Source organism: Enterococcus sp. AAFC-DPL-6103 (assembly GCF_058216595.1).
Map to the genome: position 1 here is coordinate 462,672 of NZ_CM177102.1, position 57,671 is coordinate 520,342.

The 57,671-nt window shown below is 35.8% G+C and carries 57 protein-coding genes and 1 pseudogene (2 of these 58 cut by a window edge); 43 read left to right on the forward strand and 15 right to left on the reverse strand.

Annotation, left to right across the window (positions count from 1 at the left end):
* The 5 genes from AC4BC3_RS02245 to nhaC all read left to right on the forward strand — a co-directional run.
* On the forward strand, positions 1-176 hold the 3' end of the coding sequence (locus tag AC4BC3_RS02245; protein ID WP_206910591.1) for a methionine ABC transporter ATP-binding protein. It extends 898 nt beyond the left edge of the window; only the last 176 of its 1,074 coding nucleotides appear in the window; its start codon lies beyond the left edge, outside the window; it ends in the stop codon at positions 174-176.
* 1 nt (position 177) lies between these two features.
* On the forward strand, positions 178-858 hold the full coding sequence (locus AC4BC3_RS02250) for a methionine ABC transporter permease (protein ID WP_206910592.1): 681 nt from the start codon (positions 178-180) through the stop codon (positions 856-858).
* Between the two features lie 15 nt (positions 859-873).
* Positions 874-1,716 (forward strand): MetQ/NlpA family ABC transporter substrate-binding protein, encoded by an 843-nt coding sequence (locus AC4BC3_RS02255; RefSeq protein ID WP_490466858.1) that lies wholly within the window; start codon positions 874-876, stop codon positions 1,714-1,716.
* A gap of 29 nt (positions 1,717-1,745) precedes the next feature.
* Complete coding sequence (locus AC4BC3_RS02260; RefSeq protein WP_490466859.1) at positions 1,746-2,969, forward strand: M20 family metallopeptidase; 1,224 nt, start codon at positions 1,746-1,748, stop codon at positions 2,967-2,969.
* 384 nt (positions 2,970-3,353) lie between these two features.
* The gene (gene nhaC / locus AC4BC3_RS02265) at positions 3,354-4,757 is read left to right on the forward strand and encodes a Na+/H+ antiporter NhaC (RefSeq protein WP_206910595.1); all 1,404 of its coding nucleotides are present in this window, start codon (positions 3,354-3,356) and stop codon (positions 4,755-4,757) included.
* Between the two features lie 262 nt (positions 4,758-5,019).
* Here nhaC and AC4BC3_RS02270 read toward each other — a convergent pair whose 3' ends face one another.
* The gene (locus AC4BC3_RS02270) at positions 5,020-6,360 is read right to left on the reverse strand and encodes an amino acid permease (RefSeq protein ID WP_490466860.1); all 1,341 of its coding nucleotides are present in this window, start codon (positions 6,358-6,360) and stop codon (positions 5,020-5,022) included.
* 258 nt (positions 6,361-6,618) lie between these two features.
* On the opposite strand from AC4BC3_RS02270, the gene AC4BC3_RS02275 reads away from it, so the two are divergent.
* The gene (locus tag AC4BC3_RS02275) at positions 6,619-7,524 is read left to right on the forward strand and encodes a WaaS/CpsH family glycosyltransferase (protein ID WP_206910597.1); all 906 of its coding nucleotides are present in this window, start codon (positions 6,619-6,621) and stop codon (positions 7,522-7,524) included.
* Between the two features lie 58 nt (positions 7,525-7,582).
* On the opposite strand, the gene AC4BC3_RS02280 is transcribed toward AC4BC3_RS02275, so the two are convergent.
* Complete coding sequence (locus AC4BC3_RS02280) at positions 7,583-8,524, reverse strand: 2-dehydropantoate 2-reductase (RefSeq protein WP_490466861.1); 942 nt, start codon at positions 8,522-8,524, stop codon at positions 7,583-7,585.
* Between the two features lie 157 nt (positions 8,525-8,681).
* Here AC4BC3_RS02280 and AC4BC3_RS02285 point away from each other — a divergent pair.
* The 6 genes and pseudogenes from AC4BC3_RS02285 to AC4BC3_RS02310 all read left to right on the forward strand — a co-directional run bounded on the left by AC4BC3_RS02285 (position 8,682) and on the right by AC4BC3_RS02310 (position 16,266).
* A pseudogene (locus AC4BC3_RS02285) lies at positions 8,682-9,799 on the forward strand (glycerate kinase).
* Positions 9,800-10,053: 254 nt separating this feature from the next.
* Positions 10,054-11,559: an Lsa family ABC-F type ribosomal protection protein gene (locus AC4BC3_RS02290; protein WP_490466862.1), complete on the forward strand. Its 1,506-nt coding sequence runs from the start codon at positions 10,054-10,056 to the stop codon at positions 11,557-11,559.
* Positions 11,560-11,657: 98 nt separating this feature from the next.
* The gene (locus tag AC4BC3_RS02295; protein ID WP_490466863.1) at positions 11,658-12,185 is read left to right on the forward strand and encodes a histidine phosphatase family protein; all 528 of its coding nucleotides are present in this window, start codon (positions 11,658-11,660) and stop codon (positions 12,183-12,185) included.
* A 158-nt stretch (positions 12,186-12,343) separates the two neighbouring features.
* Positions 12,344-13,420, forward strand: a complete 1,077-nt coding sequence (locus AC4BC3_RS02300) for a DUF871 domain-containing protein (protein ID WP_490466864.1) — start codon at positions 12,344-12,346, stop codon at positions 13,418-13,420.
* Positions 13,407-14,303, forward strand: coding sequence for an N-acetylmuramic acid 6-phosphate etherase (gene murQ / locus AC4BC3_RS02305; protein WP_206910613.1), 897 nt, complete (start codon positions 13,407-13,409; stop codon positions 14,301-14,303). The genes AC4BC3_RS02300 and murQ overlap by 14 nt, the downstream gene beginning before the upstream one ends.
* Before the next feature lie 13 nt (positions 14,304-14,316).
* Positions 14,317-16,266 carry a glucose PTS transporter subunit IIA gene (locus AC4BC3_RS02310; protein WP_490466865.1) on the forward strand — a complete coding sequence of 650 codons (1,950 nt, stop codon included), beginning with the start codon at positions 14,317-14,319 and terminating at the stop codon, positions 16,264-16,266.
* Between the two features lie 198 nt (positions 16,267-16,464).
* Here AC4BC3_RS02310 and nrdI read toward each other — a convergent pair whose 3' ends face one another.
* Entirely contained in the window at positions 16,465-16,920 is a 456-nt protein-coding gene (gene nrdI / locus AC4BC3_RS02315; protein WP_206910617.1) for a class Ib ribonucleoside-diphosphate reductase assembly flavoprotein NrdI, read from the reverse strand.
* Positions 16,921-17,128: 208 nt separating this feature from the next.
* Here nrdI and AC4BC3_RS02320 point away from each other — a divergent pair, with 208 nt between their 5' ends.
* The gene (locus AC4BC3_RS02320; protein WP_490466866.1) at positions 17,129-18,556 is read left to right on the forward strand and encodes a basic amino acid/polyamine antiporter; all 1,428 of its coding nucleotides are present in this window, start codon (positions 17,129-17,131) and stop codon (positions 18,554-18,556) included.
* Between the two features lie 220 nt (positions 18,557-18,776).
* Here AC4BC3_RS02320 and AC4BC3_RS02325 read toward each other — a convergent pair whose 3' ends face one another.
* A complete protein-coding gene (locus AC4BC3_RS02325; protein WP_067485163.1) occupies positions 18,777-19,097 on the reverse strand; it encodes a DMT family transporter in 321 nt (106 codons plus the stop codon).
* Positions 19,098-19,380: 283 nt separating this feature from the next.
* Here AC4BC3_RS02325 and AC4BC3_RS02330 point away from each other — a divergent pair, with 283 nt between their 5' ends.
* The 5 genes from AC4BC3_RS02330 (at position 19,381) to AC4BC3_RS02350 (ending at position 24,006) form a co-directional block, all read left to right on the forward strand.
* Positions 19,381-20,169: a TraX family protein gene (locus AC4BC3_RS02330; protein ID WP_490466867.1), complete on the forward strand. Its 789-nt coding sequence runs from the start codon at positions 19,381-19,383 to the stop codon at positions 20,167-20,169.
* 173 nt (positions 20,170-20,342) lie between these two features.
* Positions 20,343-21,032, forward strand: coding sequence for a DUF969 domain-containing protein (locus AC4BC3_RS02335; RefSeq protein ID WP_206910623.1), 690 nt, complete (start codon positions 20,343-20,345; stop codon positions 21,030-21,032).
* A gap of 1 nt (position 21,033) precedes the next feature.
* A complete protein-coding gene (locus tag AC4BC3_RS02340; protein ID WP_206910625.1) occupies positions 21,034-21,978 on the forward strand; it encodes a DUF979 domain-containing protein in 945 nt (314 codons plus the stop codon).
* Positions 21,979-21,994: 16 nt separating this feature from the next.
* A complete protein-coding gene (pcp, locus tag AC4BC3_RS02345) occupies positions 21,995-22,639 on the forward strand; it encodes a pyroglutamyl-peptidase I (protein WP_206910628.1) in 645 nt (214 codons plus the stop codon).
* Between the two features lie 83 nt (positions 22,640-22,722).
* Complete coding sequence (locus AC4BC3_RS02350) at positions 22,723-24,006, forward strand: hypothetical protein (RefSeq protein ID WP_490466868.1); 1,284 nt, start codon at positions 22,723-22,725, stop codon at positions 24,004-24,006.
* Positions 24,007-24,208: 202 nt separating this feature from the next.
* On the opposite strand, the gene pnuC is transcribed toward AC4BC3_RS02350, so the two are convergent.
* A complete protein-coding gene (gene pnuC / locus AC4BC3_RS02355) occupies positions 24,209-24,958 on the reverse strand; it encodes a nicotinamide riboside transporter PnuC (protein WP_206910633.1) in 750 nt (249 codons plus the stop codon).
* Between the two features lie 214 nt (positions 24,959-25,172).
* Positions 25,173-26,243 (reverse strand): endonuclease/exonuclease/phosphatase family protein, encoded by a 1,071-nt coding sequence (locus AC4BC3_RS02360; protein ID WP_490466869.1) that lies wholly within the window; start codon positions 26,241-26,243, stop codon positions 25,173-25,175.
* 145 nt (positions 26,244-26,388) lie between these two features.
* Here AC4BC3_RS02360 and gloA2 point away from each other — a divergent pair, with 145 nt between their 5' ends.
* The 4 genes from gloA2 (at position 26,389) to AC4BC3_RS02380 (ending at position 28,270) form a co-directional block, all read left to right on the forward strand.
* The gene (gene gloA2, locus AC4BC3_RS02365; RefSeq protein WP_490466870.1) at positions 26,389-26,769 is read left to right on the forward strand and encodes an SMU1112c/YaeR family gloxylase I-like metalloprotein; all 381 of its coding nucleotides are present in this window, start codon (positions 26,389-26,391) and stop codon (positions 26,767-26,769) included.
* 95 nt (positions 26,770-26,864) lie between these two features.
* The gene (locus AC4BC3_RS02370; RefSeq protein WP_206910641.1) at positions 26,865-27,383 is read left to right on the forward strand and encodes a PepSY domain-containing protein; all 519 of its coding nucleotides are present in this window, start codon (positions 26,865-26,867) and stop codon (positions 27,381-27,383) included.
* Between the two features lie 83 nt (positions 27,384-27,466).
* Positions 27,467-27,646, forward strand: coding sequence for a hypothetical protein (locus tag AC4BC3_RS02375; protein ID WP_206898682.1), 180 nt, complete (start codon positions 27,467-27,469; stop codon positions 27,644-27,646).
* 60 nt (positions 27,647-27,706) lie between these two features.
* Entirely contained in the window at positions 27,707-28,270 is a 564-nt protein-coding gene (locus AC4BC3_RS02380) for a GNAT family N-acetyltransferase (RefSeq protein ID WP_206910643.1), read from the forward strand.
* Positions 28,271-28,357: 87 nt separating this feature from the next.
* Here the strand turns inward: AC4BC3_RS02380 and AC4BC3_RS02385 are convergent, their stop codons facing one another.
* On the reverse strand, positions 28,358-29,035 hold the full coding sequence (locus AC4BC3_RS02385; RefSeq protein WP_206910645.1) for a hypothetical protein: 678 nt from the start codon (positions 29,033-29,035) through the stop codon (positions 28,358-28,360).
* A gap of 355 nt (positions 29,036-29,390) precedes the next feature.
* Between AC4BC3_RS02385 and AC4BC3_RS02390 the strand changes: the two genes are divergently transcribed.
* The 10 genes from AC4BC3_RS02390 to AC4BC3_RS02435 all read left to right on the forward strand — a co-directional run bounded on the left by AC4BC3_RS02390 (position 29,391) and on the right by AC4BC3_RS02435 (position 41,055).
* Positions 29,391-31,382, forward strand: coding sequence for an Ig-like domain-containing protein (locus AC4BC3_RS02390; protein ID WP_490466871.1), 1,992 nt, complete (start codon positions 29,391-29,393; stop codon positions 31,380-31,382).
* Positions 31,383-31,671: 289 nt separating this feature from the next.
* Positions 31,672-32,976 (forward strand): glycosyltransferase family 2 protein, encoded by a 1,305-nt coding sequence (locus AC4BC3_RS02395; RefSeq protein WP_490466872.1) that lies wholly within the window; start codon positions 31,672-31,674, stop codon positions 32,974-32,976.
* Positions 32,977-33,096: 120 nt separating this feature from the next.
* Positions 33,097-34,194, forward strand: a complete 1,098-nt coding sequence (wecB, locus tag AC4BC3_RS02400; RefSeq protein ID WP_206910651.1) for a non-hydrolyzing UDP-N-acetylglucosamine 2-epimerase — start codon at positions 33,097-33,099, stop codon at positions 34,192-34,194.
* A gap of 128 nt (positions 34,195-34,322) precedes the next feature.
* Positions 34,323-36,503: a MucBP domain-containing protein gene (locus tag AC4BC3_RS02405; RefSeq protein WP_490466873.1), complete on the forward strand. Its 2,181-nt coding sequence runs from the start codon at positions 34,323-34,325 to the stop codon at positions 36,501-36,503.
* Positions 36,504-36,517: 14 nt separating this feature from the next.
* Positions 36,518-36,877: an LPXTG cell wall anchor domain-containing protein gene (locus tag AC4BC3_RS02410; RefSeq protein WP_206910656.1), complete on the forward strand. Its 360-nt coding sequence runs from the start codon at positions 36,518-36,520 to the stop codon at positions 36,875-36,877.
* Positions 36,874-37,452 (forward strand): WxL domain-containing protein, encoded by a 579-nt coding sequence (locus tag AC4BC3_RS02415; protein ID WP_490466874.1) that lies wholly within the window; start codon positions 36,874-36,876, stop codon positions 37,450-37,452. The genes AC4BC3_RS02410 and AC4BC3_RS02415 overlap by 4 nt, the downstream gene beginning before the upstream one ends.
* An 85-nt stretch (positions 37,453-37,537) precedes the next feature.
* Positions 37,538-38,599, forward strand: coding sequence for a WxLIP family cell surface protein (locus AC4BC3_RS02420; RefSeq protein WP_490466875.1), 1,062 nt, complete (start codon positions 37,538-37,540; stop codon positions 38,597-38,599).
* Positions 38,600-38,603: 4 nt separating this feature from the next.
* Positions 38,604-40,004, forward strand: coding sequence for a hypothetical protein (locus AC4BC3_RS02425; protein ID WP_490466876.1), 1,401 nt, complete (start codon positions 38,604-38,606; stop codon positions 40,002-40,004).
* Positions 40,004-40,351, forward strand: a complete 348-nt coding sequence (locus AC4BC3_RS02430) for a hypothetical protein (RefSeq protein ID WP_206910670.1) — start codon at positions 40,004-40,006, stop codon at positions 40,349-40,351. The genes AC4BC3_RS02425 and AC4BC3_RS02430 overlap by 1 nt, the downstream gene beginning before the upstream one ends.
* Complete coding sequence (locus AC4BC3_RS02435) at positions 40,348-41,055, forward strand: class A sortase (protein ID WP_490466877.1); 708 nt, start codon at positions 40,348-40,350, stop codon at positions 41,053-41,055. The genes AC4BC3_RS02430 and AC4BC3_RS02435 overlap by 4 nt, the downstream gene beginning before the upstream one ends.
* A gap of 387 nt (positions 41,056-41,442) precedes the next feature.
* Here the strand turns inward: AC4BC3_RS02435 and AC4BC3_RS02440 are convergent, their stop codons facing one another.
* On the reverse strand, positions 41,443-41,769 hold the full coding sequence (locus tag AC4BC3_RS02440) for a hypothetical protein (protein WP_490466878.1): 327 nt from the start codon (positions 41,767-41,769) through the stop codon (positions 41,443-41,445).
* A gap of 338 nt (positions 41,770-42,107) precedes the next feature.
* Here AC4BC3_RS02440 and AC4BC3_RS02445 point away from each other — a divergent pair, with 338 nt between their 5' ends.
* The 3 genes from AC4BC3_RS02445 to AC4BC3_RS02455 all read left to right on the forward strand — a co-directional run bounded on the left by AC4BC3_RS02445 (position 42,108) and on the right by AC4BC3_RS02455 (position 43,382).
* Positions 42,108-42,311 carry a hypothetical protein gene (locus AC4BC3_RS02445; RefSeq protein ID WP_490466879.1) on the forward strand — a complete coding sequence of 68 codons (204 nt, stop codon included), beginning with the start codon at positions 42,108-42,110 and terminating at the stop codon, positions 42,309-42,311.
* A 26-nt stretch (positions 42,312-42,337) separates the two neighbouring features.
* Positions 42,338-42,703, forward strand: coding sequence for a hypothetical protein (locus AC4BC3_RS02450; RefSeq protein ID WP_490466880.1), 366 nt, complete (start codon positions 42,338-42,340; stop codon positions 42,701-42,703).
* A 145-nt stretch (positions 42,704-42,848) separates the two neighbouring features.
* Positions 42,849-43,382, forward strand: coding sequence for a DUF6568 family protein (locus tag AC4BC3_RS02455; protein ID WP_490466881.1), 534 nt, complete (start codon positions 42,849-42,851; stop codon positions 43,380-43,382).
* 102 nt (positions 43,383-43,484) lie between these two features.
* Here AC4BC3_RS02455 and AC4BC3_RS02460 read toward each other — a convergent pair whose 3' ends face one another.
* Complete coding sequence (locus AC4BC3_RS02460) at positions 43,485-44,162, reverse strand: hypothetical protein (protein ID WP_206910678.1); 678 nt, start codon at positions 44,160-44,162, stop codon at positions 43,485-43,487.
* A 214-nt stretch (positions 44,163-44,376) separates the two neighbouring features.
* On the opposite strand from AC4BC3_RS02460, the gene AC4BC3_RS02465 reads away from it, so the two are divergent.
* Entirely contained in the window at positions 44,377-44,622 is a 246-nt protein-coding gene (locus AC4BC3_RS02465) for a hypothetical protein (RefSeq protein ID WP_206910679.1), read from the forward strand.
* Positions 44,623-44,658: 36 nt separating this feature from the next.
* Here AC4BC3_RS02465 and AC4BC3_RS02470 read toward each other — a convergent pair whose 3' ends face one another.
* The 3 genes from AC4BC3_RS02470 to AC4BC3_RS02480 all read right to left on the reverse strand — a co-directional run bounded on the left by AC4BC3_RS02470 (position 44,659) and on the right by AC4BC3_RS02480 (position 48,305).
* Positions 44,659-46,077 carry a helix-turn-helix domain-containing protein gene (locus AC4BC3_RS02470; protein ID WP_206910681.1) on the reverse strand — a complete coding sequence of 473 codons (1,419 nt, stop codon included), beginning with the start codon at positions 46,075-46,077 and terminating at the stop codon, positions 44,659-44,661.
* A gap of 813 nt (positions 46,078-46,890) precedes the next feature.
* Positions 46,891-47,406: an LURP-one-related/scramblase family protein gene (locus AC4BC3_RS02475; protein ID WP_206910683.1), complete on the reverse strand. Its 516-nt coding sequence runs from the start codon at positions 47,404-47,406 to the stop codon at positions 46,891-46,893.
* A gap of 26 nt (positions 47,407-47,432) precedes the next feature.
* On the reverse strand, positions 47,433-48,305 hold the full coding sequence (locus AC4BC3_RS02480; RefSeq protein WP_206910685.1) for a Cof-type HAD-IIB family hydrolase: 873 nt from the start codon (positions 48,303-48,305) through the stop codon (positions 47,433-47,435).
* Positions 48,306-48,430: 125 nt separating this feature from the next.
* Here AC4BC3_RS02480 and AC4BC3_RS02485 point away from each other — a divergent pair, with 125 nt between their 5' ends.
* The 4 genes from AC4BC3_RS02485 to AC4BC3_RS02500 all read left to right on the forward strand — a co-directional run bounded on the left by AC4BC3_RS02485 (position 48,431) and on the right by AC4BC3_RS02500 (position 51,464).
* Positions 48,431-49,111, forward strand: coding sequence for a uracil-DNA glycosylase (locus AC4BC3_RS02485; RefSeq protein WP_206910687.1), 681 nt, complete (start codon positions 48,431-48,433; stop codon positions 49,109-49,111).
* Positions 49,112-49,262: 151 nt separating this feature from the next.
* The gene (gene pta / locus AC4BC3_RS02490) at positions 49,263-50,243 is read left to right on the forward strand and encodes a phosphate acetyltransferase (RefSeq protein ID WP_071868813.1); all 981 of its coding nucleotides are present in this window, start codon (positions 49,263-49,265) and stop codon (positions 50,241-50,243) included.
* Between the two features lie 230 nt (positions 50,244-50,473).
* Complete coding sequence (gene tsaE / locus AC4BC3_RS02495) at positions 50,474-50,947, forward strand: tRNA (adenosine(37)-N6)-threonylcarbamoyltransferase complex ATPase subunit type 1 TsaE (protein ID WP_490466882.1); 474 nt, start codon at positions 50,474-50,476, stop codon at positions 50,945-50,947.
* The gene (locus AC4BC3_RS02500; protein WP_490467278.1) at positions 50,940-51,464 is read left to right on the forward strand and encodes a GNAT family N-acetyltransferase; all 525 of its coding nucleotides are present in this window, start codon (positions 50,940-50,942) and stop codon (positions 51,462-51,464) included. Before tsaE ends, AC4BC3_RS02500 begins: the two co-directional genes overlap by 8 nt.
* 529 nt (positions 51,465-51,993) lie before the next feature.
* On the opposite strand, the gene AC4BC3_RS02505 is transcribed toward AC4BC3_RS02500, so the two are convergent.
* Positions 51,994-52,527, reverse strand: coding sequence for a 3'-5' exonuclease (locus AC4BC3_RS02505; protein WP_206907019.1), 534 nt, complete (start codon positions 52,525-52,527; stop codon positions 51,994-51,996).
* Positions 52,528-52,606: 79 nt separating this feature from the next.
* Positions 52,607-53,362 (reverse strand): exodeoxyribonuclease III, encoded by a 756-nt coding sequence (locus AC4BC3_RS02510; protein ID WP_206907021.1) that lies wholly within the window; start codon positions 53,360-53,362, stop codon positions 52,607-52,609.
* A gap of 117 nt (positions 53,363-53,479) precedes the next feature.
* Here AC4BC3_RS02510 and AC4BC3_RS02515 point away from each other — a divergent pair, with 117 nt between their 5' ends.
* From AC4BC3_RS02515 to AC4BC3_RS02525, 3 genes are all read left to right on the forward strand, one after another.
* Positions 53,480-54,400 (forward strand): Gfo/Idh/MocA family protein, encoded by a 921-nt coding sequence (locus AC4BC3_RS02515; protein ID WP_490466883.1) that lies wholly within the window; start codon positions 53,480-53,482, stop codon positions 54,398-54,400.
* A gap of 72 nt (positions 54,401-54,472) precedes the next feature.
* A complete protein-coding gene (murB, locus tag AC4BC3_RS02520; RefSeq protein WP_490466884.1) occupies positions 54,473-55,399 on the forward strand; it encodes a UDP-N-acetylmuramate dehydrogenase in 927 nt (308 codons plus the stop codon).
* 393 nt (positions 55,400-55,792) lie between these two features.
* Entirely contained in the window at positions 55,793-57,307 is a 1,515-nt protein-coding gene (locus AC4BC3_RS02525; RefSeq protein WP_490466885.1) for a flavocytochrome c, read from the forward strand.
* A gap of 135 nt (positions 57,308-57,442) precedes the next feature.
* On the opposite strand, the gene AC4BC3_RS02530 is transcribed toward AC4BC3_RS02525, so the two are convergent.
* Positions 57,443-57,671, reverse strand: partial view of a GntR family transcriptional regulator gene (locus AC4BC3_RS02530; RefSeq protein ID WP_490466886.1) — the 3' portion only. Its footprint extends 488 nt past the window's final position; only the last 229 of its 717 coding nucleotides appear in the window; its start codon lies off the right edge, out of view — the gene reads right to left on this strand; it ends in the stop codon at positions 57,443-57,445.

Here is a 57,671-nt window from a genome sequence, read left to right on the forward strand (position 1 = left end):
GAAATGTTGAACTGCTTCAAGATGTCCCGCTAGGAAGTTTGATCGTGACTCTAGCCGGTGAATTAAATCAACGTCAAAAAGCTTTAGACTATTTATTTGAACAAGGTGTGACAGTTCATGTATTAAAGAAAAATGAACGCAGTGAACAAATAAAAGTGATTGAGGGAGGAAGATAGCATGACCAAATTCCTAGAAACATATTTACCAAATGCTTCTGCGATTCCTGATGAATTTATTGAAGCAACAAAGCAGACATTGTATATGTCATTTTGGACAGCATTAATTTCTGGAATTATTGGTATCACGCTAGGTGTGATCCTAGTTGTGACTCGACCGAATGGATTATTAGCGCATCGATTATTCTATGAAATTTTAGATAAAACAATCAATGTTATTCGTTCGATTCCGTTTATTATTTTATTGTCGCTTTTAGCACTTACTACGCGCTTTTTGGTTGGGACGACAATCGGTGCTAAAGCAGCGTTGGTTCCACTAATCGTTGGTGTTGTACCATTTTTTGCTAGACAAATTGAAAATGCTTTGTTAGAAGTTGATCCTGGAGTAATCGAGGCCGCAGAGTCAATGGGGACGAGCCCATTTGGAATCATCGTGCGTGTTTATTTATTAGAAGGATTACCAGGGATTGTCAGAGTATCTGCTTTGACGATTATCAATGTTATTGGATTGACCACGATGGCAGGTGCGGTTGGTGCCGGAGGGCTAGGTAATTTAGCCATTTCTCGAGGGTATAATCGATTCCAAACAGATGTCACGATTGTTGCGACCTTATTGATTTTGCTTTTGGTATTTTTAAGTCAATTTATTAGTAATCAAATTATTAAAAAAATTAGTCATTAATTGGGGGAAAAAGAGATGAAAAAAATTATTCGTTTAGTAGCAGTTGCACTTATTGCTGTAGTTTGGTTAGCAGGATGTAGTAAAGGGTCAGCTGAAACCACTGATAAATCAAAGGAAACAACAGTTAAACTAGGTGTGATTGGCGAAGACACCGATGTTTGGGATGACGTGAAAGATCGTTTGAAAAAAGAAAATATCAATTTGGAATATGTTAAATTTACTGACTATAACCAACCAAATGCAGCATTAGCAGATGGTTCAGTCGATCTGAATGCTTTTCAACATCAATTCTTTTTGGATAACTACAATGAAGAGCATGGAACAGATTTAGTTTCCATTGGAAATACAGTCAATGCACCATTAGGTATTTACTCAAATTCACTCAAAAAAATAACAGAATTGAAAGATGGCGCAAAGGTTGCTATTCCCAATGATGTGACCAACGGTGGCCGTGCATTATTGTTATTACAAACGGCTGGCTTAATCAAAGTAGATGACTCAAAAGGACCAGCACCGACTGTTTCTGATATTACTGAAAACAAAAAAAATCTAGTGATTTCTGAATTAGATGCTTCACAAACGGCACGTGCATTATCTGATGTAGATATTTCTGTCATCAATAGTGGTGTCGCAGTCGATGCAGGATTTAATCCAACGAGTGATGCTATTTTCTTAGAACCTGTTGATGAAAATGCCCGTCCTTATGTCAATATCATTGTTGCAAGAAAAGAAGATGAAAACAATAAAACATATCAAAAAATTGTCGATGCGTACCAAACAGAAGATACAGCTAAAGTAATCGAAAAAACATCAAAAGGCTCAAGTGTTCCTGCATGGAAAACATTTGGACGTAAATAAACCAGCCAAGACTAAGGGAGGAATTTTTTATGAGTACAACACAAACGACAACATCTGTGAAAGAATTTATTGCTGAAAGATTACCAGAATATCAAGAGCTAGCCTTAACAATCCACGATCATCCAGAAGTTAGCAACTATGAATTTTTTTCTTCAGAAGCATTGATTAAACAACTGGAAAAAGAAGGATTTACTGTTGAAAAAGAAGTCGCGGGTCATCGAACAGGTTTCGATGCTCGTTATGCTTCAGGAAAACCTGGGCCAACTCTTGCTTTCTTAGCTGAATTTGACGCATTGCCAGGCATTGGTCATGCATGTGGACACAACTTATTTGGAACGTATTCAGTATTAGCGGCTAGCGCAGTAAAAGAATGGATCAACGAATTTGGCGGAGAGATTCGAGTCTATGGGACACCTGGCGAAGAAGGCGGCGAAAATGGCTCAGCGAAAGGAAGTTTTGTTCGCGAAGGACTTTTTGAAGATGTGGATGCTGCGCTTTGTGTTCATCCAGCCTATCGTTATGGAAAAACTACTGAATCTTTAGCAAATGATCCAGTTGATATCAAATTTTACGGGGTTGCTTCCCACGCTGCAGGAGCACCGGAAAAAGGGATCAATGCACTTGAAGCGTTGATTCAAGTATTCAACGGGATCAACGGGTTAAGGTTGCATTTGCCAAAGGATGTCAATATTCATGGCATTATTACAGACGGCGGAGTTGCCGCTAATGTTGTACCTGAATATGCAGCTGGACGCTTCTACTTGCGAGCAGCTAACCGTGAAACGTTGAATGAAGTCTATCAAAAAGTTGAAAATATCGTGAAAGGTGCGGCACTCAGCACTGGAACTTCTTATGAATTTGGATTGTTCCAAAATGCAGTAGATGATGTGGTGGTCACTCCTTCGTTTGATGCTCTCTTTTTTGATCATCTTCAAGAATTGGAGATTCCAGATGAAGAGATTGAAACACAACAACGTACAAGCTTAGGTTCATCTGATGTTGGAAATGTTAGTCAGGTAATCCCGACAATTCAACCAACAGTCTCTATTTCTGATTCGTATATTGCAGGGCATTCAACTGAATTTAAAGCAGCAGCAAGAAGCGAAAAGGGACTAGCATCGATTGCGATTGCAGCAGAACTTTTAGCGAAGACAGCACTTGATTTGCTTCAACAACCAGAAACATTAGCCAGAATGAAAAAAGAGCATCAAGAACAGCTTGCGAAGAAGAAAGAACAGGGATCTTCTTTCTAAACTGTTATCTTTTATTTTGAGTGAAGAAAAATAAATCAGATTTTTTTGTTGACAAATTTTTCTTGAGGATGTAAACTTCATGAAAGTCATCTTTTCAACAGTAGTAGCAGAGGTGTTTTGTTCAGAAAGTCGGTGGTTGCTGCGAACCGATCAAGCCTTGTTAACGAATTACATGAAAAGTTCAAACAATAAAATATGTTATTTAAAGTGAAAAACAGATCTGTTTTTAATTAAGGTGGTACCGCGGAGCAATTCGTCCTTAGTTGAAAACGGGTCTTTTTATTTTTAGTCAGAGGAGGAAGCCAAAATGAATTGTGGCGGGATGATTCGATATTATTTCTTTTTTAGTACCTAATATTTTTAACTAAAAAAGGAGAAATTATCATGGAGAAAAAAGCAAATCCGAGTTTTGTAGAAGCAACATTAGTATTAGCAGTCGTCGTATTGAGCATTGCAGTTGGGGTCGTGGGATTGAAAATCTCACCAAATATTGCCATTTTAGCAGCTATCGGGATGGTCATGATTTACGCTGTTGTAAAGAAATACCCTTCAGAATGGTTGCATGAGGGAATTATTAATGGAATCAAGCCAGGAATTATTCCGATTTTTATTTTTATTTTAGTTGGTTCATTGATCGCAGTTTGGATTCAAGCGGGCATTATCCCAACCTTGATGGTGATTGGGTTTGATTTGATCAGTGTTCAATGGTTTGTCCCATCTGTCTTTGTCGTTTGTGCGATTGTAGGGAGTGCAGTTGGTAGTGCTTTTACAGTTATGTCAACGATTGGTATTGCCTTTTTCGGTATCGGAACAACGCTAGGTCTAAGTCCAGCTTTAGTCGTGGGAGCCATTGTTTCTGGTTCTGTCTTTGGAGATAAGATGTCTCCGTTGTCAGAATCAACGAACTTGGCAGCAGCGATTGTCGATGCAGATTTATTTAAACATATCAAACATATGATGTGGTCAACTGTTCCGGCATTCGTACTTTCATTTTTCTTATTCATGTTCTTGGGTCATACGGATAAAGGTGCAAGTCTTTCAGCTATCCGTGAAGTCACAACTACGTTGGAAGCCAATTTTACAATTTCATTTTGGTCGTTGATTCCACTTGTTTTAATGTTAGTATGTGCATGGCGAAAGGTACCAGCCATCTTAACCATTTTATTGAATATTGCTGTAGCAGTAGGAATGATTTTTATTCAAAATCCACAAACATCTGTGAATCAATTAGCTTCTGTAATTGAATCAGGATTTGTGGCAAATACTGGGAATGAGCAAATTGATGCGTTGCTAAGCCGCGGAGGAATCGAAAGTATGATGCCGACCGTTGCATTGATCATCTTGACTTTATCTCTAGGTGGTTTGTTAATTGAATTTGGGTTGATTTCAACTGTGATGGATGTTGTTTCTAAGCGAATGACCAGCACACCAAAATTGATTTTTACAACATTATTAACAAGTATTGGGGTCAATGTTTTCATTGGTGAACAATTCTTATCTGTCATTTTACCAGGAAATGCATTTAAAGATACCTTCAAAAAAGCTGGACTTGATCCAACCGTTTTAGGAAGAACACTGGAAGATGGAGGGACAGTTATTAATTACTTAGTTCCTTGGGGGATTGCCGGTAGTTTCGTGGCAAGTACGTTTGGTGTTCCAACGTTAACGTACCTACCATTTGTTTTCTTTAGTTTGTTATCGCCAGTCTTTTCAATGGTGAGTGCTTTCACTGGTTTAGGTATTTCAAAAATTGAAACAGAAGATGAAACAGAATTAGTTTCTGAATAAGAGCGGCATATTTAAAAACAGGAAGAATAGGTCGTGAAAAATAAGATTAGAGGGTAAAATCAAAAGTTGTTGATTTTACCCTCTAATTGTCTAGTAAAGTTGTGGTTCTAAGTGATTAGTTCCAAAAAAATGAGTGACTAGCAAAAATAGTTTTTTATATTTTGAAATGAATACAAGCGACATTGAGGAGTTACTTTTTAAACACCATTAAAGTAATTAGAAAAAAGAAGGATGACGAAAGGTTTGTCATCCTTCTTTTTTGTTAGGATTTATCAGATAAAGTTAAAGGTTCCTTTGGTTTTCGATAGCTAAAGAAAATAATTAAGTAAAGTAAAGCAGTCAATAAAGTAACACCAAGTATATTGGTCATTAGGATACCAATGAAGATTAACGACAATGCAACTAACGCAAAAAGATTGAGGCTTTTATCGAACAAAGTACCTTTCTTTAGTGAAAGAACAAAAGCAGCAGAAACAATCATCAACCAAATGACTAAAACGGTGTAAGAAAGTGAGCCTGCTAGATAACCAAATAACTCATCACCAACAAAGTAAGAAAGGATGACACCAAGGTAAAGAACGCTGGTACAAAAGAACACTGAACGTTGAGGGACTTGATGTTTGTTTAAGACCGCAAATGTTTTTGCAGCACCTGTTTTATCCTTCAATCGGAAAAACAGTGTACGTGAAGCTGCATAGACGCCTGAATTGATGGAAGAAAACAAAGCTAAAACGATGACAAAATTGACAATGTCCGCAGCAAATGGAATATTCATTTTTTCAAAAACCATTACGAAAGGACTGACGTTGCTGTCAGCAAGTGTGTTCCAAGGGAAAATGATCAAAAGTAGAAATAAAGGAATAATATAGAAGGAAACAATTCGTCCCATCACACCTTTGACTGCTTTTGGGATGGCTTTTTTAGGATCGTCTGCTTCACTAACCGTAATAGCAATCAATTCAGAACCACCGTAAGAATAAATCACAACTAATAAAGAATTAATGACCCCTTTCATTCCCTGTGGAGCAAAGCCACCATGGTTCGTCATTTGTTGTAAGGTGGGAAAAACGCCATGTCCAAACATCTGTTGTCCAACTAAATAAAGTCCGAAAAGAATGAGTGCAATAATGACACTGATTTTAGCAAAAGCTAGCCAATATTCTGTTTCAGCAAAAAGTCGCACAGAATAAAGATTAATCAGTGTTGTGAGGAGCGCTAAAACCAATACGAAGATCCAAGCAGGGACATTAGGAAACCAAAGTTGTAAAAAAGATGCCGCTGCGACTGCTTCTGCAATAATATTGATCATCCATAGTGACCAGTAAACCCAGTCAATAAAGTCGGCAGAGTGATCGCCAAGATAAGGGCGGATCAACCCAGACAAGCCATGTTGGTTCTCACCAGCTAAGACAAGTTTTCCTAAACCAGTCATAACAATAAATAAAACAATCCCACCAATAGCAAATGCTAATAAAACGGAAGGCCCCGCGATGCTGATGGCTTCACCACTTCCCTTAAATAAACCTGCACCAATCGCGCCACCTAATGCCAGCATTGTAATATGACGTGAACTCATTTGTTTTTTTAATTTTGTATTTTCCATAAACAACCTCTTTTCTTTACATATTTCATGAATGAAAAATAACATTGCTTAATAATACCAAATATTCTGACAATTTCAACTATTCTAAAAATTTCTTTGGATACTTTAATCAAATCATCATAAAATTAAAAGATAAAAATGAAAAGAATTGATAAAAAGAGAAATTAATTTTTATCAATTCAGAGCATAATACTCGCTTTTCTATTTCTATAAGAGCTATGATTAGGAAAATTCTTTATGGAAAGTGAGGAGAATAAAATGACTGACAATCATGAAATTTTACTTGTTGCGAAAGACAAAAACTTATATTTTTTTCCCTTCATTGATTCATTTGAAGTGATTTCTGGGAAAGAGCTATTTGACGAACAGTTTCTGCAAATAAATGCTGCTAAATTTCGCCAATATCAACTGATTATTTTTTTGGATTTTGGATTTGAGGTAGCGATGGCTATGCAAGTTCGTCCATTGACACGTGCAAAAATTGTCGTCTTTTTTTGGAATCACTTTAAAGAGGAACATTATGAATTATTGAGGCAAATACAAAACGAATCAGTAATTGATGAAGTTTATCATTTTGATGCGTTGGAAGCACATACGTTAGGTTTAAAACATAACAGCTCTTTTTACTCTGCCAATGTTCAATTACCACAGGAACAAATCACAACAGATTTATTTTTTGGCGCGACTGACAATGGTCGAAAGGAAATTGCAAAACAGTATCAAGCAGAATTTTCGTCAAGGGCGGTAACCACTAATTATTTTATTTTACCATTGAGAGGTAACGAACAAGCTGGTTATTTAAGTTACTCGGAATATTTGAGATTAGTGGCAAAAAGCCGAGGAATTTTGGAATTATTGCGCGCAGGACAACAGGGTGTGACATTGCGAACGTTTGAATCTATATACTTCCAGAAAAAATTAGTGACTGGAAACGATGTGATTTTTGATTATCAATGCTATCATCCAGATAATATCTTTTTATTGTCGCAACGGTCTTTGGATGAGTTACCCGAATTCCTTAACCAAGCTTATCAACCAATTGCGCCAGAAATTCTTGATTTCTTTGATGCGCCAAACTGGGCACAGCGTTTCTTAACTATTGATGAATCAATTTTTGAGCGCTACGAGTATCAAGCAGATTTGTTGGCAAGGTTGAAAAAGTGAAGGTAATTAAAAAGATACATTAAAAAGAGCGTAAGCCACTTGGTTTACGCTCTTTTTTTTATTTTGCGCCCAAAAGCCCTTCTTTTGCATGAACGAGTTGTGTTAAGAAAGCACAATAGGGTGTTTGTATACCATATTTTTGTCCTTTACGCCAAACAGCACCGTTAATGTAGTCGATTTCGGTCAGACGGTGATTTTTGATTAAATCTTGATACATTGAAGGATAATGAAGACCGATATTGGCAGGATCATAAGTTGCTGCAATATGCTCGTTGACTTCTGGTTGGTCAAGTTGAATACCTTCTTCAGCGGCAACAGCGGCAAATTCTGCAACAATCGTTTCAACGATGGCATTTGCGACAGGTTGTTCACCAAAGCCAGCGATGTTGGAATCTAAAATCGTACATAAGGCATTTAACGTACCATTGACACAAGCTTTACGCCAAATCGAATAACGAACATTTCGGCTATAAACAGGATTCAAGTTTGCTTCATCAAAAATGCGAACGATCTCATGCGCAAACACTTCGCCTTCAGGTTCAAGATTTTCTAATTCGATTTCACCATTGCCTAATAATGTTACTTTTCCTGGACCATCCAACCCGGCAGTCCACATCGTGATACCAAATAAAATATTTTTCTTCGGTACATATTTTTCTAACACGTCTTCATGTCCTAAGCCATTCAATAAACAAAGAACGTGGGTTTGCTCGGTAATAATTGATTGAATCGCATGAAACATGTCGTCTAATTGATTTGCTTTTGTTAAGGCAACGATCAAATCGACTTGTGTGTGACTTTCAATCATTTCTTCAGGTGAATAAATAGGGATTTTGGCAACAACTTCTTCCCCATTGAAGTCTGCAACCAAACCATTTTTGCGAATAGCTTCAATATGTGCAGGCCAACGATCAATCAAAATCACGTCATTCCCACTTTGATGAAGCATTAGTCCGATTCGGCTACCCATTGCGCCTGCACCAGCGATAGCAATTTTCATGTCAAATCTCTCCTTTGAAATTTGTTTCTTAAACAGTTCTATTCTAGTATATAGAAAAAGTGTAAAAATTAGGATTGTTTTGTTTGATAAAAACGAATAAAAGTGTCTAACTGAGAGAAAGAGAATCCCAAAATCGTACATTAGGAGGCGAAAGTAAATGAATATTTTAGTTGCAATTGATTCATTTAAGGGAAGCGCGACTTCATTTGAATTAAATCAAGCAGTTGCTCAAGGTTGGCAAGCTGTTCACTCAGCTGACCAGTTGGTGAACATCCCTATTGCAGATGGTGGAGAAGGAACAGCGCAGGCTTTGTTCCACTCGTTAGGCGGAAAATGGCAAAATTTTTCTGGAATCGATTTGTTATTTAGAAAACATGAAAGTCGCTATTTGATTACACAGTGGCAAGGAAAAAAATTGCGGTGATTGAGTCAGCTGAAGTGATTGGAATTGATTTACTGAAACAGGCAACCGATCAGACGATTCGGCTAGCTTCTAGTTTTGCATTGGGAGAAGTGATTAAGGACGCACTAGCGCAGGAAGTCGATGAAATGATTGTTACACTAGGTGGCAGTGGCTGTTCAGATGGTGGGTTGGGCTTACTGCAATCTTTAGGTGCAAAGCTAGAAGGCATAACGGATGGCAACCCATTGCTTACAACGAAAAAAGTCGATCTTCAAGCAAGTAAAGCACACTTTTTCCGTACAAAATTATGGATTGCTGCGGATGTAACTAGTCCATATACCGGTGAATATGGAGCAGCAAGATTATTTGGGAAACAAAAAGGAGCGTCACCTGAAACAATTGAATTTTTAGATAAACAAGCAAAAAAGCTAGCAGAACAATGGTCCAAGGAATATCAAATTGATCTTGAAAAAATTCCGGGAAGTGGAGCAGCTGGTGGCATAGGTGGAGCGTTATTTTTGCTTGGGGCACAGATGATTAATGGCTTTGAATTAGTTAGCCAAATGATTGGATTAGAAGAAAAAATCAAACAGGCAGATTTGATTGTTACGGGTGAAGGAAGAATCGATCAACAGACAATTCATGGAAAGGTTCCTTATGGTGTCGCTGTGTTAGCAAAAAAATACAATAAACCGATTGTTGCTTTTTGTGGTAGTCGCCAGCCGGATCTAGGTGAATTAACCAACTATTTACCAGCAGTTTTTAGTATTCAATTAGGGCCAATTCGATTAGATGAGGCAATGGAACATGAACGAACAATGGAAAATATTGCTATTTTGGCAGGAAATATTTGTCACCTTATCCAATGTTAATTTTTTTGATTGACAAAAATTTAAATTCTATGTTAACGTAATAGGCAAATAAGCCAAAGTGAGGGATCCGTGCATTGAAAAAATAAGTCAATTGATTGAAGCTGCATTCAGACTGTACCTTGAGAAGACAAGGGAACAGTGTGCAGATTTTCAGGATTGGCTAGTTTTTCAATGGAGGGATCTTTTTTTGTGCCCATACCCTTGTGCCCAGTTCTGAGAATAGGACTGGGCTTTTTTTACGAGGTGAATGATTGATGTCTAAAATTGAAATAAAACAACTAACTTTTGGTTATGATAACCAAGAAACAACTATTTTTAATGAAGCGAACTTAAACTTCGATACACAATGGAAATTAGGATTGATTGGCCGAAATGGTCGTGGTAAAACAACGCTCTTAATGATTTTACAAAACAAATTACCTTATCAAGGACAAATCATCCATCAACAGGAATTTGTCTATTTTCCGCAAAAAACACAAGATACTAGTCGCTTAACTTATTATGTCTTGACTGATGTGACTGACTTTGAGATTTGGGAAATTGAACGCGAATTGAATTTGATGGGAACAAATCCGGAAATATTGTGGCGTCCATTTGATACTCTTTCTGGTGGAGAAAAAACAAAAGTCTTATTGGCATTGTTATTTGTAGACGAAGCGCACTTTCCATTGATTGATGAACCAACGAATCATTTAGACTTAGCAGGTCGGCAACAAGTAGCAAAATACTTGAAGAAGAAACATCAAGGATTTATTGTGGTTAGTCATGATCGAACGTTTATTGACGAAGTGGTGGATCATGTATTGGCAATTGAAAAAACACAGTTAGAGCTCTATCAAGGAAATTTTACTGTTTATGAAGAACAAAAACGCCTTCGTGATGAATTTGAATTGGCGCAGAATGAAAAAATAAAAAAAGAAGTTAGTCGATTAAAAAAAACAGCTGCAGAAAAAGCAGAATGGTCTCGTTCCCGTGAAGGCGATAAAACGAAGAAGCGTGTTGGATTTGTTGATACGGAAGACCGCCGAAAAAACCTTGGAGCAATTGGGGCGGACGCTGCTCGAACAATGAAACGCTCGAAGGCAATCGTCAATCGAATGGAAACCCAGATTGGTGAAAAAGAAAAATTGTTAAAAGATATTGAATATATCGATGCATTGACAATGAATTATCAGCCTTCCTATCATAAACGTTTGTTGAGTGTTGAAGATTTACAATTGGGCTATGAGTCACCATTGTTTAAAAAAATTAGTTTTGCGGTTGAACAGGGGGAACGAGTTGCATTAGCGGGACCAAATGGTGCTGGAAAGTCTTCAGTAATTTACTACTTACTCGATCAATTTCAAGGAACTGCTGATGGAAAAGTGAGTTATCCTCAGAATCTTCGCATCAGTTATGTGCGCCAAAATTATGAAGATAATCGTGGAACACTTAGTGAATTTGCTGAAAAAAATCAAGTGGACTATCAAGCTTTCTTAAACAATTTGCGAAAATTAGGTATGGAACGCGAAGTCTTTCATAATAAAATCGAACAAATGAGTATGGGGCAACGGAAAAAAGTTGAGTTAGCGAAATCGTTAGCGCAACCTGCTGAATTATATATTTGGGATGAACCTTTGAATTATTTAGATGTGTTCAATCAAGAACAACTAGAGCAATTGTTGCTCAGCATAAAACCAGCAATGCTCTTTGTGGAACATGACCAAACTTTCTTGAAGAAAGTCGCGAATCAAGTGATTACTTTAATGCCGATTAACTAGTTCTTATTTACTTGAAAGGTGGACGTTATTGCCAGCTTTTGGTATGTTGTAGGTAGTTTGTAAAAATCAAAGACAAAGAGCAAAGGGAGTTTTATGAGATGTTATATGTAACTAGGCATGGAGAAACTACTTGGAATGTTCAAGGACTTGTTTGTGGAAGAGCAGATGTTCCTTTAACAGAAAAAGGAAGACAGCAAGCAAAAGCATTAGCAGATAAAGTTGCGACACTTGAGGTGCCAGTAACTAAAATCATTCATTCGCCATTACAACGAGCAAAAGATACAGCACAAGCTGTTGCTGATAAAATAGATTTGCCACTAGTATCTGACGCACGTTTGATGGAAATGGATTTTGGTGCATATGATGGCATGCCTAGTAATGAAACGATATTTCAAGAAGCACGTTTAGAATTTGGGGTACGATTTCCAGAAGGTGAGTCACTCTTTGATATGTACGCGCGTGTAGTACCAGTTTTACAGGAATGTCTAGCAGATGAAGAAAATACTTATCTGTTAGTCTGTCATAATGCGTTGATCCGGGCAATCAATGCTTATTTTACGCCAATGCCAAATGATAAATTTTTTGATTTCTTTGTGGAAAATACCGAATTACTATCCTATAACTAAATGAGTAAAAGTAGCGTGACAAAGAATAGTCACGCTATTTTTTTGTCTGTTAAAGAAATAAAATTTAATTATTTTTACAAAAGTATTGAAATTTCATTTCTTAAGCGTTATACTCTGTTCATAGAAATGAAGACGGATACATAAAGCGAGGGATAAACATGTTTGGGTTTTCAATATTTATGAATGAACCATTAACTCTGCAAAAGAAAGCGTACATTCATAAAATGGCAACTAGCGGTTTTATTGGTATCTTTACTTCGATGCATATTCCAGAAGATGACGTCAGTGCTTATCAAGCACGACTAAGGGAATTGGGTGAAGAAGCGAAAAAAAATCAGCTAGAACTAATGGTGGATATTTCAGGAGATGCGTTGAAGCAAGCCGGATTTTCTTTCACTGATCTAACACCACTAAAAGAAATCGGTGTAACCGGTTTACGAATGGACTATGAATTATCAAATGAACAGATTGCTGATTGGTCACATCAATTAAAGATTAGTTTAAATGCTAGCACGATCACACCAGAAGATATTAGCGAGTTAAAAAGGTATCAAGCAGATTTTTCTAATCTTGAAGCGTGGCATAATTACTATCCACGTCCAGAAACGGGCTTAGCTAAATCATGGTATCAAGAAAAAAATCAATGGTTAGCTGATCAAGGATTTACAATTCAAGGATTTGTTGCTGGTGATACTGATTTACGAGGTCCTTTATATCAAGGATTACCTACTTTAGAAAAACATCGTGGTGTACATCCACTAGCAGCAGCTCTAGAGTTAGCTGAGTGTAAAACGGATTTGATTTACATTGGTGATGCAGGTTTATCAGAAAGCGTGCAACGACAATTTGCAACTTATCAAAATGAACAAATGATTTTATTACAAGTAGAAGTAATTGATGAAAACTTGAGTGAATTAGTCCTAGGAACGCACGTTAATCGCCAAGACGAAGCAAGAGATGTCATTCGAAGTGCTGACGCACGATTTAAGAAAATCCCGCCAATTTCACCTAATCAAACGATTGAACGAACAGTCGGAAGCGTTACGATCGACAATGAGAATTATCTTCGTTACATGGGTGAGATTCAAGTAATCAAAAGAAATTTACCAGCTGATGAAAAAGTGAATGTCGTGGCTCAAGTGATTGCAGAAGACTTGCCATTGATTCAACAGATTCATGCAGGTACCAACTACCAACTAATTCGTAAAGAGGGAAGAAAAGATGAGCAAAATTAATTTAGAGAACTTAACAACAGAACGTAGAAACCAAGAAACATTTGGACTGGATGAGATGAGCGTAACCCAAGCGGTTGAATTGATGAATCGTGAAGATCAAAAAGTCGCAGAAGCAGTTGCAAAAGAACTAGGCAGTATTGAACCAGTGATTGCCCACACGATTGACTCATTTAAAAAAGGTGGACGTTTGATTTATATGGGTGCAGGTACAAGTGGTCGTTTAGGTGTACTAGATGCAGCAGAATGTGTACCAACATTTGGTGTTGAGCCAGAAATGGTGATTGGCTTAATCGCAGGTGGTGAGGCAGCAATGACCGTGGCTGTTGAAGGTGCAGAAGATTCATTCGAGCTTGGCGAAGAAGACTTGATCCATTTAAACTTAACGAAAAATGACATGGTCATCGGGATTGCCGCAAGCGGACGCACACCTTATGTCATTGGCGGTTTAGATTATGCACGTTCAATTGGTGCGTTAACTGCAACGATTTCTTGCAATAAAAATGCTGAAATCAGTAAACATGCAGATTTCCCAATCGAAGTCGATGCAGGGCCAGAATTTTTGACTGGTTCAACGCGTCTGAAGTCTGGGACAGCTCAAAAATTGATTTTGAATATGATTTCAACAATCAGCATGATTGGTATTGGAAAAGTCTTCAATAATTTGATGGTCGATGTTAAACCAACCAACGAAAAATTAGTGGAACGTTCAAAACGAATTATCATGCAAGCAACAGAAGTTGACTATGAAACTGCTGAGCGATACTTTAATGAAGCAGAACAAAATGTTAAATTAGCAATCGTTATGATTTTAACAAATAGTGATAAAGAAACAGCGCAGGATAAATTAGTTGAGGCAAATGGTTTTGTAAAAGGAACCTTATAAGGGGGAGCAACTGATGGCTAAAAATGAATTGACTTTAGAAGAACTAGCAAAACGTATTTATGAAGAATCTGGTGGAATGGACAATGTTGAAAGCATTGTCCACTGCATGACACGCGTACGAATGAAAATCAAAGATGATGAACTCGTTGACATAGAAAAATTAAAAGCGATTCCAGGTGTCTTAGGTGTTGTTGAAGATGAACAACTACAAGTAATCATCGGCCCTGGGAAAGTAAACAAAGTTGCTCAACAAATGGTTGATCTCGCGGGTGTGAAATTAGGTGAAAAATTACCAGAGCATGCTACAGCAGAACACGCAGCAAATTCAGGCAAAGATTTGGTGAACGAACGAGCACAAGCAATGAAAGCAGCACAAAAATCAAAACAGAAACCATCGAAAATCAAATCAATCTTAAAAGATATTTCTAATATCTTTGTACCAATGATTCCCGCTTTTGTTGGAACGGGGATTGTTGCGGGGATTGCCGCTGTATTGGCTAACTTAGTTACAGCAGGAAGTCTTGATGCAGCAACTTGGCAACAATATATCGATGTAATGAATATCCTGAAAAATGGAATGTTCAGCTACTTAGTCATCTACACGGGGATTAACGCAGCACAAGTTTTCGGTGCAACGCCAACTCTTGGTGGGGTAATTGGTGCCGTTGTGATGCTAACTGGAATGAATCCAGAAGCCCCATTGAAAAATTTATTTACTGGTGAAGCTTTGGCAGCGGGGCAAGGTGGGATTCTTGGTGTAATTTTTGCTGTTTGGTTACTTTCAATAGTAGAAAAGAAATTACACAAAGTGGTACCAGATTCAATTGATATCATCGTGACACCAACATTATCTCTGATCGCAATTGGCTTAGTGGAAATCTTCTTGATTATGCCATTAGCTGGATTTATTTCAGACGGCATGGTCGGCGGAATCGATTGGGTATTAAATGTTGGCGGAGCATTTGCAGGGTTTGTTCTAGGAACATTATTCTTACCAATGGTTATGTTTGGATTACACCAAATTTTGACACCAATCCATGTGCAAATGATTGATGAAACAGGTCGTACACTATTGCTTCCAATTCTTGCGATGGCAGGTGCTGGGCAAGTTGGTGCAGCGTTAGCTTTATGGGTTCGTTGTAAAAAAGATAAAGAATTAACAGAAATGATCAAAGGTGCTTTGCCGGTTGGTATCTTAGGAATTGGTGAACCACTAATTTATGGTGTAACTTTACCACTTGGTCGTCCATTTATCACTGCATGTATTGGTGGTGGTATCGGTGGTGCAGTGATTGGAATGATTGGTAATGTGGGTGCGATTGCTATTGGGCCTTCAGGTGCAGCATTGATTCCATTAATTTCAGATGGTAAATGGTGGGGCTATGTTCTAGGTTTACTTGCAGCTTATGTAGGCGGATTTGTGGCAACATTCTTCTTTGGAATTCCGAAAGAACAATTAGAAAAAGAAGCGTTAGCAGAAGAAACAAGTGGCAATGCAACAACAAATGAAGTTGTATTGACAGCAGTTGCTGATGGAACAGTTTTATCATTAGAAGAAGCAAGTGATCCTGTCTTTTCGCAAAAGATGATGGGAGAAGGATTTTTTGTTGAACCAACTAACGGACAAATTTATTCTCCAGTTGCTGGTACAGTTCAATCCGTCTTCCCAACAAAACACGCAATTGGTATTACAACACAAAATGGAATCGAAGTATTACTTCATATGGGAATCAATACTGTTGATCTTGGTGGGGCGCCATTTGATGTGAAAGTGACAGAAGGACAAAAAGTGACGACTGATACATTGGTAGCAAATGCTGATCTTGATGCAATCAAAGCTGCTGGAAAAGAAACGTCAATGATGGTTCTTTTGACAAATATGGATCATGTGGAAAATTTTGTTCTAGAAAAAACAGGTGAAATGAAGGCTAAAACAGCTGTGATGGATGTGAAAACAGTATAAGAAGGTTGTAGCTCCAAGCGATCAGCTCCGAAAAAATAATTGAGAAGCCACTCAAACTTTTTGATCTGAACAAACGTACAGTAATTCCAGCAAGCAACAAAGAAAAGAATCGCCCGACGACGCTTTTATAAGTGTCGTCGGGCGATTCTTTTTATCGTTAATTGGTTAAGTTTATTACCTAATCAATGTTCTTCTAGTTTATTGATTGTCAACAAACACTTGAGTCAATGTTTGATAGATTTGTGCCACATCAGTTGGTGTACCACGTAGTTCATAATCAGCTAAAAAAGGAAATCCAAACTGTTGCGCGTATTGTTTAGCTGTTAAACAATATTGATTATTGAAATTTTTGTTGCCGCTACCAACAACACCTAAACAATAGCGATAATTATTTTGAAATTCTAGATATTCACGCATCGTTTCAGTCAAAATTTCAGTATCACCATTATCAACTCCGTTCCCGCCTTCCAAATAAGTCGGAACAAATGTAAAGAAGGGTTCAGTTTCTTGTTCAAAATCACTATTTTCATGAATTTCTTTCAGCGTGATTTCAGGTAAAGTGTTATCTTCTTGATGTTGTTCTTGTGCATATTCCATCAAGTGACGAGCGAAAGCACGCGTATTACCAGAGATTGAGATATATAAAATGTTCATTTGAGTTCCTCCTATTCGTCTGTTTAGTATAGCATGTTTTTTAGGAAACAGAAGAAAGAAAAAGGCGAATGTTTATGCGGTGTTATGTGAATAATTAGAAAAAAATGTATAAAATAATAATTTTGTGAGAGTTTTGATGAAATGACGAAAAGCAACAGTGGTTTGTTATAATTTGATAAAAGCGGTTTTTTATTTGGAGGATACTTGCATGAATGAGATAGAGCGACAGAAAAAAGGGATCGGGCTAATTCCGTTAGCTGCCATGGTCATTGGTTCGGCGATCGGAGGCGGCGTTTTTGGTATCATGACGGACATCTCTGGTTCAGCAGGAGGTGCAGCGCTCTTTAGTTGGTTACTTGTCGGCTCGGCAATGTTGATGTTATCTTTGTCTATTAACAATTTGAACAAGAAACGACCAGATTTAGAAGGCGGAATCTTTAGCTACGCGGAAGCGGGCTTTGGTCGGTTCGCAGGATTTATCAGTGGTTGGGGCTATTGGCTGACTTGTTGGTTAGGAAATGTTGCTTTTGCAACGTTACTGATGAGTGCATTGGGCTATTTTTTCCCAGTATTTGCTGGTGGCCAAAATATTCCTTCCGTGGTGATGAGCACTCTTTTACTTTGGGGATATGCTTGGTTGGTCAATCGTGGCGTAGAAAATGCGAGTATCGTAAATGCAATCGTGACGATTTGTAAATTAGTGCCACTCTTTTTGTTCATTGTTGTAGCAATCAGTACGTTCTCGATTCAACAATTTATTGCAAACTTTTCAAGTGATATTATTTTGACAGCCAATGGGCAAGTTGTTCCATTTTCAAGTCAAATTTTAAGTTGTATCATGGTAATGCTCTGGGTCTTTGTCGGGATCGAAGGAGCATCTGTTGTTGGTTCGCGTGCAAAGAAAAAATCAGATGTTGGGAAAGCAACGATTTTAGGGATTCTTGGCTTAATTTTGATTTATGTGTTAGTTTCCATGCTTCCATACGGAACGATGCCCATGAAAGAACTTCAATCGATCCAAACACAACCAGCTATGGGATACGTGTTTGAGAAAATGGTTGGTAAATGGGGAGCCATCGTGATAAATGGTGGTTTGATCATTTCTTTATTTGGTGTATGGCTTTCGTGGACGATTTTGCCAGTAGAAACAATGCGTAATATGGCACAGGATGGTCTGTTGCCAAACAGTTGGGGCAAAGTAAATGCGCAAGGTGCGCCGACTTTCGCAATTGTTTTAACAACGTTATGTACAAATGTCTTCTTGTTATCACTTTTATTTACGGATAGTGCGTATAATTTTGCGTATACTTTGGGGACGGCAGCAATTTTCTTTACGTGGTTATTTCTTGGATTGTATCAAATGAAGTTGTCTTATCAACGTCGTGAAATCGGACAGTTTTTGATTGGATTATTAGCAAGTGCCTTTCAAGTTTGGGCAATGTTTGTTGTTGCTTTTAATGAAGTCATGCTCGTTTTAGTTCTTTTCTTGCCAGGTATTTACTTCTATCTTCAAGCTAGAAAAGAGCAGGAACAACCAGTCGACCATGTGAAAATCGATCGCTTCTTGTTGATTTTAGTCACTTTAGTAGGGGTCGTAGCCTTACTTCTATTTGGGACAGGAAAACTTCATGTGTAGTTGATAGCAAGTTCTTTAAAGAGTGAAAAAAGTTATGAATAGAAAGTCTTGAAATAATAAACAAAGAAGGTAGCTAAGGGGAAGAACCTTAGTTACCTTCTTTTTTGTTTAAAAGGGGAAAGCTACTTGCACACTATTAATAGTGTAATACAAATCAATAAAAATGATAGCTGTTTTTGACGTAACGTACGCAAATTGACCGAATTCATTTTTTTCTTTTTTAATGACCACTTGTCATTTTGATGCCAACGATACTAATCAATAAAAGTCCGACAAAAAGCCAAGTTGCTGTATTCAATTTGTCATGAAACAAGACAACACCGATGATAACGGAACCCAGCGCTCCAATCCCTGTCCAGATAGGATAAGACAAACTCATAGGTAGGTGTTTGATGGCTTTTGATAAAAAATAAAAACTGGCAATCATGCCAATAATCGTATAGATCGAATAATTGACTTTTGAAAAACCATCACTCCATTTCATCATTGTTGACCAGAATACTTCTAGAACCCCCGCTACAATTAATTCTAACCATGCCATAACCAATGCTCCTTTCTAAAATTTTGAACACAAAAAAGAGGAGGACCATTCCTTCAAAGACCTAACGGAATGATCATCCTCATATGCTACCCGGTGGCAGCTTTGTATTCGATTGATAGTGTCAGTATAGCACATTTTACATACGTTGGCATTTCTAAAGATAAAAAAACATTATCCAACAAAATTGTAAGAGAAATAATTGTTCTTAGAATGGTGACATTCCTTATTACTTAGTATACTTGACAAATGTTATTAAATAATGAAAATCGTTGGAGGTTCAAGAGTGGCTTTTAAAGGAATAAATAGTTTTCAATTAAAATGGTTCGCAATTGTTTTTATGGTCGTGGATCACGTAAATAGTTATTTTGGGTCACAGTTAGGTTTTCCCTTGTGGGTAGCTTGGTTAGGGAGATTTGTTGCACCATTATTTGTCTTCTTATTAGTAGAAGGGTTCAGGCATACACGGAGTCGAGCAAAGTATGCGAAGCGTTTGGGCTTGGCGGCACTTGTCACGGCAAGTGGAAATGTCGTGTATCAATTGCTGACAGGCGCTTATATTGATCCTTTGACACATCAACCTAATTACTTTTTGTTTTTAGGGCCGCATAATATTTTTCTTACGCTATTTCTTTTGTTTTGTATGATGTGGGTGCTAGCTGTCATGAAACAAAGCAGTGTAGGTCGAAGAACTATTTTGATTTTGACATTTTTAGTTTTGCTTGTACTCACGGCAGCATCAGAAGGAGGGATCTATCTGATTCCAATGATGCTTATGATGTTTGTTTTCCAAGAAGAAAGGCAAAGAAACAAATTATTCATCGGTATTTTTGTTTATACTATGATTTTACTTGGCCTAGCTATTGCTAGTTATGTCCAGATGCCGGTATATCAAAGTTTGTATGGTTATTTAACTTTTGATAACGAATTTATGATGGTGACAGTTGTTCCATTAATTGGATTGTATAATGGACAATTAGGTGGAACAGGTAGTAAATGGAATAAATATTTCTTCTATGTTTTTTATCCTGTTCACCTTTGGATCATTTATTTTATCTTCTACTTGATAGGCTAAAGTTCTTATAAAAAACTGTAATCGTTGTGTGACTGATTACAGTTTTTTTGATTTTGACAACCAATTGACAGAATTTTCGCACATTGAAGTTTTTTCATTTGATTTCATCTATATTTTCATTCGGATTTGTTTTATAATTAAAAAATATCTTGTTATTTGGGGGATGAAAACAAATGGAGAATTATCTGAGCCTTTTAGGCGTTTTAATTGTTATTATTGGTTTTGCACTAAAATTAGATTCAATCTTGATTGTGATGGTTGCTTTAGTCGTGACTGCTTTAACAGGTGGTTTAGGGATTAATGGCATGCTTGAATTATTAGGAACCAGCTTTGTAAATAATCGAGGAATGGCTATTTTTATTATTATCATGTTAGCAACCGGAACGTTAGAAAGAAATGGGCTGAAAGAGTCTGCTGCCGCTTTGATCCAACGATTTAAAAAAGTTTCAGCTGGCATGATCATCGATATTTACGGAGTTTTCCGAATGATTTTTGCGGCATTTAATGTAAGCTTTGGGGGCGTTGCAGGTTTTGTTCGTCCAATTATTTTACCAATGGCATTAGGTACCGTTGAATCAAAAGGACTGAAAGTTCACCCAGAACACGAAGAAGAGCTTAAAGGAATGGCATCTGCTATGGAAAATATTTGCTGGTTCTTTGGACAAGTTTTATTTATTGGTGGTGCGGGCGCCTTGCTTGTACAATCAACACTAAAAGATTTAGGTTACGAAGTGACTTTAGGACAACTAGCCTTGGTTGAAGTACCAGTAGCCCTTACGGCATTAGTTGTTTCTAGCATTTATTTCTATTTGAAAGAAAAGAAATTAGCGAAGAAGTACTATTCTCAAGAAAAGGAGCAATAAGATGAATTTTTTTACGAATCCTGCTATTTTATTAAGTGATAAATTACTTGAAATTTTATATATCATCATGGGTCTAGTCTTGATTTATACAGGGCTACGAAATCTACTTGATAAAACGAATCCGCATCGCTATGGCTCGGCCTTTTTTTGGGCAACATTAGGTGTCGTGATTGCGGCTGGTCGATGGCTGCCACCGCTAGTAAGTGGTATCTTGATTTTTGCTATGACGATTCCGGCCATTGCGAAAAGAGTCAGCAAAGGTGACAGCCACTTGCCTTCAAAAGAATATATGGAAAAAATGTCAAGTAAACTAGGCATGAAAATTTTTATTCCAGCGTTAAGTATTGGGGTATTTGCAATTCTGTTTGCCTTGTTCACTAAGTTAGGTGCTTTAGTCGGTGTTGGTGTCGGCGTCTTTGCAGCGATGGCAATCTTGATGTTCTTTTCTCGCGACAATCAGCCTACCACGTTCTTAGATGATGCAGCTGATATGTTAGGAACAGTTGGTCCGTTGAGTATGTTGCCAATGTTACTTGCTTCATTAGGTGCTGTGTTTACTAGCGCAGGAGTAGGAACGGTGATTTCAAATGCTGTCGGTACGATTGTTCCTGAAGGAAACGTGAATATTGGGATTATTATCTATGCAGTGGGAATGGTTATCTTCACAGTAATTATGGGGAATGCCTTCGCAGCAATTACAGTTATGACGGTTGGGATTGGTGCACCATTTGTTTTTAGTCAAGGAGCAAATCCAGCGTTGATTGGAATGGTTGCTTTGACTTGTGGTTTTTGTGGGACACTCTTGACACCGATGGCTGCAAACTTTAATATTGTGCCAGTCGCTATGTTAGAAATGAAAGACAAGTACGGCGTAATCAAAAATCAATTATTTATTGCTTTATTTATGTTAGTATTCCAAATTGCTTATATGATTTTATTTAAATAATTAGGAGGAACAAAAGATGAAAGTATTAGTAACAGGTTTTGATCCATTTGGCGGCGATAAAGTAAATCCAGCATATGAAGCTGTAAAAAAAATGCCCGCAGAGATTGCGGGAGCAGAAATTATCAAATTAGAAGTACCGACTGTATTTGGCAAAAGTAGCCAAGTAGTTAGAGAAGCCATTAAAGAACATCAACCAGAAATTGTTATCTGTGTTGGACAAGCAGGAGGTCGCTCAGCCGTTTCATTTGAACGAGTAGCAATCAATCTAGCAGAAGCGCGTATTCCTGATAATGAAGGAAACCAACCATTTGATACGGTATTGGAAGAAGATGGACCAGCCGCTTATTTCACTACATTGCCAATCAAAGCAATGACTAAAAATGTTCACGATCACGGACTACCAGCATATATCTCTTATACTGCAGGAACGTTTGTCTGCAATGATATCATGTATCGTTTATTACATGTCCTTCACACAGAATTTCCAACCATTCGTGGTGGCTTTATCCATGTGCCATTTTCACCTGATCAAGTAATTGATCGCCCAGTAGGTACAGCTTCTATGTCATTAGATGATATTGCCGATTCATTAACATATGCGGTTGAAGCTGCAATTGAAAATGAACACGATATTTCTGGTAATGCAGGTACGACTCACTAATAATTAGCAATCAAATAGTAGAGGTAGAGGCTGGCAACTAACGAATCGTTAGTTCTCAGCTTCTTTTTTAAGGGGGAAACGTTATGGAAGAATGGAAAGCAGTGTTTGAAGAATGGTTTCCCAAAGAACTAAACAAAAAGAATTATCCAATCAAAGTATCAAAACAATATACCAGCAATCAACGCTTTGAAATTTATGAACGATTGACGAAATCACAACGCCAATTAGTTGATCAATATCGGCGCTATTTAATCAATTCACGCTTTATGGAAGAAAATTATTTAGCTGCTACAGACTGGGTATTTGCTGATTTTAAAATCAATCCTTTTTTTCGGACTTCCCGAAGACAAGAAAAGTTATATTGTGATTGTGGGCGAGAATTAAAAGTTCAATACATCGTTAAATCGCCAAAAACAGGAAAAATTCTAAAACTAGGAATCAATCACTTTGCCGAACATTTGCACGTTTCACCAACAATCGCGAGTTCAATCCATCAAGGGATGACAAAAGTTGATTTAGCATTGGATGAGCTACTATGGCTAAAACAACAAAATATCGAATTTCCAGAAGAGTTGTGGCAAGAATATCTCTTTTCTTTGTACCACAATCGACGAATAAAACGGCCGTATTTGCCAGACGTTCATCTGGCTAAACGAGTAGCAGATTTTCGACAAGCACAGATGCCTATTTATTTAGCAGACTATCAGGCACTAGCGCATGAAATCAAAAAAATGGGGGAACAGATTGCCAATCAACCAAAGAAAAGTCGAGCAAAGAAGGAATTATTTGAGGATTTTACAGAAGAACTAACGAGGGACGTTGAAGAATTTCTGACAAATTACCGTTCATTTTTGCGAAAAGATTGGCAAGTTGTCTTGCGAGATACAAAGGCGAAATTACCAGTCAGTTACTTTGACTCGTTTATTGCGGAACTGCGTTTGTTTAATCGAGAACAACCAACACATCAGTTAGCTGAAGCGAGGGAGTGTGCACAACAACAGCGTTTTATCCAACCGGCTATCTACACCTTGATTTGGGAAAAGTATGCTTGTTATGGATTTACAGAAGGTTTTTTTGATAGTTTGCCAAGAGTGATCCGTAATGGGTTTTTAAAAGCCCTACGTCGAGAATCCTCGCCGACCGCTAAAGTCAAATCAACCAGTAAACAGGTAGGCACACAAGAATGGAAAGGCCTTGCTCACTCGCTCCACAACCAAAAAATCGCTGAAGTGCTTGTTGATTTTGAACAACGAGAGTATGTTTTTTCAAAAGAACAAAAAAAAGCGTTAGATTATTATCAAAAATTAGAACATTCTCTTTATTTAGAAAAGCCAGAAGTTAAATCACTATTGAAAGAATTGTTATAAAAAAACTACTGTGACGAAAAAGTCACAGTAGTTTTTTTTGTTTCAAGATGTTTTCAGAGTTGAACGTTTTGCGCCACAACCTTTATCCACGGTGTTCCCAAAACAACTCCTCAATATAGCTTGCATTCACATCAAAATATGAAAAGCTATTTTGAGTGTCTGTTCGCTATCTAGTCGGAGTTGAACGTTTTGCGCCACAACCTTATGCATGTTGATGCGTCTGATAATATTCTTCTTCCATTTTTTGCATTCTTTCACGTTCTTTTTGGTTGTACCAAGGAGAAACTGTAAAGGCCAAAACATCGTTTAATAAGTAAACAGAGCTGTTAACAAACATTGCTAGACTTGCAGAACCATGTGTAAACGATACATACCAAAGAACCATTTGAGCTAGACCAGAAGCTAACCACCAATAGTATTGATTGTTGTATCGCAAGAAGCTAATGATACCAGCTGAAAGACTGATTGAAAAAGCAATTGCATCAATCCAAGGACGAGGATCGTCAGTATAACGACCAATCAAGAAGCCTGAAACAAAATAAACAAGAATTGTGCCGATAATTGCGATGAACCAACTTTTACCAGTAAATTTACGAATTTTTGAAGCCATATTGTGGTTCCATTCTTTACTTAACAAAACCGGAATGTCCAATGTCACCATATAAGCAATCTGTTCACCAATACTTAAATAATTTTTAGCTGAAAAGCCAACAATGATGAAACAAATGGCAGATAAAATGCCTAAGACACCATTCACAGATTTCGCAGCGTTGATCGATAGAATACATAAAACACCTAAATTAGTTCCGATAAAGGCAATAATCGATAGCCAAGTAATAGGGCTATTCACGAGTGTCATTATTTGACATCCCAGACTAAAAAAGAAAAGATAATAATTTTGTTGAGGCCAGCCTTTTAGCTGATGAGCTAGAAAATGAAAATATGATTTCATGTATAAGAACTCCTTTAGACACAAAATGTAGTGTCTCTAGATTTTTTTACCACAATCTATTGTATGCTTTTAAATGATAAAATCTAGTCTTACAATTAAAAAAAATCTGTGTTATGATATTTTTATTTTAAATTTCTGAAAAAAAGAAAACATTTCAAAGCATAGCTTAAACAAAAAAGCCAAGAGTCAATTAACTGACTCTTGGCTTTTCTTTTTATTGAAGTGAGAATGTCATCTGAACTGGATTATGGTCTGAGTAAGCAAACTGCGTATCAATTACTTGGATATTTTTGACTGAAAGATTGTCAGAAACCAAAAATCCATCAATTAACGTGACGAAAGTTTTGTTTGGCTGATAAGCTTCGTTTAAATTGCGTACAGAAGGAACTGCTTTTTCAGCTAAATTTTTGCGAACGATGTGCATGCCCTTCGGTAAAAGTTCTTCAGGGAATGCGTGTGTCCAACTTAGTTCTTCTTTTGCTTTGCCAAAAATTTTTTCGCTGTCAGGTAGTAGCGTATGATTATAGTCGCCTCCTACAATAACATAATTTTTTTCTGCTTGATCTTTTTTCAATTGTGCAGCTAGTTTTTTGATTTGTGCTTTTTGGATAGCAGGATCTTTTGTATAAGCCGAAAGATGTAAGTTATAAAGGGAAAGAAATCTGCCGTTTGCAACAGGAACCTTACTTACTGTAAATGCACGGTCTAAGTCAAAAAATTTATTGAATCCAGTCTCGATGGGTAAAGAATACCGTCTACTTTCAGCAATCATTCCTTTACTAAAAGTAACCAGACCGGATTGTGATTTACCAATCGGTTGCGTGATTGGATAAAAAAGATAAGCTGAGTTATAATTTTGACCATAAACAGATGAATAGTCGCTAAAATTTTGTGAAAGTGCGGTAACTTCATCCACGTTATAAGAACGAGTTGCCTTTTTGTCAACTTCTTGAAGGAAGGCAAAGTCTGGTTGTTGTTCTTGAATAACATCCTGAATTTTCTGTAAGTTATGTTGAACATTTTGTTTAGTAAATGCGCGTGACTCAGTGCCTCCATCCATGAAAAAACTATAATTAGGCGGATAGGCGGCATAACCAATATTATAGGTCATGATTCGATAATCTTGAGTTGTCTGGATATCTTTAGCTGCCCTACTTGACTGGATAGGGAGTACCTGATCATCGGCTTCTCGGTGATAACTTAGATACACATAGCCAACATAGACTGTTATAATAAGTGAAAGAATTGCGAGTATTGATAAAAGTATTTTTAGTGATTTTTTCATTTTTTCCTCCTTGAAACATCTTTATCTTAGCAGTAATTCAACTAAGAAGCGAGGAGTTTGTGATTATAATAAATAGATGAAATTATCATGATTCTAAAAGTTTTACTAACAAGTTTTTGTTTTAGTTAAGAAAGGAAAAAAAATAATGAACTTATCAACTATCCACCATGTAGCAATCATTGTTTCTGATTATCAAAAATCACGAGAATTTTACGTCGAAAAATTAGGCTTTGAAGTAATTCGTGAAAATTATCGTGCAGATAGAGATGATTACAAACTAGACTTAAGATTAGGAGAGACTGAATTGGAGATCTTTGGAATTGCTTCTGCACCAGCAAGACCCAATTATCCAGAAGCATGTGGGTTACGCCATCTGGCTTTTAAAGTCGATCGGATTGAACAAGTTATAGCTGAACTTCAGGAAATGGGGATTGAAACAGAGCCGCTTAGAACAGATACCTTTACAGGGGAAAAAATGACGTTTTTCTTTGATCCAGATGGCTTGCCACTTGAATTACATGAATAGATAACAAAACTGTCACTTCTTTTTCACTTGCTTCGATTTTTCCAAAAATAGAGTCTTGGTATACTGAAAAAAAATTGGGAAAAGGGAGTAAGCAAATGAAAAAAATCGTTCTTACTTTGGCTGCTTTAGTGTTCGTTGGTGTTGCGGGTGGAATGGGTTTGTTAAATGCGACTTTTCAACCAGATGATCTGAGTGAGCAAGATTATCAAATTTCTCTAGAACAAGCCATTTCAATTTTTGAAGAGGAAGCACACAGTCAGAAAGTAACAAGTATCGGCTTTTTTTTACCTGATGAAGTTAAGAGAACTGCTAGTTCAGCTTATAGTTATTTATTTGTAGACAAAGATCATGAAGTTGTTGTCAATCCAACGACAGGAAAAGCAACGATGAGAGCTGTTAGCCAACAAAAAAAACAAAATCAGAAACAATTAGATATAAAAAAACTGCGCAACGTCAAAAAACCACAAGTGGCTATGAAAGAGGCAATCGCTGTTTCTGGGAATAAACGAGCGAAAGTTCATGCTTGGGAAATTCTTGAAAAAGAAGGAAAGTTTTACTACAATATCCATCTTTTAGCTGAGAAAAAAATCCGACAATTTTTAATATCAACATAGTCCGAAAAGAGAAGGTTATCACTTCTCTTTTTTTGCATATAAGAGTAATCTAAAAGTGTGAAAACCGAAAGGAAGTTGAGATTATGGAAAAGATGGTGTGCCCACATTGTGGTAAAAGATTTGCGTATCATGAAGTTGGAAATGTTGTAGAACACGTGGATAAAGAGGTGCCAATTGTCTGTCCTTATTGTCGCGAAGAAGCAGCGAAACGAGTCTCTCACGGTTACTTTGTTACCCAAAAAATTGAAAATTATTTAAAATAACGAATTTTGCACTTTCTTTTTCCAAATGCTACAATGGCAAGAAAAGGAGAGAGAATAACTATGATTCGTTTTGCAAAAAAAGAAGACGGACCTGAAATTGCGCCGTTGATTTTGGTCATTTTGAAAGATATGGAGTTACCTTTTGTTCAAACCTTTGGTGAGCAAAAAACAATTGAAGTTTTAATTGATGCAATAGCTGATCCTAACTATCGTTATAGCTATACTCGTGGGATCGTTGAGGAAATAGATGGCAAAGTGGCAGGTATTGCTTTTGGTTACACAGATGAGGAAGAACCTGTGATTGATTTGCCTTTGGCTGATATTTTAGAAAAACATGGACTCCCACGTGATCAATATTTATTTATAGATAAAGAAACGCTTCCTAATGAATGGTATCTGGATACGATTTCTGTTTCTGAGAAATTTCGAGGAAAAGGAATTGGTTCTAAATTATTAGAGGCGTTGCCAATGTTAGCAGAAAAAGCGAACCGAGCAACCATCGGTTTGAGTGTAGATCAACAAAATCCACAAGCAAAAAAATTATATGAACGTCATGGTTTTAAGGTTGTTGAAGAAATGAAAATCAGTGGACATCAATATGAACACATGCAAAAAACAATATAAAAGTAGTTTGTAGATTGATTAGGTTTGAATAATAGAAAAAACTCCTGAGACACTCAGTATGTCTCAGGAGTTTTTTATTGAATGGATCTATTTGTAAATCGCACTAGTGTCTGTTGTGAAGAGTGTTTCGTTATCTGTTCCGATTATTGGATCAGTGATAACGTCCCACATAGCAGAATCGTATTTTAATTGTGCTTGGAACTCATATCCCATAGGTGCATCTGGGATTGGAAGCGTTGGGTATTGTGCTAAAAATCCACCGTAATCAATAGTGATATCTGCTGTTACATCTCCTTGACCAATCCAGAGTGAAGTTGGGACTGTAATCAAAATACGGTCTGAATAAGATTGAACGTTTTCTGGAGAAATTGGCTCAGTGTTATGTCCTAGAATTGTTTTTGCCGATACATTGCCTGTAATGTGTTTTGCAAAATCAGGTACAGAAGCCACGAACTTAAATTGTTCAGGTAGTTTAATCATTAGTACACCAATATCGCCATCAACAAAACCGTAGTTTTGAGCACTGTAGTGTAAATCCATTTTTCCTGTGAAATCTAGTCCTTCAATATAAGGAACCATTTGACCTTCTAAGTTTCCATTTGCAGCAACAATCAAAGTGTAAGGATCAATTCCAACGTCACCTTCTTTAACTGTTGATGTTTGAATAACGTTATTTTCTTGAACATCTGCGTGCACAAGTGGTGTTCCAAGTGTGCCAACTGCTAAAAGTAACCCTAATGAACTTGCTAAAACTGTTTTTTTCATTTCTCTACCTCACTTATTTTTTTGTTATATAAATTTTATTACATAACTGATGATACAGATGGTATGCGTTTTCGTCAAACAGCGATATATAACCATAACATCTGTGCTTTTACTAAATAAAAAGATTGTTGTGAAAAGAATAACATGTGCATTTTGTGTTTTTTAAAATAACGTTTTTATTTTATGTTATGCTTTTTTTAGTTTATTTAATTTTGAAAATCAATCTTAAAAAATGAGGAATGTCAAGTGACGCAAGGAATCTAGCATTAAAATTGAAAAATAATAATAAAATAACTTTGACATTCATTTTTTTAAAAAATATTATTAAAGCATACTTAGTAAAGGGGATGAAAAAATGAAGAAACATTTGTATTGCAGAAGGATTTTGAAGGGTATTGTATCCGCAACAATGATTTTGACTTTAACGGGTCAAATCATCGGTAGTCAAACAATTATTACACACGCAGAAGAAGTTGTAGGTATTCAAAGTAGTTCGGGATTAACACAATATGTGGAAAATTTTACTCAGCTGAAAAATTATTTAGAGGGAAACAACAATATCACAAATGTGATTGTTAAAAATGATATTGTGATGACTTCTGGGATCTCAATCAGTAAGAATAAAGCATCGGTAACAATTGATTTTCAAGGACATAAGTTGACAGAAAAAAATTCCTCAAGTCTTTATGATACAATTCACGTTTCTTCTAATACAGGAACAAAAGAAGTTAATTTGAAAAATGCAGTAATTGAAGGAAAAAATTACTATGGAACGATTGGGATTGCTGAAATTGCTAAAAATGTGACAACAAATTTTGAGAATATTAGCTATACTGGACCACAGTTCCTTAGAAATTCTGGTGGAACTGCGACTTTTTTTGGAAATAATACGTTTGAAATCGCAAATGTTGATTCTGTTTCTCCAGTCAAACAATTTGCGGAAGTTGCAAATATGTCGATTGCAGGTAATTTTGATGTGAAGCATGTTGGAAATACAGATACAACCTTTAATTTTACTTCAGCTCATCCTTCCTTGACCATCAATGAAGATGCACAGGTGAATATTTTGAATGAAGGTGCCCAAGCATTCCAAAATAGTGCTGGCAACTTGGATTTAAGTATCAAATCTGGTGCACAGGTAAAATTTATTTCTGCTGCAGAACTTAGTAAAGATAATGGTTTTAGTACAGTAACAATTGATCGTAATGCGTTGCTATCAGTCAATCGTGAAAAAACAATCCACCCAGGATCACCAACACTCATTGTTAATAAAGAATTAGTAGCTAATCCTGAATCAAGTATTCAGATTGACCATAATGAGAATGTCCATGCAGATGTTATCAAAACTGGACCTGACGTGACTATGACTTTTAATGGAATGAAAAAGCTTGAATTAAAAGGGATTTTGGGAGATCTTGCGACGAACTTTGGCGAAAGAGGGATTCTTAATCTTACAACTGATCATATTGCTGGTTGGGAGACATCTATAACTGAAAAACCGGATTTCGCAGTTAATGAACACTTGGAAGCTAGCTTTAACATGAAAGGCGGTAGTATTGGAAGTGTGATCCAGTCGAATATCGCGGATATATTAAGTAAGCTAACGTACAAAAATCCTTATAAATTAGTAATTGGTGATGACATCGCAGAAGAAGTTCCTAAACCTTCCTTTAATGAAGTTTATGACAGAGATAACAAAATAACTGGGATAGGTGTTCCTGGAGATACGATCATCGCAACCATCAACGGTGTTGAGATTGGTCGAACTGTGGTAGGCTCGGATGGAAAATGGTCAATTGATATTACACCACAAGAGGCTGGAACGGTTATTACAGTGGTACAAGAAAAAGATGGGCAACAAAGTGAGCCTGTTGATCAAGTAGTGAAGCATTTAGATGTCGAAACAATTAATCACTTCAAATTAGGTTATTGGCAATCTTATGGTCTGATCTTGGAAGGATCCATTGATAATGCTGATTACGACTTGACGAATTCAGATAATGTTCATAAAGTGATGTCTTTATATGATGCTGAGAATAATGCGGTATTTTCAGTGAACTGTGTTAATACAGATTGGTATAATACAGGAGTGTACAATGGTTATCAAGCAATCATTACGAAAGATGACTTAGCTCAACTTCCATCAGGCACATATAAATTGGTTATCTCGATGTCAATAGGTGATCACTATGATTCAGAAGATTTAGATGTGACGCCAGGTTCTGGACAAAATCCAGATCCGAATTATCATACGATTTTTAAAGAAATTGGTTCTACTACATTACCAAGTAATACGACAGCGACACCAATCAATCAGGGAAATGTTGGTTATATCCAAATTGGTTGAGACGCATGCGTACGAAAACTAAAATGATCCACTTAAAAGATGTATTTGGAAATCTTCTACGGTTTCTGGATATGTCTTTTTGTTATTTTAATTTTGGGATAATCATATTATTTTCTAAAATTTTAATTGCGATTAAGAATTTAAAAAGGAAATCTGTTTTTTGATGGTGTTAAGATGTTCGACAGGATCAAAGAGGTAGAGAATTTTACGAGGGGGGGAAAAATCATCATAGAGATTTTAGCATAAAGATATCTCTTATCCATATCTGAAAAGTTTGAGGAGTGTAACTATGTTTGTTTTACCAGATATTGTTTTTAATGCACTGAGTTTTATTTGTGTCTGCCTGATTATCTTAGTGTTTGGAAATTTGATTTTTTTTACAACATTATCTATTTTCGGCATAAAAAAACCAAAAAGAGATTACTCAATTGTCTCTCCAACGAAAAAATTTTTGTTTTTAGTCCCAGCGCACAACGAAGAAGATGTAATTGGAGATACGGTTCAAGCCCTATTGAATCAGCAATATGATCATGAACTTTTTGATATTGTCGTAATTGCTGATAATTGTACGGATAATACAGCGAAAGTTGTGAGTGAATTAGAAAATGCGTTAGTTTTTGAGAATCATTCAAAACCGGATGAACCAAGAGGAAAACCACATGCAATCGCGCGATATATCGAGACAAATCACTGGAAAAAGTATGATTATATTGCCTTTATTGATGCAGATAATATTGTTGATGAAAATTACTTAACCGAGATGAATTCACAAATTATTGCCCATCCAGAGTTTGTTGTTATCCAAGGATATTTAGGAATGAAAAATGTTGCAACTTCGATTACTGCTTCAGGCTATGCTGCTGTGTATTTTATTACAAATAGAGCTGTTCAATACGCTAATTATTTGCTCGGTTGGAATGCAGCAATTGGTGGAACTGGATTTATCTTGGATACGATCTACTTAGAACAACGTGGTTGGAACCCCAGAAGTTATACGGAAGATTTTGAGCTACAAGTAGAGCTTTCTATCGAAGGGAAAAAAAGTGGTTGGAATCATTTTGCAGTGGTTCATGATGAAAAGCCAAATTCATTTAAAGCTAGTCATAATCAACGGACAAGATGGGCACAAGGACATTGGTATGTTGCATTTTCGACAACATTCAAGCAAATTAACTCCTTATTTAAAGTAAAGTCAATCAATGAATTTATGAGCAAATTTGAAACGTTGTTTTATTCTTATTCAATGGTCAGACCAGTTGCATTTTTGATTATTTTATTTTTTAGTCTTCTTGATTTTAGGTTATTAGGTTATTTGCCACAATTATTCTCACTATTGATTTTTTGGGTAGGGATGGAAGCATTCAACTTTCTTTTGATTCCCACCTTGTATTTTCTTGAAGAAGCGGAACCGTATTTTAAAGCAAAGAAAACTTTGATGAGTAAAGTCAGCTTTTTCTTAAGACTTGTTTATAGTTTTATATACAACTCTTTGACATATATGATTGCGCAAATTGTTGGATTCTTTACATGGTTCAGACCCCAAAATAAATGGAATAAAACAGTTCATTCAGCCAAATTTGAAAAGGTGGAGTAATCAATGGTACGGAAAAATAAACGAAAAATTTATAGCAGAAATTTTTTATATTTACTGATTGTTTTTGGCATATTAGCTCTTTTTTTACTATCAGTATAAAGGAAATGGAGAATGAAATACATGAAAAAAATCCTGATAATTTTCGGGACCCGTCCTGAAGCAATCAAGATGATTCCGTTAATTTTAGAAATGGAATCAAGTAAAATGTTCAAACCAATCGTTGTTGTAACTGGTCAGCATCGAGATATGTTGGATCAAGTCTTAGAGTTATTCGAGATTACGCCAGCATATGATTTGAACATTATGAAAGAAAACCAAACATTAGCAGATACTACCCAAATGATCTTAGAAAATTTAGGGGATGTTTTAGAAATAGAGAAACCAGATATGGTATTTGTACATGGTGATACGACGACTACTTTTGCTTCAGCGTTAGCAGCGTTTTATAAACAAATACCGATTGGTCATGTTGAGGCAGGTTTACGAACGTGGGATAAACACAGTCCGTTTCCAGAAGAGATGAACCGACAAATGACGGATGTTCTTAGCGATATTTATTTTGCACCAACTACGATCAGTAAAAAAAATTTAGTAAGAGAAGGGCATATCGAAAAGAGAATCTTTGTCACGGGAAATACAGCAATTGACATGATGAATTATACGATTCAGGAAAAATATGAGAATTCAATTTTAGAAAAAGGAAAGCGAACAATTTTAGTCACGATGCACCGAAGAGAAAATATCGGTCAGCCTATGATCGACGTTTGTCAAGCAATCAATGAACTGATTGCTGAATTTCCAGATGTTAATGTCATTTTTCCCATTCACAAAAACCCTAAGGTACGAAATTTAGTTGCTAGTCATTTAAGTCAATCGAAACAAGTGAAGCTGATTGAACCATTATCTGTTAATGATTTTCACAATGTGCTTAGTCGTTGTTATTTAGTTCTTACTGATTCAGGTGGAGTACAAGAAGAGGCACCCTATACAGGTGTTCCTGTTCTTGTGTTGAGAAATACAACGGAGCGCCCAGAAGGTGTAGCTGCAGGAACCTTAAAATTGATTGGAACTCAGAAAGAAATGGTATACAAAGAAGTTAAAGAACTACTTGTGGATGCTTCTGTGTATGAAAAAATGAGTGGGGCAACCAATCCATATGGAGACGGCCACGCGAGCAAATATATCCTTGAAGCATTAGCAAATTATTTTCATTTTTGATTTTTTTTATAAATTCAAAATGGCTTTTGAAAAATAGAAAAGAAATCATAGTGAGAAGAAGGTATTCTAGATTACGAAAGGGGGCGTTATTTTCTAAGATGATAGAAAGGGGAAGGAGGGAAGCAAACTTGAAAAGAATCAAAAAGAAGACATTCAAAACGATTGGAATCAGTTCGATGTTACTTCTAAGTGTATCTTCCAGTTTAGTAGGCTCAAGTGTCTCGGTAGTTGCTGAAAGTTCAAAAGAAGTCGTTGAAAAAACGATTAGTAGTACGGATCCGACAAATGAAAAAGTAACAGTTGATACGACAAGTACTAGTGAGACGTCAACTTCAGAAACGAAAACTAGCACAGACCCAACGACAGACAAAACTGTAACAACTGATACAACTACTAAAGCAAGTGACGATGATCAAAAAATCAATACGGTATCTCTTGAAGATGGAAGTGTTTCCTATAGTGCAGATGCTAATGAATATTCTAAGGGTGGAAGCTATGAAGGCAAGGTTCATCTAACGAATAAAGACGGTAATTCGATTCCAATTGGAACAAAGATCGTTATCACATTTCCGTTAGATGGTATTGATATCAATGGTTTAGTCCTTTTAGATCCAATAATTGCGGAGTACTTTAATGCGACGAAAGATCCTGCTACTGGAGTAGTGACTTTTGAGCTGAAAAAAGAAATTGTGGGGAATGCAGATATTTCATTTGTTGTTGCAGGAACAATCATTGGCGAAGAGGGGAAAAGCTATAACGTGAATATTACTTCTACTGATCCAGACGGTACGACGCACGCTGTTAACAATGCGAATCCTAACTTTAAAGTAAAAGATGATGGAGAAAATCCGCCACCTGCTTACGGACTGGCAAATGCCTTTTGGGGAATCTCGACAGAAGATGCTGGTAATTTTATTGGTAAGAACGGCACAGAGGTTGAAGGTCTTCCAACAGGAATGTTTGGTCGTGGAAGTGACATAATCCAAAACTTTGTTGAGGCCAATCCATTGATTAACTACGAGCTAGGACCAGACGATTTCTATACGATCATTTGGCAAATAATTCCTTACGATGGTGAAGGAAATCGAGTAACCGATGCGAATATCTCAGTTGATGCCAGTGATTTTAAGTTATATAACCGTTGGTCAACTGGCAAATTACAAGCAATTGATCCCAGTGAATATAACTTACGAATAGAGCCTTCTGGAGGTATTCAAAAAGTAACTGCTACATTTAGAACGAAAAATGAAGGTAGTTTACTTGGTAGCAAAGTCAGAGTCTTGATGTCAGCGCAAGCACATGTTGATAGTGATTCGCTTACTTATCATACAAGTGCATGGGTTTATAAAACGAATAAAGCTACTAGTGAAACAATAACCGATAGATTTGACTTAAATAACTTATTTAGCAGTGAAGGTGAAAGTACAATTTTTCCAAATATAAAGGCTGAAGATAAAACCTTCTATACAGGTTATTTGAATGATTCGAACATCAAAGAAGAAATCATGAAGAATATCACGGCGAAAGACACGAATGATGGTGATATCACTAAGGACATCACGGTTGATTACTCACAAGTCAATCCGAATGTAGTAGGTGATTATCCAGTTGAATACACAGTAACGAATTCAACCAGTCATACTACTAAAAAAACAGCGATAATTCATATTATCGAAAAAGCAGTGGCAGCCCCCATTACAGTGATGTACCTTGATGAAGATGGCAACGAAATCGCACCTAACAAAGTGCTCACTGGAAAAATCGATGACCCTTATCAAACAGAGGCGCTAACGATCGAAGGGTATCAGCTATTGACAACTCCAGATAACGCAACCGGTAAATTTACGGATCAAGCACAGACCGTTAAATATGTCTATCGTGGAAATTTGTTATTTGTGGAAGCACCTGAAACAATCAGCTTTGGTGAACACCCTCTATCAGGAAATGATGAAACGTATCCTATACAAGACAAAAAGAATGATTTGAAAATTCAAGATTTCCGAAAATTAGGCTCTCAATGGAGCGTAACTGCACAACTCACGCAAGAATTTACTGGTAAACAAACGGGTAGAAAACTTGATGGAACACTGAATTATAAGGATGAAAACGGTGTGGTACAAACTATTAATTCAGCTAATTCTGCAATGATTTACTCAAAACAAACTGAAAACCATGAAGTGACGGATATTTCTCAAAACTGGAATGATGACTTTGGACTATTCCTTCACGTGAAGTCGGGTGGCGCAGTGCTTGATGAATACGATGCAACGATACAATGGACTGTTGAAGATACAGTTTCCAATAATTAGGAGAGGCGATCGAGATGAAAAAAATGAAATTACTGACATTAATCGCTTCCGTTTTTATGATATTTGCTTGTTCATCACGAATTACACTCGCACGAGAAGTTGACAAACAAGATTCTCAAGCTGTTGTCGGCTTCTACAAAACTTCTGACGATAATTCGAATAGTAATTCATCAGATCAACCAGATACTTCAGGCAAGATTAATGATCAGCCACAAGAAAAAACAGAATCACCAAAAATTGACCAAAGTTCAGGAAAAAACCTTCCAAAAACAGGGAGTCAAGATGAACGTTATTTATTTATTATTGGGTTAGCCATAGTTTTATCTATGTTAATTATATTTTTAAAAAAAAGAAAAGAGGACGAACAAAAATGAAAAAACTTTTATTATCAACAGCAATCTTATTCGGTACTTTAACAATTGGTGGGACTACAATCCATGCTGACGCAGTGGATTCGAAAACAACTGACGGAAATGTCGGCTTTACTACACCTGCTGATGGATTGAAATTAATCGAAGCAGCAAACTTAGATTTTGGTAATCATCCAATTTCTGCAAACGACGAAAGTTATAAATCTGAAACAGATACAAAAGCAACTGTTCAAGATATTCGTGGAACACTAACAGGTTGGAATTTACAAGTTGCTCAAACAGGCCAATTTAAAAATGGTGAAAATGAATTGACAAATGCACAAATCACATTAGATACACCAACGTTAGATGCATCATCAACTGCGGTTGCAAACGTTAAAACAGGCATTGCATTGAAACCAACAGGTGAAGCAAGCTTAATTATGGATGCTCAAAAAGGTGAAGGGAATGGTACAGCAGTTGAAAACTTTGCGAAAGGTTCTTCAACATTAAGTGTTCCAGGTGCTACTGTTAAAGTCCAAGGACAATACAAAACAACTTTAACATGGACATTGAATGATACAGTTGAAAATAACTAAAACTGTATAATTTAACCATTGATATAGCAAGATGACTGCCAAAAGTCATCTTGCTATCTTTTGTAATTTTGGAGGAGAGTGCAATATGAAAAAAATAATAAGCTACCTGGCAATTTTAGGGATTGCTTTATTCGTTACTCTGATTAGCTTTAATCCAGTCTATGCTTCAGGTGTAGACTATACAGTTCAACCACAGTCATCTGATAAACAAGTTGATCCAGCACTTACGTATTTTGATTTGCGACTTGAACCTAAAACAAATGACAAACTCAACGTGGTAGTCAAAAACGCTAGTGATCATGAAATCACTGTGTATACTTCTGTCGATGTGACTTCTACCAACTCAAATGGAGTGGTTGAATATAAAAATAGTAAAAATTTCCAACATACTCAGTTAAAAAATAACTTGTCAAAGATTATTCAACCAGATGTGAAAGAGATAAAATTGAATGCAAAAGAATCAAAGATTGTCTCTTACACAGTTAAGATGCCAGAAAATGAATTTGATGGTGTGTTAGCTGGAGGAATCAATTTTATTCAAAAGAACAGTGACGACAAAGATGAAGAGAACAAAAATGGGATGGCAGTTAAAAATGAATATGGTTATACGATTGCTGTGGTTTTACATGGAAAGAACAAAATCACAAAAAATAATGTCACTTTGAGCAAAATCACGCCAAATCAAATCAATGGACGAAATGGGATCAAAATTCCAATCCAAAATGAAAGTGCCGCTTTTTTGAATAAAGTTCAAGTGAAAGCTACAATCTATACAAAGGGGACTGACGAAAAGAAATATGAGACAAATGTGTCAGGTGCCCAAATTGCCCCCAACTCTGTGTATGATTTTGACTTAAGTTTGAATGAGAAAAAATTAGAGCCGGGTAAGTACACTGCCAAAGTCACTGTATTATCAAAAGAGCAAAAATGGGCATTCACACAAGACTTTACGATAAAAAAAGAAGTTTCGCAAAAATTAAATGAAAAAGCCGTTGTGAGGGCCGAGGACAGTTACACGTTATATATCATCATTGGTATCATTCTATTCGTATTACTTTTATTGCTTTGTATCTATCTTTTTGTTCGAAAAAATAGGGAAATTAAACGGTTGAATAACCAATTAGAAAATAAAAGAAAAGTTAAGTGAAGTGATGAAGACAATATTTTCTGATAGTGAATTTGATAAGTTAAGAGTGTTCTCCTTCATAGAAAATGCCGAAAATGAATTCGTATCTGTCAAAGATGTTGAATCAAAATTTGATATGACTTATTTTATTGCGAATAAAGTAATTAATTCATTGGTCAGTGACTTAGAGTCAATGGAGCTAGATGAATTTTTCTTTATTGAAAAAGTAAACAATAAGTACCGGTTTCAGAAGAATGGGTTAGATTCAATCAACAGACTTATTTGGAAATATGGAAGAGAATCCTTTGTTTTCTCATTACTTGATTATTCGATCCAGTTTCCAGAAAAAACAATTGAAGATTTCTCGTTTGATTATTATACGAGTTTATCAAAGGCTTATAAAACTAGGACAGAATTGATTGAATTTTTTGCTCAGTATTCGATTGATTTCTTTTCACATGACTATCTTGAAGAAGAATTCAGATTTTTAGTGGCGCAATTATATACAGGCATCTTTAAATTTTATGAATATCCGTTCGGGGCAGATATTTTAGATCAAGTAACAGATATCATCGAATTTTTAAAGACCAAAAGAATAATTATAGATATCAATGGATTTGAAAAACTAAATTTAGAGATGTATTTGGGACTGTCCTTATTAAGGATCAAGGAACAGGTTTCAACAGACAAAACAACAAAAAAGTTGTTTGAGTTGAAAAGAGAAAATTTAATAGATATCAAGAACTACATGAAAGAAAAATCATTTAGTGAAGAAGATATAGAAATGTTATTCAACTTCCTTTATGTTAATCAGTTCATTGATAAGGATTATAATCGTTTGGATATCAATCCAGAACTGAATAAGAAGATGAACTTTATTTTAGAGCATTTTTTTGCAATTCCTGAGATTCAAGTAGAAAAAGAACGTTTAGTTGATCCCATACGTAGCATTCTGTTAAAACACGTAGTATACAAAGGATTAATAATGGATCAGCAAATTTTTAACTACTTGAATGTTTTGGAAGAAAATTATGGTGAAATCATTCAAGTAGTGAATCATTTTACTAAGAACGTGGAGATAATCAAGATTATTGGAAATCAAACAGAAAATAAATCACTCTTACTAGAGCTTACTTTTTGTTTGATCAATAAAATATCATGGAGTGCATTAAGAAAAGTAATTACGATATCTGTCGATTTTTCAATTGGTCCTGAATATAACTGTTATATTATGGAAATGATTGAAAATCTACCGTTTGCTAATTTAAATGTGAATAATATTTTTAATGAAGAAACAGATATTTATGTATCAGATGTCTTGGGAGATAATCTCAACACACATTACATCATTTGGAACAGTCCGCCAACAGCAAAAGATTGGAAAGTGTTCGGCGATTTAGTCACAGAGTTAAAGGATAAAAAATAATGAAAAAATATATGTTGATCGTATTATTTAGCAGTTCTTTGTTAGCAATCGCTAACCAGGTAAATGGTCAGACAAATGCTGATTTGACTTCGCAAACAAAGAATCAAACCGTTGAACAAGTCCATGAGCATCAGGATGTGACGGATGTGACTAGAATCGGATTTTATAGAAAAAGAAGAGAACGTTCTCCGTTATTAAATCAACCAGTCCACTTTGCACCAAGGCATGAACTTAAACCAGTCGTTACGAAATTGAATGATGGTGGCTTGCAAAGCTCTTCGTTGGGTAATATCTATAGTTCCATTTCAGGTACATTGATATTTGGTCAAAAGAGGTTGCTGAAATGATAAAAAAAGTAATCCAAATTTGTCTATATAGTATTGTTTTTTTATTTGGTTTAGGGCTGATTTTTCATCAGCAAATTCAGAATTATTTTATGGTAAAAATGGAAACAGAGTATAATATCAATCATTTTTCTAAAGAAGAAATCAAAAAAAATGAGCAAAGACAGGATCAAAATTATGATTTTGCAAACGTGGAATCCATTGGCTATGGAGAAATATTAAAATCAAGGTTAGGAAAAAATAGTTCAGACCTACCAATTATTGGTGGTGTCGCGATACCTAATATAGAAATTAATTTGCCGATTTTCAAAGGTATTTCCGAGTACTCACTTTTATATGGTGCAGGTACTTTATTTGAACAAGAAAAAATGGGAGAGAAAAATTATATATTAGCTAGTCATCGAGCCTCTAATCCCAAATTATTGTTTACACCGCTTGAGAGGATTACTCTCGGAGACAACATTTATATTACGGATTTAACAAATATCTATATTTATAAAACAACGAGTAAGAAAAAGGTACCACCCTCTGATACATCTGTATTAGCTGAGCCAGAAAATCAAAAAATAATTACATTGATTACTTGTGGCGATATGCAGGCAACAACTCGATTAATTGTTCAAGGAACTTTGGTTTCTAAAATAAAAATTGATAAAAAAAGTGAATCTTTACAGCGTATATTTGATGCACCTGTTCGAACCTTCTAACATATATCAAAAAAGAAGTAGACAATGTGCTTTCCTTTCGACGAATCGTTTGTTTATTCACACATAACTTGAAATTTTGAGTTGGCGAATGTCTACTTAGTCCATCATAATAAAAAAACAAAGCATATACTTGCCTTCACTCAAGGACTTTTGCCTAAGTTTGAAGGCAGTTTTTTTGTGTTCATTGTAGTGAAAAAAAGCTGAATTACTAGTGGGATTCACGAATAAAATCATTTTTATAATCTCGGACATATTCTTGGATGGTTCGTGGCGGAGGATGTAATACCTGTTCAATCGTGCTCGTCATTTTTTTAGCATTCCCTAACTGAGTAATCAGATAAAGCATCACCATGACATGTACATAGTCTTTTGGTATACCACGCTGAATCAGCACTCGACGAAGATTAAATAAAGTTGGTTTACTGTAAGTGATTTTTGTGCCCAAAATCGTGTCATTACTTCAGTTATCTCGTCATAAGTTAGTACTCTTGCTCCAGTGAGTTCTAACTCTTGGTTCAAGTAAGCATAATTTGTTAAGCAATCAGCAGCTACTTCACCAATATCTCTGGTATCAATAAAATTTGTTTTTGAATGACCAGCTAGAATAAACAGAGCATGGTTGTTCTTGATATCATTCTGATATGTCGTGTTTAAATTTTGAATGAAGAAATTAGTATGGATAAAAGTATGAGATATCTCTGCTTCACGAATCATTTTTTCAATTCTATGATGAGGAGCCACCAGTTTTTTTTCAACACCAATTAAAGAAACGAAAACGATTTGCTCGATATTTTGTTGTTTGGCATAGGCTAAAAAAGAAGGTATATCTTCTTTTGGTTGTAGAAGACTACATGAAAATTTAAATTGTGAGAGAAATCAACAATTTTTATAGTATATTAGTTATTTTAAGTAAACCAAAAGTGATTTTTTAGCTTATTTAAGTTATCTATTGTTGGAATATGGGAATTAACATTTTCTGTTGTTGTTATTTGATGGTAAACTATTTTTGAAATCAGCTGAATTCAAAAATAATATTTACAGGGGGAACAATAATGCCCAAAAAAGTATTTGTACTATTTTCTGTACTGTTAGTTTTACTTAGTGTAGTAGTGCCTGCATCGGTTTCAGCTCAAACCATCGAGAAAAATCAGCTATCAAAGGTAGAATTAAGTGAAAGCATGAATTTCCAAAAAGGAATTAAAAAATCAAAGCTGGTTTTTGCTAATTTATCTGATCAGCAAAAAAAGCAGAGATAGATAAATTAGCCAGTGAATTAGAGTTTATGTTTACACAAGCATTACTAATAAATGAACAAGGAGATATTGTTGGTATTGATTATGCGAAGCTAGAAGAGAAGTATGGGACAAAGCGAACTAATTCTCAGGGGTACTCCGAAATAAAAGATTTCAGTTTAGTACGACAAAATAATTTGGTGCGTGGTGCATTTTTAGATTGTATGTCAAGCTCGATAAAAGATTTCATTGGTGCAACTTTATGGTCTGCAATTATTAGTGCCGGTGTTATGGGGTTCATTAAACAAATGGCATGGCGTGAAGTAGCTGCTTTAATTGTTGAATTCGCTGGTGCAGAATTTACAGTAATAGCATTGGTAGGAACATTATCATGGATGGCAATAAACTGTGCATAAGAGACTCTACTGCTTACCATTCATTGTTTCGTTTGTTGTCATTTTCGGAGGTTATGGGGGAGTTGATCTGATTACTTCTCATACTTATAACATCATCAGATACATAAACTTGTTCATCACTATAAACATATTCATGACAATTTATATGCTAGCAAAATTATCAAAAGAAGAAAAACAGAAAAAAAAGTGGTTTTTATTTGGGTATCTTTTTATTCTAATTCTTTGTAGCGTATTCGCTCATGCAAAATATGACCATTCAATGATTCCGGTTGAATCGTTTACAAATCAACAGATGTTAATAAATGTAGATAAACGCGACTTGGAACTGACAAAAGAAAATAAACGATTTTATAAGAAACATACAGAAAAATTTACGAATATTTCTTCTGATTTCTCTTTATCTAATCTCAATAAAAAAACTGGATATCTTTATGTTGGAAGAATCACTTGCGAGTTTTGTCGGTCCTTCATACGCTATACTGCTTATACGAACCAAAAGATAGATCAGCCTATCTTTTATATAGATACTGATAGGTTGACATTTCAAGAAAAGCAGATAATGTATGCTAAGTTAAAGATTTCTGGCGTGCCATCTTTTTTTAAAACAAAAAAGGGGAGTTACACACGATTTCAGGGCAATACTATCGCTGATTTTAATTATTTTGTTCAGGGCAAGTAAGTTACCTAGAATTCAATTTTGAAAGGAGGGATGACACAAGTTGTCATCCCTCCTTTTTTGATACCTCGGTCCTTTTTTAGAGTTAACTGCTTGAACAAAATCTTATTTCACAATGGCGCTAGTATCTGACGTAATATAAGTTTCCTCTACGGTCGCATTCAGAGGCTCTGTTTGTTCGTCCCATTCTTGTGCACTATATTTTAATTTTGCTTGAAACTCATAACCAATCAAGGTATCTGGAATGGTCACATCTGGTCGCTCAGCTAAAATTTGTCCATAACTGAGTACAAAATTTAAAGAAATAGTTCCTTCATCTAATTCACCAGTTTCTCCTTTCCAAAATGTGTCGGGTAGGTGTACAATAATACGATTGTCAGAGACATCCATGATTTCGGTAGTCAATTTTGCTTCTTCATGGCCAAATATTGAAGAATAAGAAACATTTCCACTAATAAATGTTAGAAAATTTGGTAAATGAGTAATCTGAGTGAATTCTTCAGGGATCTGGAGAAGAATAGCAGCGTTGTCGCCTTTGATAAAATCAGTATTCTTTACTGTATAATGAAGTGTTTGAGTGCCTGTAAAAGGTAATTCTTGAATGTAAGGAACCATTTGACCAGCTAGTACTCCACTTGTTCCTTCTTTTATTTCGGTTTGTTCCTCAAGCGTTGTCGCGAACGAATGGGTTGTAGTGTCGCTGACTTGTGCATAGGCTACTGGACCAGTCAGAGTTACAATGAATAATGTAGTAAGTAAACTTGTTTTTAATAACGATTTCATTTTTTATACCACCTTTATTTAATTATTTTTAATCATCATATCACTAATATACACGTGCTTTTTATTTGGATTTTAAATGAACTTTAGAAAAAATAAATAACGAAAGTTTTTTTGGCATATTAAAAAATAGATTTGAAAAATAAAAAGGAGGAAATAGTGAATCATTGCTAAATTAAAGGTGTAAAAAAATAAACATAGAGGAGGAACGTATAGTATGGATGATGAAAGGAAGAAAGAATTAGATACCACAATTATAGAAAATAAACGATTTTGTAAAAAATTATTGGATAAAAATTTAGCGGATTTAGAAAAATTGATAGAAAATTATCAAGAAGAAAAGGGATATTCAGAAATTTTATTGATTGAAAGAATCAAAGATATTACGAAAAATTTAGAGGATATTTCAATTGATATTTATACGACTGATGAAATTGAACGCACGTTGTTCACGCTTATCTGAAAAAAAAGTCTGGGACGCATTTATACGCCCAGACCTTTACTTGATTGGAGGCTGTTTGCCTAGAAACTGTTGTAGTTTTTTCCAATCATTAATACTTGGTGGATAAGCCCATGAAACAATTTGTGTACAGTCTTCAGATGATGTTTCGAAATCTTTGAGCCGGTCAGTGATGAGAATATCAGGATGATCAGTGGTCAATTTGATACTTGAATGACTGTTTAGACTTAGTTTTGAAAGAATCAACCTTTGGTATTTTGAACCACCAATCAAATCTAGTTTAAGCTTGATTTCACTAGTAACAATGTTTTCAAATAGTTCATCAAGAATAAGTAAAAAGATAAAAATAATATAGCGGTTTTGACTATTGAACATATCAAAAGAGTCATCAAATAATAAATGAATCAATTGAACTTTATCGGGAAACAACTCAATTAAGTAAAATTGTTCAACAAAAAATAAAGCATCTACCCGTTTACTATAGATTAAGAAAACATCTTGGATAAAGTTTTTCATTTTGAAAAAACCATAATCAGGATTGATTCGATTTTTAAATGAAAGATTTTGTTGATCTAATCTATCAATTATACGAACTGTTTTGGTATAGGCGACTGAAACTAACTCAGAATTAATAATTGTTGTCGACATGAGGAGGATGTTTTCTACTTCTAAGAAATATTTAATTTCCTGATACCAAGTTAACGCAGTCTTTTCAGAGAGAGCAAATCTTTTTTGCAAGTCTTGGGTAAATTGATTCTCATAGCTAGTATTTGTGAAAATCGAATCAACTAAATAATAATTTCCTTTCATTCTGATAATGCCAATTGTGACATAGTATTTAATTTTTTTCCTATCTTGTGAAGAAAGATTTGCTAGCTTGAAATGAGTTTCGATTTTTCTGGTCAGATTTTCAGCTTCCATTTCCAATTTATTGGAAAAAACATAATCTTCATTTCTAAAAATGTTGATATAGATGGAATAAAAAAGATTTCGAATACTCAATTCATCACCAGAAATACATAAATTTTCGTCCAGTTTTAAATGATAACCATTTAAAAATTTGTCTAATTTGTTAACGATGCTATAGGCATAGGAAAGGCTTAAGAAATTGTCATTCGCAAATTTAGTTACACTATATTCTTTTTTCAACAATATACGATCGAGCAGTTTGAAAGCCATATTATTTTTACAATAGTTTTGAATGAGAAGGTTAAAAAGAAAACTTGAATTTGCTTTGATGAAAACACTACCACGACTGCTTTTATCAATCAAAGTAAAATCACTACGATAATAATATTTGACATCATCGTTTAAATTATCTACCAATTTAGATACTTTGTAATAGGATAATCCGCTATACTTTTCAATTTCTTGGATGCTTCGTTCCTTATTTGAATTGATTAGATAGAAAAAAATCCTTATCTTAGATTGTTCTTCTTTCGATAGTAAACTTTCCATTTTCAAGCTCCTTTTGATAAAAACAATACAAGCACTATTGCCTTTACTATAAAATAATAGAATTATAAAAATAAAATAACTCTTTTGTGTTATATATAAGAGTTAAATTGTTATAATATATTATATAAATATTATAACAATAATTAGTATAACATAAACAAAAATAACATCTTTTTTAATATTAAAATCCTGTTTTAAATAATAAAAAAGACGTTGTATGTACGTTATAGTAGAATTTATTACAATTATTCATCCGCTGTTTATCTCAAATAAATGATTTGATTGTTGAATTATGCTGAGAATGAAAAATCAAAAAATAGTTTCCTGTTGTGTTAAATTCTGTAACATAGCAGTTGTTTTCTAATGGATTCAATCTTTAATGTTGTTATCAAAAGAGGAATTTAAATAAAATAATCATCCGATTTTTTATTTTTTAAATCAAAAGTGAAAATAAAAAAAGTATTTACTTGTGTGTTTTGCTATACTTTTTTTGTGTTGATCACAAATAGAGTAATGCCCAATTCTATTTACACTTCCATCAAACCCAGATTTATTCCAATAGCCATTAACGCTTGGTTCAGCAAAGTGATCATTGCTGGACTTTTTTTCTTTCATTTTTTACTTCATATAATACGGATAGATGAATTATTTTTGTCTGGTAGCTAATATTATTCTTGTTGCTTTCATTAAATGGAGCATTTGAACGCTGTTATTACTATTACTTAGGCTGTTTCTCTGGCTAGTCAGATCATTAATAAAAAGCCCTCCCAAAAAGATTAACTTTTGAGAGAGCTTTTTATTTGTTGAAAGGAGCTAATTCAAATCCAACCGAAAATCAAGTGGACGCTCCTTATTTTTGCTTTTATGATAGAGCCAATAATCTAAAACAGCAGCAATACAAATGCAAAGTGGCGCATCTTCATCCTTGGTCACATCTAGTACATAGTAATCACCAGTAAACAACGTAGCTTTGTTCATCGCCATGATTGGCTGATTGAAATGATGGATGTGGTAACGATGATTGTAAATATCACCTTGAACTGTCCAATGAAGGTGACGAATATAATAAAAATCACCTGGCCAATTAAAAATTTTCTGCATGGTGCCAACTTTTTCAAAATCTTTGTAAAGTTCAAAGCGAGTACCAAATGTCAGGCTGACTTGCTTGATGTGCGCAACGAGTTTTCCATTCATTGAATAAAGCGAAAGTGCATCGCCTTTCGTTCCCCAACGACCAACCATTAAGAAAAGTGATTTTCCATCCTCATTTTTAACGATTGTTCGAGTCGCACGACTAAGCTGTTTTTCTTGAATGAAAAATTCTGACATCGTTATCCCTCTTTTCTAACTAAGAACTATAAGTCTTCAGCAATCGCACGTAAAATTGCTTTGCCAACGCCAGATTCTAAATTCGTTGCAGTTGTGTATTTTGCATATTCTTTCACGTCGATTTCTGCATTTCCCATAGCGAAGCTCACGCCTGCTACTTGTAACATACTGACATCATTGAAATTATCTCCGATAGTCATAACATCGTCTAAAGAAATGCCACGGTCGTTTGCTACGTGGGCAACAGCAATCCCTTTTTGGGCGTTTTTATGATTGACTTCAATATTGTTTTGACCAGAAGAAGTAACTGTTAGATTACCAAGCTCGTCAATTTGTTTGCCGACAGGGCCCAGAACACTTGGTCCTTCAGTATGGAAACAAATAATTTTTAAGACTTCAATTTCCTCATCTTGTTGTAAAAGATTGCGAATACTATCGATGTAATTAATATGAAGTAATTCTAAATTTGCAGAAGCCATTGCGATGGCCATTTTGTAAGTCAAATGTGGTAAGTGCGTTGCAACCATGGAAGCAAAACTTTCAATTCTTTTTGCTTGGCTTTCAGAATATAAGCCTTTATTTGTCGAAACTTCATAATAGATGTTGTTTTGATCTAAAATGTCTAGTACAAGTGTTGCTTCTTGATTGGGGATAGCAACTGTAAAAAGAGAATTGCCTTCTTTATCAAAAACTTGCGCACCGTTTAAAGTAATCATTGCACAATCGATACCAACTTCGTCTAACGCTGCACGCGCTTCCTGATAATTACGACCAGTGGCTACCATGAATTCGATTCCAGCTTTTGTGGCAAAGCGAATCGCTTCGGCATTTTCCGGTGTCACGCTCATGTGTGAATCTAATAATGTACCATCCATATCGGATGCAATTAGTTTGATCATAATTGTTTACCGTTCCTTTCTAATTCTTCTTCTTAGTTTACCATATTAAGGAGGCGAGGCGGAGAAGATTGTCCCTTGTTTAAGAATAATTTGTAGGTTATCCTTTGAAAAGGAGGTGGAGGATTTTGAAAGAAATCATTCATAATAGTTGGCAAGAAATCTTAGCAGCTGAATTTGAAAAACCTTATTATCAATCTTTACGTGAATTTTTAAAAACAGAATATCAAACACAAAAGATACATCCCGATATGTATCATATTTATGAAGCATTAGAATTAACGCCCTATGAAAAAGTCAAAGTAGTCATTTTGGGTCAAGACCCTTACCATGGTGTAAATCAGGCACATGGTTTATCTTTTTCAGTACAACCAGGCGTGAAGACACCGCCCTCACTGGTAAATATTTACAAGGAAATGCAGTCGGATCTGGGAATTTCACCAGTCCAGCATGGGAATCTAGTCTCTTGGGCAAAGCAAGGCGTTTTATTGTTAAATACCGTCTTGACTGTTCGAGAAGGACAAGCCTATTCACATCGTGGCAAAGGCTGGGAACAATTGACGGATCGGATCATTGAAAAATTAAATGAACGAGAACAGCCAATCGTCTTTATTTTATGGGGGAAACCGGCTCAAGAAAAAATCAAGATGATTGATCGTAGCCGTCATATCGTTTTGACTTCTCCACATCCAAGTCCATTGTCAGCACATCGTGGCTTTTTTGGCTCGAAACCATTTTCAAAAACAAATGATGCGTTGGTAGCTTTAGGTGAAACACCCATTGAATGGCAACTACCTGAAACAGTGTAATAAAACAGCGCTTTCCTGTTATAGTGCAGTTGTATATATATGTGAAAAACTTCATTTTTATAGCATTTATGACTAATACAGATAAAATAAACTGTTCTTTTTTTTGAGAATAGTGTATGATTGGATATATAAAATATCTGGAGGTCATCTCGTGGAATTGTTTGATAATTTAAGATTTAAAATTGTTCGTCGTGGTATTAAAATCGTTTTTCCAGAAGCAACTGATGCAAGAATTTTGGGAGCTGCCGCTCGTTTGAAAGCAGAAGAATTGATGGAACCAATTTTGATTGGTAACCCAGAAGAAATCAAAAATGCAGCTCATGCACGCGGTATCAAGGCTTCAGGTTTTACAGTCATTGACCCTGCTAATTATGCACAATGGGATGAAATGGTTGATGCTTTTGTTGAGCGTCGTAATGGAAAGGCATCCAAAGAACAAGCACAAGAAATTTTAAAAGATGTCAATTACTTTGGTACAATGCTGACTTATATGGGAATTGCTGATGGCATGGTTTCTGGTGCTATTCATTCGACTGGCGACACAGTTCGTCCAGCATTACAAATCATCAAAACAAAACCTGGTGTGAGTCGTACAAGTGGTGCGATGATCATGGTTCGCGGAAGAGATCAAGAAAAATATGTCTTTTCTGACTGTGCAATCAATGTGAACCCAACGGCTCAAGAATTAGCTGAAATCGCGGTAGATTCAGCGAAAACAGCTGAGTTATTTGACATCGAACCAAAAGTTGCGTTGATGAGTTTTTCAACAAAAGGTTCTGCTAAAGCAGCTGAAGTAGATAAAGTCGTAGAAGCAACAAAAATTGCGAAACAATTAGCACCTCAATATATGATTGATGGTGAATTACAATTTGATGCTTCTTATGTGCCCGCAGTTGCACAATTGAAAGCACCAAATTCGGATGTTGCAGGACAAGCAACTGTTTTCGTTTTCCCAGAGTTACAATCTGGAAATATTGGGTATAAAATTGCGCAACGTTTTGGTAACTTTGAAGCAATCGGCCCAATCTTACAAGGACTAAACAAGCCAGTTTCTGATCTGTCACGTGGGGCAAATGAAGAAGATGTTTATAAATTGTCTATTATTACTGCAGCGCAAACTTTGATGGACTAATAAGGTCGCGAAAAAGGGTGTGGTACCAAGCGTTCATTTTCAGATAAAGAATGAACAACTGGCTCCAACAAGCAAGTCAGCGACCGTTTTATTTTCAAACATTTGATTCTTGATAAGGGTGTATGACCTCGGTCGTGCACTCTTATTTTTCTTTAAAAATTGGCTGTTCCGCGTTATACTTGCACATAGAAACAGGACGAAGCATAGAGGATAGAAAGTAGAGAAGAGAAATGATTGAATTAACAGGATTAGAAATGACGGAAGAACTTGCGAAGGTAATTGGAGAAGTTGCTGAAGCTGGTGATAATTTGATATTAACGGGTGATCTTGGTGCTGGAAAAACGACAATGACTAAGGGAATTGCTTTGGGATTAGGCATTGATCAAATGATCAAAAGTCCCACATATACAATCATTCGTGAGTATGGACAGGGAAGATTACCGTTGTATCATATGGACATCTATCGTGTGGCGGCAAGCGGTGCAGACTTGGGATTAGATGAGTACTTTGAAGGTGATGGACTATCTGTTATTGAATGGGGAAATTTATTGGAAGAAGCTGTGCCAGAAGATTATCTGGAACTGATTTTAGAAAAAAGTGATACAGATTTGAACAAACGCTATGTGAAATTTCGCGCATATGGTAGTCAAGGAGCAGATTTTGAAAAAAGAATACGAAATGGATGGGAAAAAATCAATGGCTGAGGAAATTAGTGTGGTAATCCGTGAGGCTACTCCAGAAGATGCGCAAGAAATTTTGACAATGAGTAAACAGGTTGGTAGCGAAACAGAGTTTTTAGTGATGGATGAAGAAGGATTGCAGTTATCACCAGAAAGACTGGCTTTAGAACTAGGTTATTTGGCTGAAAGTACGAATAATTTGTTGTTGGTTGCTTTAGTTGGGGGAAAAATTGTTGGGACAGCTTCCGTAAAAGCTACTAATGAATATCGAATCGCTCACATCGGAGAAATTGGAATTAGTTTACTAAAAGAGTATTGGGGATTTGGATTAGGAACATTGCTGATTGAAGAAATTATTGATTGGGCAAAGAACAGTAAAAAAATTTTTCGCTTAGAGTTACAAGTTCAAGTTCGAAATGAACGAGCAGTACATTTGTATCAAAAATTGGGGTTTGAAATCGAATCAACGATGCCAAGAGGTGCGAGAAGTGATGCAGGTGAATTTTTAGATGTTTATCAAATGAGTTATTTGGATTTATAATATTAGATCTGTTTCTGCTAAAATAATCAAATCAAGTGTGGGCACAAAAAGACGAGTTTTATCAATAAAATTAAAAACAGGAGAACAACAATTGTCAAAAGCTAAAAAAATTTGCTTATAATAGGGATAGGAATTGTTGTTTATTTGCTTACCGTATATCTTTATGGACACATCATTTTATTTGCAGATTCTTTCGATCAATTGTATCAATCTGATTCAGGGATAATTAAAAATTTTAGTAGTGTTTTGCTAAGGTTATTGTTTACCCCAGCGCTCAGACTTATGAAAATTATTGTATGAATAGTTCTTCTGGTTATTGTAAATAAAAATAAGAAAAAATAAGAACCTTGTTTATCGAATGGATAAACAAGGTTCTTATTTTTTAAATTTTGAAGTGATTTAGTCGTTCGGAGCTGGACACTTCTTTCCAATAAGCCCAAATGACTAAAAAATTTGAGAAGCAATTTCTGGTCATTTATTCTTATTTCTCGAAGCTGAACGCTTGGCTCCATAACCTTTTTTCACAATCTTACTTCAAAGTAACCAATTTCTTAAGCGGCTCCGTCCCAAAATGCTTTTCTTGATAAAGCAAAATTTCAGCACAAGCTCGACTATCTTCTAACGCATCGTGATGATGATCTAGTGAAATAGAAAGATTCTCACAAACCGTATTGAGTTTATGGTTAGGGAATTCTGGAAATAGTTTGCGACTACTTTTCACCGTACATAATGATAAATAATTTGGTTGATCGAGGTGATAGTAGTCCAAACAGCCGGCTAACACTTTAGTATCAAAAGCGGCGTTATGCGCAACTACTAGCCGATTTTGTTGAAAATAATTTTGAATCGTTGACCAAACTTCTGGAAATTTTGGTGCATTTCGCACATCTTCTTGATGAATGCCATGAATTTGAACATTACGCCAGAAAAAAGGTGTTTCCGGCTGGATCAAGGTATAGTATTCATCAACAATCTGACTATTTTGAACCATCACTAATGCCAATGAACAGGCACTATGTGGTTGATGGTTAGCTGTTTCAAAGTCCATTGCAACGAAGTTCATTTTCATAAACCCCCCTTTAAAAAGTATTCTAACATAGATTATCGAAAAATAAATTGTTTCTAGAAATCAAAACAAATCGTTACATTTTTAAGTCTAGCTCTACTGGGCAATGATCACTACCAAAAATTTCAGTATGGATTTTGGCATCGATTAAATTGCTATCCAAAGAACGACTTGTTAAAAAATAGTCGATGCGCCAACCGGCATTATTTTTCCGTGCATTGAAACGATAGCTCCACCAAGAATAAATGCCTTCTTGCGTTGGATAAAAATGACGGAAAGTATCAGTAAATCCTGTAGCAAGCAAATGAGAAAAGGCATTGCGTTCTTCAAGGGTAAAGCCAGCATTCTTTTGATTTGTTTTCCAGTTTTTTAGGTCAATTTTCTCATGTGCTACATTTAAATCACCACAGATGATGACTGGCTTTTGTTTGTTTAACTCATTTAAGTAGTTTTCAAAAGATTTTTCCCATTCAAGTCGATAAGCTAATCGCTTTAATTCGCTTTGCGAGTTTGGCGTGTAGCAGGTAACTAAGAAGAAGTTTGGGTATTCTAATGTAATCAAACGACCTTCTTGATCGTGTTCATCAATTCCCATACCGTAAGAAACAGTTAGTGCCTCTTCCTTAGCAAAAATGGCAGTACCTGAATATCCTTTTTTGACTGCGTAATTCCAATATTGATGATAACCAGGCAAGTCTAACGCTATTTGTCCTTCTTGTAATTTCGTTTCTTGTAAACAAAAGAAATCTGCATCTAACTCATGAAAGACTTCCATAAAATTCTTTTTCATAATCGCTCTAAGGCCGTTAACATTCCAAGAGATAAGTTTCAAAATAGACACTCCTTTTTACTTAAGTACGTCTTTTTTCTGTTCTCATTGTACTTCAATTTTATCAAAATGAAAAATGGTGTAAAATTAAGTTAAGAAAGAATTATTGGAGGAGAAAAAATGAAGATTGGCGTAATCGGTATTGGCAACATTGCAGAAAAAGCGTATCTACCCACTTATGCAAAAAATCAAGGAACATTGACCTTTTATTTTGCAACTAGAAATGAAGAAACGAAAAAAAGAATCAAAGAGATGTATGGCTTTTCTCATTTGTATGAAACGATTGATGAATTGATTGCAGAAAAAATCGAAGCATGTATGATTCACGCAGCAACAAAAGTTCATTATGAACTCGCAAAAAAATGTTTAGAACATGGAATCCATGTATTTATTGATAAACCATTAAGTACTTCGTTGAATGAAGTAGCTGAGTTACAAGCTTTGGCAGAAAAAAATCAAGTTGTATTGATGATTGGGTTTAATCGTCGCTTTGCACCGATGGTTGATGAATTGAAGCAATTGCCTAATAAACGTCTGATCCAGTTGCAAAAAAATCGAATAGCTGCACAAGAAACAACGGAATTTGTTGTGTATGATCTTTTTTTACATTTAGTAGATACAGCTGTTTATTTATTGGATGAACCCATTACTCGAGTGAACAGTAAGATCATTGAACAGAATGATTATCTAGAGCTTGCAATCTTGCATCTCGAAACGGCTAATCAAACGGCTATTTTAACAATGGATTTGAGAAGTGGTGCGAACACGGAACAGTATCAAGTAACCAGTGAACAAGGGACTTACGAAGTTCGTAATCTGACACAGATGACGATTCAACAAGAGGGACAAACACGACTAAAGGAATTTGGCGATTGGACGAATACTTTAGAAAAACGCGGGTTTGAGCCAATGGTCATGGCATTTTTTGAACAAATTCAACAAGCGCAATCAAATAATCAACAGTTAAAACAAGCAGGAGTCTATCAGAGTCACGAGCTTTGTGAACAAATGATCCGGGTGCATCTTCGTCATCTGCTTTAACATCGAGGGTAGTAACTTTGTTTTAAGCGTGATAGAATGATGTGGATGTTTGAAAAGAAAGGAAAATCCTCAGTGAATAAAGAAGAATTAATGAAGCACTTACCAGAGATAACTTTGCTCTTAGATGAACCGTTGATGAATTATACATTTACCAAGACTGGTGGACCAGTAGATGTCCTTGCTTTTCCAAAGAGAAAAGAAGAAGTCAAAGAAATCGTTGACTATTGCAGAATGAATCAAGTGCCTTGGATGGTATTAGGAAACGCTAGCAATTTGATCGTTCGTGATGGCGGGATTCGTGGTGTAGTTATTATGTTGACTGAAATGAATGCTGTTCATGTAGAAGATACAGTTGTTGTGGCAGAAGCAGGTGCGAAACTAATTGATACAACTTATGCAGCTTTGGCGGAATCATTAACAGGCTTTGAATTTGCTTGTGGAATTCCAGGAAGTGTTGGCGGGGCTGTTTATATGAATGCGGGAGCGTATGATGGTGAAATCAAGGATGTCCTTGCAGAAGTCGATGTTTTACTTGAAGATGGAACGATGCAAACACTAACCAACGAAAAAATGAATTTTTCTTACCGTCATAGTGAAATCCAAAATATGAATGCAATCGTGTTAGAAGCACGTTTTCAATTAAAAAAAGGAGACTACCCACAAATTAAGGCGCGAATGGATGAACTAACTGAATTGCGTCAATCTAAACAACCTCTTGAGTATCCCTCTTGTGGCAGTGTATTCAAGCGTCCTGTTGGGCATTACACTGGACAATTGATCCAAGAAGCAGGTTTACAAGGCTTAAAATGGGGTGGCGCACAAATTTCTGAAAAGCATGCAGGATTTATTGTCAATATTGATCATGCAACGGCGACAGATTATGTGGAATTGATTGGTCATATTCAACAAGTCATCAAGGAAACGTTTGATGTGGAATTGGAAACGGAAGTTCGAATCATTGGTGAATTAGCTCCAGAAAAAAATTCAACAAAATTTTAAGAGAAGGTTGTGGCACCAAGCGTTTAGCTCCGAAAAAATAAAGAATAACTGGCAAAAATGGCTGTCCATATTTTTGGACAGTGATGAATTATTTCGAGGAGTTGCTTGGGGAACACCGTGAAGAAGGTTGTGGCACCAAGCGTTCAGCTCCGAAAAAATAAAGAGAATAAGAAACAATTTCTTACAAGTTTGTGTGATTATTTAAGAAATGGCGTTAAAAGTTGTGACAATCGTCACAACTTTTTTTGTTGATCTAAAATTATGTTATTTCTTTATTTGTCAAATGCTTGATAGTGTCTGATTTTTTTATCTGTCTTTTAAATTTTTCTCATAGCTGTTGTTATTGTGATTTTGTTCACTTATAATGAGCTTTGGGAAAAAAGGAGGAAAAAAATGAAAAAATTATTAGCGAGTTTATTTATTGTGACATCTGTTATCACGATGAGCGCCTGTTCATCAGATAATTCAGCTTCAAAGGAATCATCAAACTCAAGTACAAAAGAAACAACAGATGTGTCTTCTGGTGCATCTGAACAAGCATATACAGATCCAAAAGAAATGAAAGATTCCTATGACCTAGTGATTGTTGGTGCTGGTGGAGCTGGAATGACTGCTGCAATTGAAGCAAAAGATGCTGGATTAAATCCAGTTATTTTGGAAAAAATGCCAGTTGCGGGCGGAAATACTTCAAAATCTTCGAGCGGAATGAATGCCTCTGAAACTAAATTCCAAAAAGCAGATGGCATCACAGATTCAAATGACGCGTTTTATGAAGAAACCTTAAAAGGTGGTGGAGGAACGAACGACAAAGAAATGTTACGCTACTTTGTTGATCATTCAGCAGACGCTATTGATTGGTTAGACACAAATGGTATTACTTTAGATAACTTAACGATCACAGGTGGGATGAGTGAAAAACGTACGCATCGCCCATCAGATGGTTCTGCAATTGGTGGCTACTTAGTTGAAGGGCTTTTGAAAAACGTTCATGAACGTGAAATTCCAATTTTTGTAAACACTGATGTTACAGATATCAAGAAAAATGACGGTACAGTGAATGAAGTAACTGTACAAGTACAAGGTGAAAAACCAAAAGAAATCACTGGAAAAGCAATTGTTGTAACAACTGGTGGTTTTGGTGCAAGCAAAGAATTGATCGAAGAATATCGTCCAGACCTGAAGGGTTATGTAACAACTAACCAAGAAGGTTCAACGGGTGATGGCATCAAGATGATTGAAAAACTTGGTGGACAAGCAGTGGATATGGATAAAATTCAGATTCACCCAACTGTTCAACAAGACAAAGGTGTTTTGATTGGTGAAGTTGTCCGTGGTGAAGGTGCAATTCTTGTCAATAACGATGGTGAACGTTTTGTAAATGAAATGGATACTCGTGATAAAGTATCAGCAGCAATTACTGCTTTGCCAGACAAATCAGCTTACTTGATCTTTGACCAAGGCGTACGCGATCGTGCGAAAGCAATTGATTTCTATGATGAAAGAGGCTATGTTACAGCTGGTGATAGCATTGAAGATTTAGCAAAAGCAATCAATATTCCTGAAGAAACATTAGCAAAGACAGTTACTACTTGGAATAGCGAAGTAGCAGATAAAAAGGATACACAATTTAATCGTACAACTGCGATGGACAATGATTTATCAAAACCAAAATATTATGCAATCAAAATCGCACCAGGGATCCACTATACAATGGGTGGCGTGAAAATCAATACGAACACAGAAGTATTGAATGCAGATAATGAACCAATTAAAGGTTTATATGCGGCTGGTGAAGTAACTGGCGGCTTACACGGGGATAACCGAATTGGTGGAAATTCAGTAGCAGAAATTATTATTTTCGGACGTCAAGCGGGGCAACAAGCTGCCAAATTTGTTTCTGAAAACTAAAAACAAGCTTGGGATAAGTAATATCCCAAGCTTGTTTGTTACTTTAGCATTTCAACTTTACAGCAGCAAACAAGCATGCAAACTATTTTTTAGTTGGCATGCTTGTTTGCTTTTTCCAAGTGAACTGACTGGAGATTACAGTTTCTTTAAATGAACATCGAGAACAAACTTACTTTGATTACTAATAAAATAAGATTTTGAAAATTCAAATGCCCGACCTTTTTGATCGTAACCAATTTGTTCGATTACCAATACAGGATCATTTTTTTTGATACCTAAAGAGTCACTAACTTCTTCATTTGCATGATCTGCATAAACAATTCGGCGTGCATCAACTAACTGTAACTTCGCTTCATGACCTAAA

Coding starts and splice junctions, on each gene's coding strand:
- AC4BC3_RS02250 (WP_206910592.1), top strand. CDS start 178: ATGACCAAATTCCTAGAAACATATTTACCAAATGCTTCTGCGATTCCT.
- AC4BC3_RS02255 (WP_490466858.1), top strand. CDS start 874: ATGAAAAAAATTATTCGTTTAGTAGCAGTTGCACTTATTGCTGTAGTT.
- AC4BC3_RS02260 (WP_490466859.1), top strand. CDS start 1,746: ATGAGTACAACACAAACGACAACATCTGTGAAAGAATTTATTGCTGAA.
- nhaC (WP_206910595.1), top strand. CDS start 3,354: ATGGAGAAAAAAGCAAATCCGAGTTTTGTAGAAGCAACATTAGTATTA.
- AC4BC3_RS02270 (WP_490466860.1), bottom strand. CDS start 6,360: ATGGAAAATACAAAATTAAAAAAACAAATGAGTTCACGTCATATTACA.
- AC4BC3_RS02275 (WP_206910597.1), top strand. CDS start 6,619: ATGACTGACAATCATGAAATTTTACTTGTTGCGAAAGACAAAAACTTA.
- AC4BC3_RS02280 (WP_490466861.1), bottom strand. CDS start 8,524: ATGAAAATTGCTATCGCTGGTGCAGGCGCAATGGGTAGCCGAATCGGA.
- AC4BC3_RS02290 (WP_490466862.1), top strand. CDS start 10,054: ATGTCTAAAATTGAAATAAAACAACTAACTTTTGGTTATGATAACCAA.
- AC4BC3_RS02295 (WP_490466863.1), top strand. CDS start 11,658: ATGTTATATGTAACTAGGCATGGAGAAACTACTTGGAATGTTCAAGGA.
- AC4BC3_RS02300 (WP_490466864.1), top strand. CDS start 12,344: ATGTTTGGGTTTTCAATATTTATGAATGAACCATTAACTCTGCAAAAG.
- murQ (WP_206910613.1), top strand. CDS start 13,407: ATGAGCAAAATTAATTTAGAGAACTTAACAACAGAACGTAGAAACCAA.
- AC4BC3_RS02310 (WP_490466865.1), top strand. CDS start 14,317: ATGGCTAAAAATGAATTGACTTTAGAAGAACTAGCAAAACGTATTTAT.
- nrdI (WP_206910617.1), bottom strand. CDS start 16,920: ATGAACATTTTATATATCTCAATCTCTGGTAATACGCGTGCTTTCGCT.
- AC4BC3_RS02320 (WP_490466866.1), top strand. CDS start 17,129: ATGAATGAGATAGAGCGACAGAAAAAAGGGATCGGGCTAATTCCGTTA.
- AC4BC3_RS02325 (WP_067485163.1), bottom strand. CDS start 19,097: ATGGCATGGTTAGAATTAATTGTAGCGGGGGTTCTAGAAGTATTCTGG.
- AC4BC3_RS02335 (WP_206910623.1), top strand. CDS start 20,343: ATGGAGAATTATCTGAGCCTTTTAGGCGTTTTAATTGTTATTATTGGT.
- AC4BC3_RS02340 (WP_206910625.1), top strand. CDS start 21,034: ATGAATTTTTTTACGAATCCTGCTATTTTATTAAGTGATAAATTACTT.
- pcp (WP_206910628.1), top strand. CDS start 21,995: ATGAAAGTATTAGTAACAGGTTTTGATCCATTTGGCGGCGATAAAGTA.
- AC4BC3_RS02350 (WP_490466868.1), top strand. CDS start 22,723: ATGGAAGAATGGAAAGCAGTGTTTGAAGAATGGTTTCCCAAAGAACTA.
- pnuC (WP_206910633.1), bottom strand. CDS start 24,958: ATGAAATCATATTTTCATTTTCTAGCTCATCAGCTAAAAGGCTGGCCT.
- AC4BC3_RS02360 (WP_490466869.1), bottom strand. CDS start 26,243: ATGAAAAAATCACTAAAAATACTTTTATCAATACTCGCAATTCTTTCA.
- gloA2 (WP_490466870.1), top strand. CDS start 26,389: ATGAACTTATCAACTATCCACCATGTAGCAATCATTGTTTCTGATTAT.
- AC4BC3_RS02370 (WP_206910641.1), top strand. CDS start 26,865: ATGAAAAAAATCGTTCTTACTTTGGCTGCTTTAGTGTTCGTTGGTGTT.
- AC4BC3_RS02375 (WP_206898682.1), top strand. CDS start 27,467: ATGGAAAAGATGGTGTGCCCACATTGTGGTAAAAGATTTGCGTATCAT.
- AC4BC3_RS02380 (WP_206910643.1), top strand. CDS start 27,707: ATGATTCGTTTTGCAAAAAAAGAAGACGGACCTGAAATTGCGCCGTTG.
- AC4BC3_RS02385 (WP_206910645.1), bottom strand. CDS start 29,035: ATGAAAAAAACAGTTTTAGCAAGTTCATTAGGGTTACTTTTAGCAGTT.
- AC4BC3_RS02390 (WP_490466871.1), top strand. CDS start 29,391: ATGAAGAAACATTTGTATTGCAGAAGGATTTTGAAGGGTATTGTATCC.
- AC4BC3_RS02395 (WP_490466872.1), top strand. CDS start 31,672: ATGTTTGTTTTACCAGATATTGTTTTTAATGCACTGAGTTTTATTTGT.
- wecB (WP_206910651.1), top strand. CDS start 33,097: ATGAAAAAAATCCTGATAATTTTCGGGACCCGTCCTGAAGCAATCAAG.
- AC4BC3_RS02410 (WP_206910656.1), top strand. CDS start 36,518: ATGAAAAAAATGAAATTACTGACATTAATCGCTTCCGTTTTTATGATA.
- AC4BC3_RS02415 (WP_490466874.1), top strand. CDS start 36,874: ATGAAAAAACTTTTATTATCAACAGCAATCTTATTCGGTACTTTAACA.
- AC4BC3_RS02420 (WP_490466875.1), top strand. CDS start 37,538: ATGAAAAAAATAATAAGCTACCTGGCAATTTTAGGGATTGCTTTATTC.
- AC4BC3_RS02425 (WP_490466876.1), top strand. CDS start 38,604: ATGAAGACAATATTTTCTGATAGTGAATTTGATAAGTTAAGAGTGTTC.
- AC4BC3_RS02430 (WP_206910670.1), top strand. CDS start 40,004: ATGAAAAAATATATGTTGATCGTATTATTTAGCAGTTCTTTGTTAGCA.
- AC4BC3_RS02435 (WP_490466877.1), top strand. CDS start 40,348: ATGATAAAAAAAGTAATCCAAATTTGTCTATATAGTATTGTTTTTTTA.
- AC4BC3_RS02440 (WP_490466878.1), bottom strand. CDS start 41,769: ATGATTCGTGAAGCAGAGATATCTCATACTTTTATCCATACTAATTTC.
- AC4BC3_RS02445 (WP_490466879.1), top strand. CDS start 42,108: ATGCCCAAAAAAGTATTTGTACTATTTTCTGTACTGTTAGTTTTACTT.
- AC4BC3_RS02450 (WP_490466880.1), top strand. CDS start 42,338: ATGTTTACACAAGCATTACTAATAAATGAACAAGGAGATATTGTTGGT.
- AC4BC3_RS02455 (WP_490466881.1), top strand. CDS start 42,849: ATGCTAGCAAAATTATCAAAAGAAGAAAAACAGAAAAAAAAGTGGTTT.
- AC4BC3_RS02460 (WP_206910678.1), bottom strand. CDS start 44,162: ATGAAATCGTTATTAAAAACAAGTTTACTTACTACATTATTCATTGTA.
- AC4BC3_RS02465 (WP_206910679.1), top strand. CDS start 44,377: ATGGATGATGAAAGGAAGAAAGAATTAGATACCACAATTATAGAAAAT.
- AC4BC3_RS02470 (WP_206910681.1), bottom strand. CDS start 46,077: ATGGAAAGTTTACTATCGAAAGAAGAACAATCTAAGATAAGGATTTTT.
- AC4BC3_RS02475 (WP_206910683.1), bottom strand. CDS start 47,406: ATGTCAGAATTTTTCATTCAAGAAAAACAGCTTAGTCGTGCGACTCGA.
- AC4BC3_RS02480 (WP_206910685.1), bottom strand. CDS start 48,305: ATGATCAAACTAATTGCATCCGATATGGATGGTACATTATTAGATTCA.
- tsaE (WP_490466882.1), top strand. CDS start 50,474: ATGATTGAATTAACAGGATTAGAAATGACGGAAGAACTTGCGAAGGTA.
- AC4BC3_RS02500 (WP_490467278.1), top strand. CDS start 50,940: ATGGCTGAGGAAATTAGTGTGGTAATCCGTGAGGCTACTCCAGAAGAT.
- AC4BC3_RS02505 (WP_206907019.1), bottom strand. CDS start 52,527: ATGAACTTCGTTGCAATGGACTTTGAAACAGCTAACCATCAACCACAT.
- AC4BC3_RS02515 (WP_490466883.1), top strand. CDS start 53,480: ATGAAGATTGGCGTAATCGGTATTGGCAACATTGCAGAAAAAGCGTAT.
- AC4BC3_RS02525 (WP_490466885.1), top strand. CDS start 55,793: ATGAAAAAATTATTAGCGAGTTTATTTATTGTGACATCTGTTATCACG.